43 protein-coding genes and 2 pseudogenes (2 of these 45 running past the window's edge) are annotated in these 57,671 nt (G+C 72.1%); 26 read left to right on the forward strand and 19 right to left on the reverse strand.

Features of this window, described 5'->3' with window-relative positions:
* From ABZ714_RS02635 to ABZ714_RS02700, 14 genes are all read left to right on the forward strand, one after another.
* On the forward strand, nucleotides 1-866 hold the final stretch of the coding sequence (locus tag ABZ714_RS02635; protein ID WP_358823296.1) for an alginate lyase family protein. The gene continues 1,162 nt to the left of window position 1, outside the view; 866 of the gene's 2,028 nt are visible here — the last part of the coding sequence; the start codon falls outside the window, past its left edge; the stop codon is at nucleotides 864-866.
* A gap of 126 nt (nucleotides 867-992) precedes the next feature.
* Nucleotides 993-2,516, forward strand: a complete 1,524-nt coding sequence (locus ABZ714_RS02640; RefSeq protein ID WP_358823297.1) for a right-handed parallel beta-helix repeat-containing protein — start codon at nucleotides 993-995, stop codon at nucleotides 2,514-2,516.
* Nucleotides 2,509-3,873: an O-antigen ligase domain-containing protein gene (locus tag ABZ714_RS02645; RefSeq protein WP_358823298.1), complete on the forward strand. Its 1,365-nt coding sequence runs from the start codon at nucleotides 2,509-2,511 to the stop codon at nucleotides 3,871-3,873. Before ABZ714_RS02640 ends, ABZ714_RS02645 begins: the two co-directional genes overlap by 8 nt.
* Nucleotides 3,874-3,875: 2 nt before the next feature.
* Nucleotides 3,876-5,150 carry a glycosyltransferase gene (locus ABZ714_RS02650; RefSeq protein ID WP_358823299.1) on the forward strand — a complete coding sequence of 425 codons (1,275 nt, stop codon included), beginning with the start codon at nucleotides 3,876-3,878 and terminating at the stop codon, nucleotides 5,148-5,150.
* The gene (locus tag ABZ714_RS02655; RefSeq protein ID WP_358823300.1) at nucleotides 5,147-6,382 is read left to right on the forward strand and encodes a class I SAM-dependent methyltransferase; all 1,236 of its coding nucleotides are present in this window, start codon (nucleotides 5,147-5,149) and stop codon (nucleotides 6,380-6,382) included. The genes ABZ714_RS02650 and ABZ714_RS02655 overlap by 4 nt, the downstream gene beginning before the upstream one ends.
* Complete coding sequence (locus ABZ714_RS02660; RefSeq protein WP_358823301.1) at nucleotides 6,379-7,191, forward strand: glucose-1-phosphate cytidylyltransferase; 813 nt, start codon at nucleotides 6,379-6,381, stop codon at nucleotides 7,189-7,191. The genes ABZ714_RS02655 and ABZ714_RS02660 overlap by 4 nt, the downstream gene beginning before the upstream one ends.
* A complete protein-coding gene (locus ABZ714_RS02665) occupies nucleotides 7,188-7,853 on the forward strand; it encodes a PIG-L family deacetylase (protein WP_358823302.1) in 666 nt (221 codons plus the stop codon). Before ABZ714_RS02660 ends, ABZ714_RS02665 begins: the two co-directional genes overlap by 4 nt.
* On the forward strand, nucleotides 7,838-8,863 hold the full coding sequence (locus ABZ714_RS02670; RefSeq protein WP_358823303.1) for an SDR family oxidoreductase: 1,026 nt from the start codon (nucleotides 7,838-7,840) through the stop codon (nucleotides 8,861-8,863). Before ABZ714_RS02665 ends, ABZ714_RS02670 begins: the two co-directional genes overlap by 16 nt.
* Nucleotides 8,851-10,134 carry a DUF4910 domain-containing protein gene (locus ABZ714_RS02675; RefSeq protein ID WP_358823304.1) on the forward strand — a complete coding sequence of 428 codons (1,284 nt, stop codon included), beginning with the start codon at nucleotides 8,851-8,853 and terminating at the stop codon, nucleotides 10,132-10,134. The genes ABZ714_RS02670 and ABZ714_RS02675 overlap by 13 nt, the downstream gene beginning before the upstream one ends.
* The gene (locus tag ABZ714_RS02680; protein ID WP_358823305.1) at nucleotides 10,131-11,435 is read left to right on the forward strand and encodes a hypothetical protein; all 1,305 of its coding nucleotides are present in this window, start codon (nucleotides 10,131-10,133) and stop codon (nucleotides 11,433-11,435) included. Before ABZ714_RS02675 ends, ABZ714_RS02680 begins: the two co-directional genes overlap by 4 nt.
* Nucleotides 11,432-12,379, forward strand: coding sequence for a glycosyltransferase family 2 protein (locus ABZ714_RS02685; RefSeq protein ID WP_358823306.1), 948 nt, complete (start codon nucleotides 11,432-11,434; stop codon nucleotides 12,377-12,379). The genes ABZ714_RS02680 and ABZ714_RS02685 overlap by 4 nt, the downstream gene beginning before the upstream one ends.
* A complete protein-coding gene (locus ABZ714_RS02690) occupies nucleotides 12,376-13,644 on the forward strand; it encodes a polysaccharide pyruvyl transferase family protein (protein ID WP_358823307.1) in 1,269 nt (422 codons plus the stop codon). The genes ABZ714_RS02685 and ABZ714_RS02690 overlap by 4 nt, the downstream gene beginning before the upstream one ends.
* Nucleotides 13,641-14,204, forward strand: coding sequence for a dTDP-4-dehydrorhamnose 3,5-epimerase (rfbC, locus tag ABZ714_RS02695; protein ID WP_358823308.1), 564 nt, complete (start codon nucleotides 13,641-13,643; stop codon nucleotides 14,202-14,204). Before ABZ714_RS02690 ends, rfbC begins: the two co-directional genes overlap by 4 nt.
* Nucleotides 14,201-15,535 carry a glutamate-1-semialdehyde 2,1-aminomutase gene (locus ABZ714_RS02700; protein ID WP_358823309.1) on the forward strand — a complete coding sequence of 445 codons (1,335 nt, stop codon included), beginning with the start codon at nucleotides 14,201-14,203 and terminating at the stop codon, nucleotides 15,533-15,535. The genes rfbC and ABZ714_RS02700 overlap by 4 nt, the downstream gene beginning before the upstream one ends.
* A 40-nt stretch (nucleotides 15,536-15,575) precedes the next feature.
* Here ABZ714_RS02700 and ABZ714_RS02705 read toward each other — a convergent pair whose 3' ends face one another.
* Complete coding sequence (locus ABZ714_RS02705; RefSeq protein ID WP_358823310.1) at nucleotides 15,576-16,325, reverse strand: phosphatase PAP2 family protein; 750 nt, start codon at nucleotides 16,323-16,325, stop codon at nucleotides 15,576-15,578.
* Between the two features lie 301 nt (nucleotides 16,326-16,626).
* Between ABZ714_RS02705 and ABZ714_RS02710 the strand changes: the two genes are divergently transcribed.
* Nucleotides 16,627-17,397, forward strand: coding sequence for a methyltransferase domain-containing protein (locus ABZ714_RS02710; RefSeq protein WP_358823311.1), 771 nt, complete (start codon nucleotides 16,627-16,629; stop codon nucleotides 17,395-17,397).
* A 43-nt stretch (nucleotides 17,398-17,440) separates the two neighbouring features.
* Here the strand turns inward: ABZ714_RS02710 and gdhA are convergent, their stop codons facing one another.
* The 4 genes and pseudogenes from gdhA to ABZ714_RS02730 all read right to left on the reverse strand — a co-directional run.
* Nucleotides 17,441-18,799 carry an NADP-specific glutamate dehydrogenase gene (gene gdhA, locus ABZ714_RS02715; protein ID WP_358823312.1) on the reverse strand — a complete coding sequence of 453 codons (1,359 nt, stop codon included), beginning with the start codon at nucleotides 18,797-18,799 and terminating at the stop codon, nucleotides 17,441-17,443.
* 218 nt (nucleotides 18,800-19,017) lie between these two features.
* Nucleotides 19,018-20,664 carry a DEAD/DEAH box helicase gene (locus ABZ714_RS02720; RefSeq protein WP_358823313.1) on the reverse strand — a complete coding sequence of 549 codons (1,647 nt, stop codon included), beginning with the start codon at nucleotides 20,662-20,664 and terminating at the stop codon, nucleotides 19,018-19,020.
* An 89-nt stretch (nucleotides 20,665-20,753) separates the two neighbouring features.
* Complete coding sequence (locus ABZ714_RS02725) at nucleotides 20,754-20,957, reverse strand: cold-shock protein (protein WP_007502648.1); 204 nt, start codon at nucleotides 20,955-20,957, stop codon at nucleotides 20,754-20,756.
* A gap of 527 nt (nucleotides 20,958-21,484) precedes the next feature.
* Nucleotides 21,485-22,198: pseudogene (locus ABZ714_RS02730) on the reverse strand (TetR/AcrR family transcriptional regulator C-terminal domain-containing protein); the annotation flags it as partial.
* Between the two features lie 177 nt (nucleotides 22,199-22,375).
* Between ABZ714_RS02730 and ABZ714_RS02735 the strand changes: the two are divergent.
* Nucleotides 22,376-23,977, forward strand: coding sequence for a CocE/NonD family hydrolase (locus tag ABZ714_RS02735; protein ID WP_358823441.1), 1,602 nt, complete (start codon nucleotides 22,376-22,378; stop codon nucleotides 23,975-23,977).
* Nucleotides 23,978-24,067: 90 nt separating this feature from the next.
* Nucleotides 24,068-25,066, forward strand: coding sequence for an NADPH:quinone reductase (locus ABZ714_RS02740; RefSeq protein WP_358823314.1), 999 nt, complete (start codon nucleotides 24,068-24,070; stop codon nucleotides 25,064-25,066).
* A 65-nt stretch (nucleotides 25,067-25,131) separates the two neighbouring features.
* Here ABZ714_RS02740 and ABZ714_RS02745 read toward each other — a convergent pair whose 3' ends face one another.
* Nucleotides 25,132-25,722, reverse strand: coding sequence for a TetR/AcrR family transcriptional regulator (locus ABZ714_RS02745; protein ID WP_358823315.1), 591 nt, complete (start codon nucleotides 25,720-25,722; stop codon nucleotides 25,132-25,134).
* A gap of 62 nt (nucleotides 25,723-25,784) precedes the next feature.
* Here ABZ714_RS02745 and ABZ714_RS02750 point away from each other — a divergent pair, with 62 nt between their 5' ends.
* A complete protein-coding gene (locus ABZ714_RS02750) occupies nucleotides 25,785-26,639 on the forward strand; it encodes an alpha/beta hydrolase (RefSeq protein WP_358823316.1) in 855 nt (284 codons plus the stop codon).
* A gap of 49 nt (nucleotides 26,640-26,688) precedes the next feature.
* On the opposite strand, the gene ABZ714_RS02755 is transcribed toward ABZ714_RS02750, so the two are convergent.
* Both ABZ714_RS02755 and ABZ714_RS02760 read right to left on the reverse strand, forming a co-directional pair.
* A complete protein-coding gene (locus ABZ714_RS02755) occupies nucleotides 26,689-27,276 on the reverse strand; it encodes a dihydrofolate reductase family protein (protein WP_358823317.1) in 588 nt (195 codons plus the stop codon).
* Nucleotides 27,277-27,440: 164 nt separating this feature from the next.
* Nucleotides 27,441-28,268: a class I SAM-dependent methyltransferase gene (locus ABZ714_RS02760; protein WP_358823318.1), complete on the reverse strand. Its 828-nt coding sequence runs from the start codon at nucleotides 28,266-28,268 to the stop codon at nucleotides 27,441-27,443.
* Between the two features lie 62 nt (nucleotides 28,269-28,330).
* On the opposite strand from ABZ714_RS02760, the gene ABZ714_RS02765 reads away from it, so the two are divergent.
* Complete coding sequence (locus ABZ714_RS02765; protein WP_358823319.1) at nucleotides 28,331-28,942, forward strand: TetR/AcrR family transcriptional regulator; 612 nt, start codon at nucleotides 28,331-28,333, stop codon at nucleotides 28,940-28,942.
* Between the two features lie 69 nt (nucleotides 28,943-29,011).
* Here ABZ714_RS02765 and ABZ714_RS02770 read toward each other — a convergent pair whose 3' ends face one another.
* Nucleotides 29,012-29,629, reverse strand: coding sequence for a sigma-70 family RNA polymerase sigma factor (locus ABZ714_RS02770; RefSeq protein WP_358823320.1), 618 nt, complete (start codon nucleotides 29,627-29,629; stop codon nucleotides 29,012-29,014).
* A 181-nt stretch (nucleotides 29,630-29,810) separates the two neighbouring features.
* Here ABZ714_RS02770 and ABZ714_RS02775 point away from each other — a divergent pair, with 181 nt between their 5' ends.
* The 4 genes from ABZ714_RS02775 (at nucleotide 29,811) to ABZ714_RS02790 (ending at nucleotide 34,757) form a co-directional block, all read left to right on the forward strand.
* Nucleotides 29,811-30,851, forward strand: a complete 1,041-nt coding sequence (locus ABZ714_RS02775; RefSeq protein WP_358823321.1) for a MerR family transcriptional regulator — start codon at nucleotides 29,811-29,813, stop codon at nucleotides 30,849-30,851.
* Nucleotides 30,852-31,267: 416 nt separating this feature from the next.
* Nucleotides 31,268-32,464, forward strand: coding sequence for a lycopene cyclase family protein (locus ABZ714_RS02780; RefSeq protein WP_358823322.1), 1,197 nt, complete (start codon nucleotides 31,268-31,270; stop codon nucleotides 32,462-32,464).
* Nucleotides 32,461-33,201 carry a methyltransferase domain-containing protein gene (locus tag ABZ714_RS02785; protein ID WP_358823323.1) on the forward strand — a complete coding sequence of 247 codons (741 nt, stop codon included), beginning with the start codon at nucleotides 32,461-32,463 and terminating at the stop codon, nucleotides 33,199-33,201. Before ABZ714_RS02780 ends, ABZ714_RS02785 begins: the two co-directional genes overlap by 4 nt.
* The gene (locus tag ABZ714_RS02790; RefSeq protein ID WP_358823324.1) at nucleotides 33,198-34,757 is read left to right on the forward strand and encodes an NAD(P)/FAD-dependent oxidoreductase; all 1,560 of its coding nucleotides are present in this window, start codon (nucleotides 33,198-33,200) and stop codon (nucleotides 34,755-34,757) included. Before ABZ714_RS02785 ends, ABZ714_RS02790 begins: the two co-directional genes overlap by 4 nt.
* A 258-nt stretch (nucleotides 34,758-35,015) precedes the next feature.
* Here the strand turns inward: ABZ714_RS02790 and ABZ714_RS02795 are convergent, their stop codons facing one another.
* From ABZ714_RS02795 to ABZ714_RS02820, 6 genes are all read right to left on the reverse strand, one after another.
* Nucleotides 35,016-36,053 (reverse strand): DUF5914 domain-containing protein, encoded by a 1,038-nt coding sequence (locus ABZ714_RS02795; RefSeq protein WP_358823325.1) that lies wholly within the window; start codon nucleotides 36,051-36,053, stop codon nucleotides 35,016-35,018.
* On the reverse strand, nucleotides 36,050-37,099 hold the full coding sequence (locus tag ABZ714_RS02800; protein WP_358823326.1) for a phytoene/squalene synthase family protein: 1,050 nt from the start codon (nucleotides 37,097-37,099) through the stop codon (nucleotides 36,050-36,052). The genes ABZ714_RS02795 and ABZ714_RS02800 overlap by 4 nt, the downstream gene beginning before the upstream one ends.
* A complete protein-coding gene (locus tag ABZ714_RS02805) occupies nucleotides 37,086-38,681 on the reverse strand; it encodes a phytoene desaturase (RefSeq protein WP_358823327.1) in 1,596 nt (531 codons plus the stop codon). Before ABZ714_RS02805 ends, ABZ714_RS02800 begins: the two co-directional genes overlap by 14 nt.
* Nucleotides 38,678-39,829, reverse strand: a complete 1,152-nt coding sequence (locus ABZ714_RS02810) for a polyprenyl synthetase family protein (RefSeq protein WP_358823442.1) — start codon at nucleotides 39,827-39,829, stop codon at nucleotides 38,678-38,680. The genes ABZ714_RS02805 and ABZ714_RS02810 overlap by 4 nt, the downstream gene beginning before the upstream one ends.
* 200 nt (nucleotides 39,830-40,029) lie before the next feature.
* Nucleotides 40,030-41,352: a SpoIIE family protein phosphatase gene (locus ABZ714_RS02815; protein ID WP_358823328.1), complete on the reverse strand. Its 1,323-nt coding sequence runs from the start codon at nucleotides 41,350-41,352 to the stop codon at nucleotides 40,030-40,032.
* On the reverse strand, nucleotides 41,352-42,155 hold the full coding sequence (locus ABZ714_RS02820; RefSeq protein ID WP_358823329.1) for an alpha/beta hydrolase: 804 nt from the start codon (nucleotides 42,153-42,155) through the stop codon (nucleotides 41,352-41,354). Before ABZ714_RS02820 ends, ABZ714_RS02815 begins: the two co-directional genes overlap by 1 nt.
* Nucleotides 42,156-42,369: 214 nt before the next feature.
* Here ABZ714_RS02820 and ABZ714_RS02825 point away from each other — a divergent pair, with 214 nt between their 5' ends.
* From ABZ714_RS02825 to ABZ714_RS02835, 3 genes and pseudogenes are all read left to right on the forward strand, one after another.
* Nucleotides 42,370-43,569 (forward strand): AAA family ATPase, encoded by a 1,200-nt coding sequence (locus ABZ714_RS02825; protein WP_358823330.1) that lies wholly within the window; start codon nucleotides 42,370-42,372, stop codon nucleotides 43,567-43,569.
* An 18-nt stretch (nucleotides 43,570-43,587) separates the two neighbouring features.
* Nucleotides 43,588-45,039, forward strand: coding sequence for a VWA domain-containing protein (locus tag ABZ714_RS02830; RefSeq protein WP_358823331.1), 1,452 nt, complete (start codon nucleotides 43,588-43,590; stop codon nucleotides 45,037-45,039).
* A gap of 407 nt (nucleotides 45,040-45,446) precedes the next feature.
* Nucleotides 45,447-45,894: pseudogene (locus ABZ714_RS02835) on the forward strand (transposase); the annotation flags it as partial.
* 175 nt (nucleotides 45,895-46,069) lie between these two features.
* Here the strand turns inward: ABZ714_RS02835 and ABZ714_RS02840 are convergent.
* The 4 genes from ABZ714_RS02840 to ABZ714_RS02855 form a co-directional block, all read right to left on the reverse strand.
* Nucleotides 46,070-46,327: a hypothetical protein gene (locus ABZ714_RS02840; RefSeq protein WP_358823332.1), complete on the reverse strand. Its 258-nt coding sequence runs from the start codon at nucleotides 46,325-46,327 to the stop codon at nucleotides 46,070-46,072.
* Entirely contained in the window at nucleotides 46,324-53,184 is a 6,861-nt protein-coding gene (locus tag ABZ714_RS02845; protein ID WP_358823333.1) for an RHS repeat-associated core domain-containing protein, read from the reverse strand. Before ABZ714_RS02845 ends, ABZ714_RS02840 begins: the two co-directional genes overlap by 4 nt.
* Before the next feature lie 211 nt (nucleotides 53,185-53,395).
* Nucleotides 53,396-56,962, reverse strand: coding sequence for a LamG domain-containing protein (locus ABZ714_RS02850; protein ID WP_358823334.1), 3,567 nt, complete (start codon nucleotides 56,960-56,962; stop codon nucleotides 53,396-53,398).
* A gap of 122 nt (nucleotides 56,963-57,084) precedes the next feature.
* A protein-coding gene (locus ABZ714_RS02855; protein WP_358823335.1) for a VCBS repeat-containing protein crosses the window boundary here: on the reverse strand, nucleotides 57,085-57,671 show its 3' end. The gene runs 757 nt beyond the window's last position; only the last 587 of its 1,344 coding nucleotides appear in the window; its start codon lies beyond the right edge, outside the window — the gene reads right to left on this strand; it ends in the stop codon at nucleotides 57,085-57,087.

The following is a 57,671-nucleotide window of genomic DNA, read 5'->3' on the forward strand; positions in this document are numbered from 1 at the left end:
CGCTGATCCGGGCTCCGGCACCGGACCCGGCCGCGCGCCGCCCGGCGGCCCGGCCCGCCCACTTCGCCGACGCGGGTCTGACCGTGCTGCGCGCCCCCGGGGACGCGGGGGAGATCTGGTGCCGCTGCGACGGCGGCCCGCACGGCTTCCTCTCCATCGCCGCGCACGCCCACGCGGACGCCCTCGCCGTGGAGGTCCGGCACGACGGGGTCGACGTCCTCGCCGACCCGGGGACGTACTGCTACCACGGGCAGCCCGAGTGGCGGCGGTACTTCCGGTCGACCATCGGCCACAACACCCTGGAGCTGGACGGCGCCGACCAGTCCGGTTCGGGCGGCCCGTTCCTGTGGCTCCGGCAGGCCCGCAGCCGGGTACTGGCCGTGGACACCCCCGACGCGGGCCCGGCCCGCTGGTACGCCGAACACGACGGCTACGGGCGCTCCGCGCACCGGCGCCGGGTGGAACTGGACGCCGCCGCCCGGGAGCTGCGGCTGGTCGACGAGGTACGGGGACCCCGCCGGGCCGCCCGGCTGGCGTTCCACCTCGGCCCGGCGATCACCGCCGAACTGGTGGGGAACCGGGCGGTGCTGACCTGGTCCCGGGACGGCGAGGACCGCTCGGCGGTACTCGAACTGCCCGGGGAGCTGAGCTGGCGGGCGCACCGGGGCGAGACCGGTCCGCCGCTGGGCTGGTACTCGGCGGGCTTCGGCCGCCGGGAGCCCGCCACGACGCTCATCGGCACCGGGCAGGCCGGAGGCACCGGACCCGCCGGGTCACCGGGGCCGCCCGGATCGTCCGAGTCGCCCGGGGAATTCGTCACCGTACTCCGCTTCCGGGACTCCCCACAGCGGGGCGCGGACGACTGACGACACCGGGGCGGGGCCCGGGGCCCGGCGGCGCCGGGACCGGGCAGCCCTGCCGCATCCGCACGAGAGGGCCGGACCGCGACGGCGGTGCCCGGCGACATCCGAAGAGACGACCAGGGAGGGCGCGTGGCGTTCAAGTGGCGGAACTGGGCGGTGCCGGTGGCGGCACCGGCCCTGCTGGCGACGGGCTGCGAGGGCCCGCAGGCCGTTCCGGCCCCGCCGACCGTCGCGCCGACGACCTCTGTGTCCCGCCCCCTGGCCAGGGTCTGCGACCGGCCCGCCGCCGGTCCCGTCCGGGCCCCGGCGGGCGCGGTCACGGTCGACCCCGGAGTGATCGGGGATCTGGCCGCGAAGACCCGGAGCAACCCCCCGGACACCACGTTCTGGCTGCGCCCCGGCGAGCACCGGCTCCGGCCCTACCGCTATGCCCAGGTCGTCCCCAAACGGGGCAACCGCTATCTGGGGGCGCCGGGCGCCGTCCTCGACGGCGCCCGGACCAACCAGTACGCGTTCGGCGGGACCGCCCCCGACGTCACCATCCGCCAGCTGACCGTGCAGGGCTTCGTCGCCCCGCACAACGAGGGCGTGGTCAACCACGACTCGGCCGACGGCTGGGTGATCGACCGGACGACGATCCAGTACAACTCGGGCGCCGGGCTGATGGCCGGGAACCGCCAGCGGGTCAGCGGCAGCTGTTTGCGCGGCAACGGCCAGTACGGCATGAACGCGTACAAGGCCACCGGCCGGGTCGGCGGTCTGGTGGTCGAGGGCAATGAGATCACCGGCAACAACACCGACGGCTGGGAGCGGCGGCGGCCGGGCTGCGGCTGTACCGGGGGAGTCAAGTTCTGGGCCGTCGACGGAGCCGACGTACGCGGCAACTGGGTCCACGACAACCGGGGCGCCGGGCTCTGGGCGGACACCAACAACAACGACTTCCGGATAGAGCGGAATCTGATCGAGGCCAACGACGGCGCCGCGTTGATCTACGAGACCAGCTACAACGCGGTCGTCCGGGAGAACACGATCCGCCGGAACAACCGGGTCGACGGCCGCCGCCACGCCGAACGCGGCGACAGCTTCCCCTTCGCCACCGTCTACATCTCCGAGTCCGGCGGCGAACCACGGATCCGGGCCCGTACCGACAAGATCGAGATCTATCGGAACGTCCTGGAGGACAACTGGTCCGGCATCACCCTCTGGGAGAACGCCGACCGGTTCTGCAACAGCCCCGCCAACACCTCCTCCGGGGACTGCACCCTCCTCGTCGACAAGCCCGAACGGTGCGTACGGCCGGGGATCGGCACGGCCCCGCTGCTCTCCGACTGCCGCTGGAAGACCCAGCGGGTGGAGATCCACGACAACCGTTTCGTGCTGGACAAGTCCGCCGTCGGATGCACGGTCAAATGCGACCGGATGGCGGTCCTGGCCAACTACGGCACCTTCCCGGACTGGTCGCCGTACCAGGGCGAGGGCGTCGCCCGGGCGATCACCCACGAGCAGCGCAACCGCTGGTACGGCAATGTCTATGTCGGCCACTGGCACTTCGTCGCCCACGACCCGAGCCGGGTACTCGACTTCGGGCAGTGGCAGAGCCTGCCGTACCAGCAGGACACCGGGAGCACCCTCGACCCGAGGGCCGGTGGCTGAGATGACCGCCGAGCCACGACACGACGGGCCACCGGGGACGGCGGAGATCCCCGGAACCCCCGGAACCCCCGGAAACGCCGGGACTGCCGGAACCACCGGGAACACCGCCCCCGCCGGGGCGGCGCGCCCCGCCCGGACCCCGGGGACCGTCGGGATCGTCTGGGCGCTGCTGATCCTCAACACCCTCGGCTCCGCCGGGGCGAAGACCGTCGTCCCGCTGCCCCGCTCCCTCATCCAGATGGTCACCATGGGCGCGCTGGTCGCCGCCTTCACCCTGGCGCTGGCCGTCAACCTCCGGCTGCGGATCCGCCCCAGCGCCTTCATGCTGCTGCTCACCCTGCTGCTGGTGCCGAGCGTGATCTCCAGCCTGCAACTGGAGTCGGGGCTCGGCGCCCTGTTCCGCTGCGCCCGGCTGGGTCTCTTCGTCGGCACGCTCTGGCTGCTCACCCGTTGGTGGGGCGATGGGCTGACATTCGTCCGCCACCACATCCGGATGTACTTCGCGGTCCTCGGCTCGGTGGTCGCCGGTGCGGCCGTCTCCCCGGGCGCCGCCATGCCCGAGCTGTACGGCGGGCGGCTGGTCGGCGCCCTGTGGCCGCTCACCCCGCCGCAGATCGGCCAGTACGCGGCCGTGATCACCGGGCTCACCGTACTGCTGGTCCTGGGCCGCAGGACCGACCGGCTCAGCGCCGTGGTGATCATCGTGCCGTCCCTGGTACTGCTCGCCCTGACCCACACCAGGACGGCCACGCTCGGTCTGCTGATCGGACTGACGCTGGCGATCGGCTCGCTCGTACTGACCAGCTCCGCCGCCCGCCGCTGCTTCACCTGGGCCGTGCTGTGCGCGGTGGTCGCCGCGGTCGGCTTCGCCTCCGCGCTCCGGGAGTGGTTCCTGCGCGGCCAGAGCCAGGAGAACTTCACCAGCCTGACCGGCCGGGCCAAGGTCTGGGACGCGCTGCTGTCCCAGGACCGGTCGACCCTCAAGGAGTTGTTCGGGGTGGGCCTGGGCGACAAGTCCTTCGGCGGGCTGCCGATCGACAACAGCTGGCTGGCCGTCTACCACGAACAGGGCCTGACCGGTCTCACCCTGGTCGCGGCGGCCGTCGTCGTCCTCGGCGGCGTCGCCCTGCTGCGCCCCCCGTCCCTGCCCAGGGCCTGTGCCATCTTCCTGATCGGCTACTGCGCGATCGCGTCGTACACCGAGGCGGGCCTGGGCGACGCCTCGCCCTATCTGCTCCATCTCACCGTGGCCGCCGCCCTGCTGACGGTCCCCGCCGACGCGCCCCGTCCGGCGCCCGCGCCCGCCACGCCCCGACGACAGATCCCGCGTTGGTCCCGGGACCGGAGGTATTCCTGAGCATGGACGTCCTGGTGGTGCACAACCGCTACTCCTCGGCCCAGCCGAGCGGGGAGAACAACGTCGTCGACCAAGAGGTGGCGCTGCTGCGCGCGGCCGGCCACCGGGTCGGCCTCTTCGAGCGGCGCAGCGACGACATCGCCGGCCGCTCCCTGGCGGGCAAGGTCGCGGTGCCGCTGCTGGTGCCGTGGAATCCGGCGGCCCGCCGGGAGCTGACCGCCCGGCTGCGGGCCGAACGGCCGGACGTGGTCCATGTCCACAATGTCTTTCCGCTGCTGTCGCCCGCCGTACTCGCCGCCTGTGCCGACGCCGGGGTACCCACCGTCGCCACCCTGCACAACTACACCCAGATCTGCCCGCCCGGCACGCTCCGCCGCGACGGAAAGCCGTGTACCGAGTGCGTCGGGTCGACACCGCTGCCCGCCGTCCGGCACGGCTGCTACCGGAGTTCCCGGCTGGCGACCGTACCGCTGGCGATCGGCCTCTCGGTCAACCGGCGGCGCTGGTGGACCGGGGTGGAGCGGTTCTTCTGCATCTCCGCGGCCCAGCGGGACGTCCTGGTGCGGTCCGGGATGCCCGCCGAGCGGCTGACGGTGAAACACAACTTCGTCCCCGAACCGGAGACCCGCCGCCCGGGCGCCGGTGAGCAACTGCTCTATCTCGGCCGGCTGGCCGAGACCAAGGGCGTCCGGCTGCTGATGGCCGCGTGGGACGAGATCGCCGCCGCCGGGGGGCTCGGCGTACCGCTGGTGATCGCCGGGGCGGGGCCGCTGGAGGGCGAGGTCACGGCCTGGGCGGCGGGCCGGGACGACGTCCGGTACGCCGGTCTCTACGACCCGGCGGAGTGCCGCGAGGCCATCGCGCGCTCGGTCGCCGTGGTGGCCCCCTCGACCTGGCTGGAGGCGTTCGGCCTGGTGGTCGTGGAGGCGATGGCGGCCGGGGTCCCGACCGTCGCCGCCGGTCACGGCGCCTTCGTCGAACTCGTCGAGGACGGGGTGACCGGGCTGCTGCACCGGCCCGGGGACGCCGCCTCCCTCGCGTCCTGTCTGCGCCGGATCACGGCCGGAGAGGACGTCAACCGGGCGCTCGGCGCGGCGGCCCGGCGCCGCTACGAACGGGGCTTCAGCCCGGCCGTCGGGCTGGAGCGACTGATGGACGGATACCGCGCCGCGATCGCGGCGCGGTCCGGCGGCGGGGACGGCCCGCCGCCGGAGAACGGTGGACACACTGGCCCGCGCCGGGGACACCCGCGCGGGCGGGATGGGGGCAGTAGATGACACGATGCCGGCTCTGCGGCTCGTCGGCGACCGCGAGCGTCGTCGACCTGGGCGCCACTCCGCCGTGCGAGAGCTTTCTCGCCGCGGACGAACTGGACCGCCCGGAGCATACGTACCCACTGCATCTGCGGGTCTGCACCGAGTGCTGGCTGGCGCAGATCCCGCCGCTGATCACCCCGGAGGAGACCTTCACGCAGTACGCGTACTTCTCCTCCTACTCGACCTCCTGGGTGGAGCACGCGCGGACCTTCGTCACCGGGGCCGTCGAGCGGCTGGGCCTCGGCTCCGACGCCTTCGTGGTCGAGGTGGCGAGCAATGACGGCTATCTGCTGAAGCACCTGGTGGACCGGGGGATCCGCTGCCTCGGCATCGAACCGTCGGTGAACGTCGGCGCGGCGGCCCGGGACTCCGGGGTGCCCACCCTCACGGAGTTCCTGGATCCGGCCGTCGGCGCCGCCGTCCGCGCCGAACAGGGCCCGGCCGACCTGGTCGTGGCCAACAACGTCTACGCCCACATCCCCGACGTGGTCGGCTTCACCCGGGGCCTGCGGGCCCTGGTCGCCGACGACGGCTGGGTCTCCATCGAGGTCCAGCATCTGCTGACCCTGATCGAGCTGAACCAGTACGACACCATCTACCACGAGCACTTCCAGTACTACACGGTCGCCGCCGCGGCCCGGGCGCTGGCCAGTGGCGGGCTCGCCCTGGTCGACGTCGAACTGCTGCCCACACACGGCGGCTCCGTCCGGCTCTGGGCCCGCCCCGCCGAAGCGGCCGGAGAACCGACCCGCCGGGTCGCCGAGGTACTGGACCGGGAGAAGGCCGCCGGACTCCAGGAGCTCTCCGGCTACACCGAGTTCTCCGCCCGGGTCGCCAAGGTCCGCCGGGATCTGCTGCGGTTCCTCGTCGAGGCCGCCGAGCGGGGGGAGACCGTGGTCGGCTACGGCGCCCCCGGCAAGGGCAACACCCTGCTCAACCACTGCGGTATCCGGCCCGACCTGCTGGCGTACACGGTCGACCGGAACCCCTACAAGCACGGCAGATTCACCCCCGGCACCCGGATCCCGATCCTGCCGCCCGAGCGGATCGCCGCCGACCAGCCGGACTACGTCCTCGTCCTGCCCTGGAACCTGCGGGACGAACTGGTCGAACAGCTCTCCTACGTCCACGCCTGGGGCGGCCGGCTGGTCTTCCCCATCCCGGAACTGAGCATTGTCGAGGTCAAGCCATGAAGGTCGTCCTGTTCTGCGGCGGTTACGGACTCCGGATGCGCGACGGAGCGGCCGACGACGTCCCCAAGCCGATGGCGATGGTCGGCCCCCGCCCGCTGATCTGGCATGTGATGCGCTACTACGCGCACTTCGGGCACACCGAGTTCATCCTCTGCCTCGGCCACGGCGCCCACCACATCAAGAACTACTTCCTCAGCTACGAGGAGACGGCGTCCAACGACTTCGTCCTCAGCAACGGCCGGACCGAACTCCTCTCCACCGATATCGCCTCCTGGCGGATCACCTTCGTCCAGACCGGGATCGCCTCCCCGATCGGGGAACGGCTGCGCCGGGTACGGCACCACCTGGACGGCGACGAGATGTTCCTCGCCAACTACGCCGACGTCCTCACCGACGCCCCGCTGCCGGAGATGATCGACCGGTTCGCCGGGCGCGACGCGGGCGCCTCGATGATGGTGGTACCGCCGCAGTCCTCCTTCCACTGCGTGGACCTCGGCGAGGACGGCCTGGTCGGCGGCATCACCGCGGTGAGCGAACTGCCGCTCTGGGAGAACGGCGGCTACTTCGTCCTCCGCCAGGAGATCTTCGACCACATCCCGGAGAACGGTGACCTGGTCGCCGACGGCTGCGCCGGACTCGCCAAACAGGGCCGGATGGTCGCCTACCGGCACCGGGGCTTCTGGAAGCCGACCGACACCGTGAAGGAGCGGGCCGCGCTCGACGCCGCCTACACCCGGGGCGACCGCCCGTGGACCGTCTGGGAACGGCCCGCCACGGCCGCGGCCGGCACCGGAACGAGCACCGCGTGATCCGGCTCAGGGCCGGCCGCCCGACCGCCGTCGCCGCGGTCGGCGCGCACTGCGACGACATCGCCATCGGCGCGGGCGGCACCCTCCTCACGCTCTGCCTGGCCCGGCCCGGCCTGCGGGTCGACGCGCTGGTGCTCTCCGGCGGGGGCGGCGAACGGGAGCAGGAGGAACGAGCCGCGCTCGCCGCCTTCTGCCCCGGCGCCGACCTGCGGCTGACCGTGCTCAAACTCCCCGACGGCCGGCTGCCCGCCCACTGGGAGGAGGCCAAGGACGCCGTCGAGGAGTTACGCGCCGGTGCCGAGCCCGACCTCGTCCTGGCCCCGCGCACCGAGGACGCCCACCAGGACCACCGGGGCCTCGCCCGGCTGATGACCACCGCCTTCCGCGACCATCTCGTCCTCGGCTACGAGATCGTCAAATGGGACGGCGACCTGGGCCGTCCGGCCGCGTACCAGCCGCTGACGCCCGAGATCGCGGAACGCAAGGTCCGGCTGCTGCAGGAGCACTACCCCTCACAGCGGCACCGGCCCTGGTACGACCGCGAGGCATTCCTCGGCCTCGCCAGGATCCGCGGCGTCGAATGCCACTCCCGCTACGCCGAAGCCTTCGACATCAACAAGATCACTCTCGATCTGGGGGACGACCCGTGCGCGTGCTGCTGACCGGACACCAGGGCTATCTGGGCACCGTGATGGCCCCGCTGCTCACCGCCGAAGGACATGACGTCGTCGGACTCGACGCCGGACTCTTCGCCGACTGCGTCCTGGGCCCCGCGCCCGCCGACCCGCCCGGACACCGGGTGGACCTGCGCGACATCACCGCCGGCCACCTCACCGGTATCGACGCGGTGATCCATCTGGCCGCGCTCTCCAACGACCCGCTGGGAGCCCTGGCGCCCGACCTCACCTACGACATCAACCACCACGCCTCGGTACGGCTCGCCCGGCTCGCCCGCGACGCCGGGGTCCGCCGCTTCCTGTACGCCTCGACCTGCTCCGTCTACGGCGCCGCGGGCGGCGGCGGCCTGGTCACCGAGGACGCCCCGCTGCGCCCCGTCACCCCGTACGCCGAGTCCAAGGTCCGGGTCGAGGACGATCTGCACGCCCTCGCCGACGACGACTTCACCCCGGTGTATCTCCGCAACGCCACCGCGTTCGGCTACTCGCCCCGGCTCCGGGCCGACATCGTGCTCAACAACCTGGTGGGCCACGCCCTGCTCTCCGGCGAGGTCCTGGTGCTCTCCGACGGCACGCCCTGGCGCCCGCTGGTCCACGCCGCCGATATCGCCCGCGCCTTCGCGGCGGCCCTCACCGCGCCCCGGGAGGCCGTACACGACCGGGCGTTCAACATCGGCAGCGAGACCAACAACGTCACGGTCGCCGAGATCGCCGGACAGGTCGCCGAGGCGGTCGCCGGGGCGAAGGTGGTCATCACCGGCGAGACCGGCGCCGACCCCCGCTCGTACCGGGTGGACTTCTCCCGGTTCCGGGCCGCGATACCCGGCTTCGACTGCGAATGGACCGTGAAGCGCGGCGCGCTCGAACTCGCCGACGCCTACCGGAAACACGGGCTGACCCGGGAGGGCTTCGAGCGGCGGTTCACCCGGCTGGCGGTCCTGCGCGCGGCCTCCGACGCAGGCGCCGTCGACGACACGCTCCGGTGGCGCCGGTGACCGGGCCCGGCGAGGAGATGCACGACCTGGTGCGGCGGCTCTACCCGATCTGCCGGAGCATCACCGGCGACGGGGTGCGCGCCACCCTGGACATCATCGGCGAGCACATCCCGCTCACCGTCCACGAGGTACCGACCGGGACCCGGGTCCTGGACTGGACGGTGCCGCAGGAGTGGAACATCCGGGACGCGTACATCGCCGACCCCACCGGACACCGGGTCGTCGACTTCGCCGCCTCCAGCCTGCACGTCCTCGGCTACAGCGTGCCCGTATCGGCCACCATGCCCCTCGCCGAACTGCGGGAACATCTGCACACCCTGCCGGACCGGCCCGCCTGGGTGCCGTACCGGACCAGCTACTACCGGCCGACGTGGGGGTTCTGCCTCGCCCAGAACACCCTGGACGCGCTGCCGGACGGCGACTACGAGGTACGGATCGACTCCACCCTCGCGGACGGCCATCTCAGCTACGCCGAGCACGTCGTCCCCGGCCGGGTCGCCGACGAGGTGATCGTCTCCTGCCACGTCTGCCACCCGTCGCTGGCCAACGACAACCTGGCCGGGATCGCGGTGGCGGTCCAGCTCGCCCGGGCGCTGGCCCGGGAAACCCCCTGGTACACCTACCGGTTCCTGTTCGCGCCCGGCACCATCGGCGCGATCACCTGGCTGGCCCGGAACGCGGAACGGCTCGACCGGGTCCGACACGGGCTGGTCCTGGCCTGCGCCGGGGACCGGGGCGGGCTCACCTACAAACGGAGCAGACGCGGCGACGCCGAGATCGACCGGGTGATGCGGTACGTCCTGGAGACCTCGGAGCGCCCGCACCGGATCGCCGAATTCACCCCGTACGGCTACGACGAGCGGCAGTTCTGCTCGCCCGGGTTCGACCTCGGGGTGGGCTCCCTCACCCGGACCCCGTACGCCGGCTACCCCGAGTACCACACCTCGGCCGACGACCCGGACTTCGTCTCGCCCGAGGCGATGGCGGACACCCTCGCCGTCTGCCGCGAGGCCTGCGCCGTCCTGGACGCCAACCGGCGGTACGTCAACCTCAGCCCCTACGGCGAACCCCAGCTCGGCCGCCGGGGGCTGTACGAATCCCTCGGCGGGCGCAGCGACGCCCAGCAGGCGCAGATGGCCATGCTCTGGGTGCTCAGCCTCGCCGACGGGGAGAACGGACTGCTCGACGTCGCCGAACGGTCCGGGCTGCCGTTCGACACGGTCGTGGCCGCCGCCGACGCCCTGGCCGCCGCCGGACTGATCAAGGCATGACACCGATGACCACCGGGAAGGAGCGGACGAGGGACCCGGCGGACCGGCGCTCGGCCGGCCGGGCCGTCGCCGGGCGGCTCTCCTGGGGACTCGCCGACCAGGCGGTCTGCAGTCTGACCAACTTCGCCGTGGGCATCTATGTGGCCCGCTCCGCCGGGCTGGCCGCGTTCGGCGTGTTCAGCCTGGCGTGGGTGACCTACGGAGTGGTGCTCGGGGTCTCCCGGGGCCTCGCCACCGACCCGCTGATGGTCCGCTTCAGCGGGGCCCCGGAAGCGGACTGGCGTACGGCCGCCGCCCGGTCGACCGGGACGGCGCTCGGCGTCGCGCTCACCGTCGGCACGGTCTGCGCGGCCGCCGGAATCGCCGCGGGCGGCCCGGTGGGCACCGCGTTCGCGGCCCTCGGCGCCGTCCTGCCCGGACTGCTGCTCCAGGACGCCTGGCGGTTCACCTTCTTCGCCGCCGGGACCGGCCGGAAGGCATTCGCCAACGATCTGCTGGGCGGTATCGCGCTCGTCCCCGCCATGGTGCTGGCGGCCCGGGCGGGCGGGGTGGCCGCGTTCGTCCTGGCCTGGGGCGCCGCCGCCGGGGTGGCCGCCGGATACGGCTGCCTCCAGTCCGGCATCCGGCCCCGGCTGACGGCGGTACGCGGCTGGCTCCGCGCCCACCGCGACCTCGGCTACCGCTATCTGGTCGAGAACGCCGGGGTGGCCGGGGCGGCCCAACTGCGGGCGTACGGGCTCGGCGCCGTCGTCGGCCTCGGCGCGGTGGGCGTGATCCGGGGCGCCGAACTCCTCCTCGGCCCGTTCCTCGCCGTACTGATGGGCCTCTCCCTGGTCACCGTCGCCGAGGCGGCCCGGGTGCTGCGGCAGGCCCCGCACCGGCTGGGCCGGTTCTGCCTGCTGCTCGGCGGCGGCCAGGCCGCCGGCGCCCTCCTGTGGGGCGCGGCCCTGCTGCTCGTCCCGGACCGGGCCGGTGCCTTCGTCCTCGGCGACGTCTGGCCCGGCGCCGCCGAACTGATCGTGCCCGCCGCGCTCGGCGTCGCGGGCGCCGGACTCGGCGTCGGCGCGGCGGCCGGACTGCGCGCCCTCGCCGCCGCCCGCCGCAGCCTGCGCTGCCAGCTGTTCGCCTCCGCCTGCTACGTCGGCGGCGGACTCGGCGGAGCGGCCCTGGCCGGAACGTCCGGCTCCGCCTGGGGCGTCGCCGCCGCCACCGTCACCGGCTCCGCCGTCTGGTGGCTGGAGCTGCGATCGGCCCTGCGCGAGCGCCACCGGAACACCCTTCGCGAAGTGAGGACTTCATGAGCACCCACCCCAGGCTGAGCATCGGCCTGCCCGTCTACAACGGTGAGGAGTATCTCGCCGAATCGCTGGACGCCCTGCTCGGCCAGACCTACGAGGACTTCGAACTCGTCATATCCGACAACGCGTCCACCGACCGCACCCAGGACATCTGCCGCCGGTACGCCGCCCGCGACCCCCGGATACGCTACATCCGGCTGCCCCGGAACATCGGCGCCGCCCCCAACCACAACTACGTCTTCACCGAGTGCCGCGGCGAACTCTTCAAATGGGCCTCCCACGACGACCTCTACGCCCGGGATCTGCTGCGGCGCTGCGTGGAGGCCCTGGACGACCGCCCGGAGATCATCCTCGCCCACACCGGACAGGCCGTCATCGACGGCCACGGCCGGGTGAAGGTCCCGTACGCCTACGGCCTGGCCACCCACTCGCCCGACGCCCCGGAACGCTTCCGCAGCCTCCTCTTCGAACCCGGCGGCGACGACTTCTACGGCGTGATGCGGGCCGATGTGCTGCGCCGGGTCCGCCCCCACGACAGCTACCACCACGCCGACCGCACCTTCGTCGCCGAGATCACCCTCCACGGCCCCTTCCACCAGGTGCCGGAGCTGCTGTACTTCCGCCGCGACCACCCCACCCGGGCCGAACGCGCCAACCCCGGCAAACGCGCCCGGTGCGTCAACCTCGACCCGCGCCGGGCGGGCCCGCTGCACCCGACGCCCCGGCTGCTCGCCGAATACGTCTGGGGGTTCGCCGCCGCGATCCGGCGGGCCCCGCTCGCCCCGGCCGAGCGGCGCGCCTGCTACCGCCACCTGGCCGGCTGGCTGACCAGCCGGGCCCGGCCGGGCGCGGGGGAGCGGGTCGAGGACCGCGCCCCGGTCGACCCGGACCGGCTCACCGTCTCCGTCGACGCCCTCGTCGCCGGGCGGGAAGGCAGGCGGCCATGAGCCCCGCGACCCGGCGGACCCCGGTCCGCGTCGGGGTGTTCGGACTGCTGGGCTCCGGCAACCTCGGCAACGACGGATCGCTCGAAGCCGTCCTCGGCTATCTGCGCGCCGCACATCCCGACGCGGCCGTCGACGCGCTCTGCGGCGGCCCCGAGACCGTCACCGCCCGGTACGGGATCCCCGCCACCCGGCTCCACTGGTACCGGGGCGAGTACCGCACCGCGTCCCGCCTCGGCGCCGTCGCGGGCAAGGGCCTCGGCAAAGCCGTCGACGTCCTCCGCACCGCCGCCTGGGTACGGAAGCACGATGTGGTGATCGTGCCGGGGATGGGCGTCCTGGAGGCCACCCTGCCGCTGCGCCCGTGGGGCTTCCCGTACTCCCTCTTCCTGCTCTGCGCCACCGGCCGCCTCCTCGGCACCCGGGTCGCGCTGGTCGGCGTCGGAGCCGCCCCGATCCGGAACACGCCCACCCGGGCGCTGGTGCGCTGGTCGGCCCGGCTGGCCGCGTACCGCTCCTACCGGGACACCCTCTCCCGCGACGCGATCCGGGGGATGGGCGTCGACACCGCGCGGGACGAGGTGTACCCGGACCTCGCCTTCGCCCTGCCCGTACCGGACTCCGCACCGGACCCCGGCCCGAACTCAGGCCCGGGTTCCGGCGGTCCCGGCCCCGTCTGCGTGGGCGTCATGGACTTCCACGGCGGCAACGACGACCGCGCCAGGGCCGGCGAGATCCACCGGCGCTATCTCGACGGCGTCATCCGCTTCGTCCGTACGCTGACCGCCGACGGCCGGTCCGTCCGGCTGCTCACCGGCGACGACGTCGACGCCCGGGCCGTGGCCGCGATCCTCGAAGCGGTGGACTCACCGCTGGTCACCGCCGCCGAGGCGACATCGCTGGCCGACCTGATGAAGGAGACGGCCGCCGCCGGCACCGTCGTCGCCACCCGCTACCACAATCTGGTCTGCGCCCTGAAGGCCGGAACGCCGACCCTCGCCCTCAGCTACGCGGCGAAGAGCGACGCCCTGATGAACCGGATGGGCCTCGGCGCCTACTGCCATCCGGCCCGCGCGATCGACGCCGACCGGCTGCTCGCCCAGTTCCGCGAACTGGAGGCCGAGTCGGTACGGCTCCGACGCACCCTCGCCGAGCGGAACCGGGCCGCCGCCCGCAGCCTCGCGCACCAGTTCACCGCCCTCACCGAGGCCCTGTTCCCGGCCACCGCAGGACCCACCCCCGCCCACACCCCACGGGAGACCCCATGAAGGCGATCGCGATCCCCGAGATCAGCGGCGCGTATCTCTTCGAACCGGTGCCGTACGCCGACGAACGCGGCTTCTTCTGCCGCACCTTCGACGCCGAGGTCGCCCGCGCGGCCGGAATCGACCCGGACGCCTTCGTCCAGGACAGCGTCTCCCGTTCCGTCCTGGGCGTGCTGCGCGGACTGCATCTGCGCTCCGGGAAGGGCGAGGCCAAACTGGTGCGCTGCTCCTACGGGCGGATCTTCGACGTCGTCATCGATCTGCGGCCCGCCTCGCCGACCTACCGCGCGCTGGCCACCTTCGAACTCTCCGGCGAGACCCAGAAGTCGCTGTACATCCCCGCGGGCTGCGCGCACGGCTTCCAGGCCCTGACCGGGATCGCCGACGTCTCGTACCGGATCGACCGCCCGCACGATCCCGCCGAGGACGTCACCATCGCCTACGACGACCCCGAGCTGGCCGTGCCCTGGCCGCTGCCCGCAGCCGCCGTCTCGGACCGGGACCGCAAGGCGCCGAGCCTCGCCGACGTCCTGCGGAACCCGGAGGGGCGAGGCAGCGCGTGAACACGGACACCGGCACCGACTTTCCGCTGCCCCGGTCCCGGCGGGCCAACGAACGGCTGCACGCCCTGATCCCGGGGGGCGCGCACACCTACGCCAAGGGCGACGACCAGTACCCCGAGGACCTGGCCCCGGTCATCAGCCACGGCAAGGGCGCCCATGTCTGGGACGTCGACGGCAACCGCTATGTCGAGTACGGCTCCGGCCTGCGCTCCGTCAGCCTCGGCCACGCCCATCCACGGGTGATCGAGGCCGTCCGGCGGGAACTCGACCGCGGCAGCAACTTCGTCCGGCCCTCCGTCGTGGAGATCGAGGCCGCGGAACGCTTCCTGGCCACCGTACCCACCGCCGAGATGGTGAAGTTCGCGAAGAACGGCTCCGACGCCACCACCGCCGCCGTACGCCTGGCCCGGGCCGTCACCGGACGCCCCCGGGTGGCCGTCTGCGCCGACCATCCGTTCTTCTCCACCGACGACTGGTTCATCGCCACCACCCCGATGTCCGCCGGGATCCCGGCCCCGACCACCGAACTCACCGTCTCCTTCCCCTACGGAGACCTGGCCGCCACCGAGGAACTCCTCACCCGGCACCGGGACGGGATCGCCTGTCTGATCCTCGAACCCGCCGCCCACACCGAGCCCCCGCCCGGCTACCTCGCCGGGCTGCGCGAACTGGCCGACCGCTACGGCTGCCTCCTGGTCTTCGACGAGATGATCACCGGCCTCCGCTGGTCCGAGGCGGGCGCCCAGGGGCTGTACGGCGTCGTCCCCGACCTCTCCACCTTCGGCAAGGCGCTGGGCAACGGGTTCGCCGTCGCCGCCCTGGCCGGACGGCGGGAGTTCATGGCCCGCGGCGGACTGCGGCACCCCGGCGACCGGGTCTTCCTGCTCTCCACCACCCACGGCGCGGAGACCCACTCCCTGGCCGCCGCGATCGCCGTCCTCACCACCTACACCGAGGAGGGCGTCACCGCCCGGCTGCACGCCCTCGGCGAGCGGCTGGCCGCCGGTGTGCGGGCCGCTGCCGCCGGGGCGGGCGTCGGGGACCACGTCGTGGTCCGGGGCCGGGCCAGCAACCTGGTCTTCGCCACCCTCGACCAGCACGGCCGGCCGTCGCAGGAGTACCGCACCCTGTTCCTCCGCGGGCTCCTCGAAGGCGGGGTGCTCGCCCCGTCGTTCGTGGTCAGCGCCGCGCTCGACGAGACCGATATCGAGCACACCGTCGACACCGTGGCCCGGGCCTGCGCGGTCTACCGCAAGGCGCTGGACGCCGGTGACCCCACCCCCTGGCTGGGCGGACGACCCGTGCGGCCGGTCTTCCGCCGCCGGGCGTGACGCCGGGGCCGGGCCGTCGCCACCGGGCGCCGGCCCGGTATCAGTCGCGCCGACGCCCGGGGGCGGCCGTCCGGTCGACCAGCCACGCCGTCACCGGCACCACCACCAGTGCCGTACCCCAGCCGCCGAGCACATCGGTCGGATAGTGCGCGCCCAGCGCGACCTGCGCCCAGCCCATGACCGCCCCGGCCGCCAGCGCCGAGGCCAGGACGAGCAGGGTGCCCGGCGTCCGGCGCAGCCCGAGCCGCCCGGCCACCAGCAGCGCCGCCATCACGGCGAAGGCGGTCAGAAAGGCGGTATGCCCACTGGGATAGGACAGGAAGCCGTCGTGAATCGTCCGTCCCACCAGGGGTTTCAGCACCTTGGTCACCCCTACCGTCAGTACGGCGCCGACCACCAGGAACACCGCGGCCCGGGGCCGCCGCCGGACCAGACAGCCCGCCACGGCGGCCGACAGCAGAACGGCCGCCCCCGCGGGCTCGGCCAGGAAGTCCACGGCCAGGGCCGCGTACCGCCACGGCGGTGCCACACCGTCCCGCTCCGGCCGGAACCAGCCGTCCAGCCGGCCGGGGCTGTCATGACCCGCGTACAGCGCACCCAGTACCGCGACCAGAAGGGCGGCGAGCACCGCGACCGGCAGGAGCGCCGTCCGCAGCGCCGACGGCAGTACCGCCGGTTCCGGCCGGGCGCCGGACGGCGCCTCGTCCCCGGCCGCCCCACGGCGTCCGGGATCATGAATTTCCCCGGCGGGGCGGGAACGCGACCCGTTATCCGGCCGAAAGGCGGTCATAAAACAGCGGCCCTCCTCATTCCCCGGTCTCCGCTGCCACCCTTTCCAGGCACCGGTCCCGGCAAACCGCTTCCGGGCGGTTCACCGAACGGCGGTCCGCGGATTCCTGAGCGGGGACGCCATTTCCCCGCCGCACTCGTCCGGAAATCGTTTTCCGGCGATTCCGCGACGATTCTCCGTGCGATTCCGGTACGACTCCGGTGCGACTGCGCGGTGAATTCCGATTCCCGCTGCGCGGCGGCGCCCGCGCTCCTATGCTGCTGACCGTCGGGGGTGGAATCGACCTGGGGGGTCATGGCTCATGAACGCGGTAGCCGGTGCGAAGTCCGTACTGAGGTCGGGAGTCAAGCGGATCTTGGGGCGGGCCGGATTCGACATCGTCCGCAGTACCCGGGTACAGGGCGGCGTCGACGACTTTCTGCCGTTCGAGGCGACGATGCGGGCCGCGAAGGCGGCCGGACTCTCGATCGGTGATCATATCGACGAGGTCATGAACGGCACACCCGGAGCCACTCAGTTCACCATCGACGAACTGCGCGGGCTCGGGGTCTACGCCGCCGCGCCGGAAAGCGTCCTGGAGATCGGCCCCGGCTCGGGGCGCTATCTGGAGAAGACGTTGAAGGAGTGCTCACCGGGGCGCTACGAGATCTATGAGACGGCCGCGCCCTGGGCCGGCTATCTGGTCTCCACCTTCGGGGTGGTCGCCCGGCCGACCTCGGGCTCCAGCCTCGCCCCCACCCCGGACGCCAGTGTCGACCTCGTCCAGGCCCACAAGGTCTTCAACACCGTCACCTTCCTCTGCGCCGTCCGCTACTTCTACGAGATGGCCCGGGTCACCCGGCCCGGTGGCCGGATCGTCTTCGACGTGATGACGGAGACCTGCCTGGATCCGGACACCGTCCACGCCTGGGCCACCAAGGGCGGCTCGGGCCACGACTCGTATCCGGCGGCGATGCCCCGCCGGATGTGCGTTGACCTCTTCGAGACCCTCGGCTGCACCCTGGAGGCCGGTTTCCCGGCCCCCATGGGCGTCGCCTCCACCGAGGTCCTGGTCTTCCGGAAGAACGCCTGACGGCCGGGCACCCGCCGACCGAGGGGCGAGCGGACCGCCGACGTCAGATCAGGCCCTGGGCCAGCATCGCGTCGGCGACCCGCTCGAAGCCCGCGATATTGGCGCCGGTCACATAGTCCCCGGGGGCGCCGTAGCGGGCGGCGGTCTCATGGCAGGTGGCGTGGATATCGTTCATGATCCGCGTCAGCTCGTCCTCGACCCGCCGCGCCGACCACGCGGTACGGGCATGGTTCTGCGCCATCTCCAGGGCGCTGACCGCGACCCCGCCCGCGTTGGCCGCCTTGCCCGGACCGAAGGCGACACCCGCCCGCCGGAACGACTGGACGGCCGCGGGTGTCGTCGGCATGTTCGCACCCTCGGAGACCGCCTTCACCCCGTTGCGGATCAGCGCCGCCGCGGCGTTCTCGTCCAGCTCGTTCTGGGTCGCCGACGGCAGCGCGATATCCGCGGGGACGTCCCAGACGCTCCCACCGGGGACGAACCGGGCCGAAGCCCCCCGGCGGACGGCGTAGGTGTCGACCCGGCCCCGCTCGACCTCCTTGATCTGCCGCAGCAGCTCCAGATCGACGCCCTTCTCGTCCACGACGTATCCGGAGGAGTCCGAGCAGGTCACCGGGTTGGCGCCGAGCGCCCACAGCTTCTCGATGGTGTGGATCGCGACATTGCCGGAGCCCGAGACCACCGCCGACTGCCCTTCGAGGTCCTCCCCGCGCTCCCGCAGCATCGCGGCGGCGAAGAGCACATTGCCGTACCCCGTCGCCTCCGGGCGGATCAGCGAGCCGCCCCAGCCCGCGCCCTTCCCGGTCAGCACCCCGGCCTCCCAGCGGTTGGTGATCCGCCGGTACTGGCCGAAGAGATAGCCGATCTCCCGGCCGCCGACCCCGATATCACCTGCGGGTACGTCGGTGTGCTCACCGATGTGCCGGTACAGCTCCGTCATGAAGGACTGGCAGAACCGCATGACCTCGGCGTCGCTGCGCCCGTGCGGGTCGAAGTCGCTGCCGCCCTTGCCGCCGCCGATCCCGAGCCCGGTCAGGGCGTTCTTGAAGATCTGTTCGAAGCCCAGGAACTTGACGACGCCGAGATCGACCGACGCGTGGAAGCGCAGACCGCCCTTGTACGGGCCCAGCGCGCTGTTGAACTCGACCCGGAAACCCCGGTTGACCCGGACCCGCCCGCGATCGTCCTGCCACGGCACCCGGAACACGATCTGCCGCTCCGGCTCGCAGAGCCGCTCCACCAGCCCGGAATCGGCGAACTCGGGCCGGGCCGCGAGGACCGGCGCCAGGGTCTCCAGCACCTCGTGGACCGCTTGGAGGAACTCGGGCTGGGCGGGGTTGCGCCGCTCGATCCCGGTCAGGATGTCGCCGAGCGCGGTCTGCGTATCGGTTCGGGTCGTCACGTAGTGCCTTTCTGGCGCGGCCGTCACCGGGGCATGCGCTGGTACGGCTCGCCCGGGCCCGGTCCGTCGAGGAGCGCTCGGCGCCATTGCCGTACGCGGGACGGATCAAGTGTGACGTTCATAGGACAACTTGACCAGTGCCGGAGTCCGGCCGGCCGCCGGTCCGGAAACCCGGAACGGCCCTCCGCGTCACGCGTGGAGGGCCGTTCCGGGGTCTCTCAGCCGGACCGGGGCGGCTTGCCGCCGCCGCGGGATCCCGGCTGCGGCGTGCCCGTGCCCGTGCCGGTGGCGGGACGGCGGCCGCCGCGCCGGCGCCCCGAGCCGCCCGTGCCCCGGTCGGAGGCGGCGGTGCCCGCCGGGCTCCGGCGGCCGGCCGTCCCGGTGGCGGCACCTTCCTCACGGCCCTTGCGCGCACCCGTCCGGGCGGAACCGCGGCTGCCGGACCCGGCCCCCGATCCGGACGCGGGCGCGTCGCCGCCCTCGCCCCGGCGGCGCCTTCCGGACCGCCGTCCGGGCTCCGTACCGGTCTTCCGGGCCGGACGGTCCTTCTTCGGCGTCTCGGGCCGGGGGACCTCGATGGTCACGGCCACGCCGGACGGTTCGCGGGCGCCGGTGAGGGCGGCCAGCTCGGGATCGCTCGACCGGACGCGGGACGTCCGGGGGCTGATGCCCGCGTCCGACATGAGCCGGGAGACGTCCCGCTTCTGCTCGGGCAGGACCAGCGTGACCACACTGCCGGAGCCGCCGGCCCGGGCCGTCCGGCCGCCGCGGTGCAGATAGTCCTTGTGGTCGGTCGGCGGATCGACGTTCACCACGAGGTCGAGATCGTCGACATGTATGCCCCGGGCCGCGACGTTCGTCGCCACCAAAGCGGTGACCAGGCCGTTCTTGAACTGCTCCAGGGTGCGGTTGCGCTGCGGCTGGGTCCGGCCGCCGTGCAGTGCCGCCGCGCGGACGCCCGACGCCAGGAGGCGCTTGGCGAGCCGGTCGGCCGACCTCTTGGTGTCGAGGAAGAGGATCACCCGGCCCTCGCGGGCCGCGATCCGGACCGTGACCGCCTTCTTGTCGCTCTCGTCCAGGAGGTGGAGCACATGGTGCTCCATCGTGGTCACCGCGCCCGCCGACGGGTCCACGGAGTGCACCACGGGGTCGGTGAGGAAGCGCCGCACCAGCTTGTCGATGTTGTGGTCCAGGGTGGCCGAGAAGAGCAGCCGCTGACCGTCCGGCCGTACCTGCTGGATCAGCTTGGTGATCTGCGGGAGGAACCCGAGGTCGGTCATCTGGTCGGCCTCGTCCAGCACGGTGACACGGACCTGCCCGAGGGTGCACTCGCCCCGGTCCACCAGGTCGTTGAGCCGTCCGGGGGTCGCCACCAGGACCTCGACCCCGCGCCGGAGCGCGGCGGCCTGCCGGTTGATGGAGAGCCCGCCGACCGCCGTGGTCAGCCGGATGTTCACGGCCGCCGCGTACGGGGTCAGGGCGTCCGCCACCTGCTGGGCCAGTTCCCGGGTCGGCACCAGGACCAGGGCGAGGGGCGCTCCGGACTCGGCCCGGATCCCGGCCGTCCGGGCGAGCAGCGCCAGTCCGAACGCCAGCGTCTTGCCGGAGCCGGTACGGCCCCGGCCCAGTACGTCACGGCCCGCGAGCGAGTTGGGCAGCGTGGCGGCCTGGATGGGGAACGGGGTGTGCACACCTTGCGCGGCGAGGGTTTCCAGCATCTGGGCCGGCATGTCCAGGTCGGCGAAGTCCGCGACGGGAGGAAGGGCGGGCGTCGTGCTTTCCGGCAGCCGGAACTCCTTGGGCGGCGTCGCGGCCGGCCGGGGTGACGAGCCGCGCCGCTGGGATTTCTGGGGCCTACGGGACATGCGGTTTCTCTGCCTTCCTGGAAACAGACCACACCGGGGTCCGCACCGTCACGGTGCGAACCCCGGTGTGGCCGACAAGCGTCCGGCGATCAGGCGGGGACGATGTTCTCCGCCTGCGGGCCCTTCTGGCCCTGCGTGACGTCGAAGGAGACCCGCTGGCCCTCCTGGAGCTCACGGAAGCCCTGCGTCGCGATGTTCGAGTAGTGGGCGAAGACGTCGGGGCCGCCGCCGTCCTGCTCGATGAAGCCGAAGCCCTTTTCGCTGTTGAACCACTTCACGGTTCCCTGAGCCATAATTCTCTCCTTCTGTAGGCAGAGGCCCCATCCGGAGATGCCGGAAACAAATAATGCGCCTGAGGATAAACATTCCCGTCAGGCGCACATAGGTTCATGGGTACCAAAACTGCAACACGATCATTCTAGCACAGCTGATGGGGGAGGGTTCGGGGCGCCGGGAGTCCGGTGTCCCGACTCGTTCACCCCGGCGCATTGCCGTCCCGGCCGGGCGGTGGCCAGGGGGTCCGCGCGCCCGCGCGGAATGCTTCGAGCCCCTGTTCGAAGTCGATGGCGGATCCGGCGAAAAGGGCCGTCTCGTCGGGCGCGACGTAGATCTTGCCGCCGCCGCGGACGGTGTGTACGAGGCAGACGCCCAGCTCGCCCGGGAGCGGAACGGTCTCCAGTCGGGGATCGGCGGCGATATCGGCGAAGAGGGCGCGCCCGACCTCGACGAGCCGGGCCCGGGCGGGTCCGGCGACCGGTCCGCTCCCGGCGCCCGCCGTCCGGGTGGCCGTCCGGGCGGCTGTCGGTTCGGTGGCCGTCGGTTCGGAGTCGAGGCCGTCGACGAGCCGGTTGAGGAACCGGGTGAAGGTGGCTTCGGGGGTGAGGGGGCGCCCGGGGGCCGCGAGCGCCTCGGCGAGTTCCGGGTGGTGGCCGTCGGCGGCGACGGCGGTGAGGTAGCGGGCCTCGGCCGCGATCCGGTCGGGGGAGCGTGCGGCCGTGTCCCGGGCGATCTCGTGGGCGACGTGCCCGGCCACGAACGAGGTGAGCTGGGCGAAGACCTCCAGCCTTGCCGCGCCGTCCAGTCCGGTGGGCCGCAGGGCGGCGAGCGCGCGTTCGAGGAAGGCCAGGGCGCGGGGGCCGGGGGTGCGGCGGGCGGCCAGGGCGGCGGGCAGCCAGGGGTGCCGCAGCATATGGGCGCGCTGGAGGTGGGCGATGGCCTTCAGCTCGGCCCGCCAGTCGCCGGTGGGTGTGCCCGCGGCCGGGAGTTCGCCGCTGACGTGGTCGACCATCAGCTCCAGCAGGGTCTCCTTGTCGGGGGCGTAGCTGTAGAGCGACATGGCGCCCGCGCCGACCCGGGCGGCGACCCTCCGGATGGTGACCGCTTCGAGCCCCTCCGCGTCGGCCAGGGCGACGGCCGCCGCCGTGATCGCCTCCCGGCTGTAGGCGGGTTTGCGGCCCCTGCGGGGCCGGGTGGGGCCGAGCCAGAGCTGCTCGGGGTCGGCACCCGGGGTGCCGGGCCCTTCTTCGCGGGACATGGTCCGCGCTCCCTCCCTCGATCGGGGCGGCCCTTGCGGGGCTCATCCAAGCATCCTTTATTCTCGTACGACGTACGGATATCGAGGAGGGGCACGATGACAGCACCCGCGCACGACCCTGCGGCGCGATCGGTCCGGGCGCGGCCTCCGGGCAGGCCGCCGCTGGCCGCACGGATCATGAGAGCGACCTGGCGCGGCCTGCCGGCCGGGCGGTACGACGTCGGACGGGAGCCGGGCCTGCCGGTGCCCGCCGCCGACGGCAGCCCGCTGATCACCGACCACTACTTCCCGCGCGCCGACGGCGACTTCCCCACCCTCCTGGTGCGCTCGCCCTACGGCCGGGGCCTGCCGTGGTCTCCGCAGTACGGCATCCTCTTCGCCGAACAGGGCTTCCATGTGGTGCTCCAGAGCTGCCGGGGCACCGGCGGCTCCGGCGGCGCGTTCGACCTCTGGCGCAACGAGGCGGCCGACGGCCGGGCCGCCGTCGCCTGGCTGCGCGAGCGGAGCTGGTTCGACGGACGCCTGGGAACCATCGGACCCAGCTATCTGAGCTATGCGCAGTGGGCCCTCGCCGACGACCCGCCGCCGGAGCTGAAGGCGATGGTGGTGCAGGTGGGGCTGCACGACCCGTACGCCCTCTTCTACGCGGACGGCGCGCTCCGCCTGGAACACGCCCTCGCCATCGGCGCCGGAATGACCTACCAGCACCAAGGGACCGGAGCACTCCTGAGGGCCACCCTGCGGCTGCGGCGGCGACTGCGCGCCGTCACCACCGCGCGCCCGCTGCGCGGAGCCTTCCCGTCCGCCCTCGGAGGCGAGGTGCCCTGGCTGGACGAGGTGCTGGCACACCCGGAACCCGACGACCCGTACTGGCGCGGCGCGTCCCTGGCGGCGGTGGCCGAGCGGCTGACCGTACCGACCGCCCTGATCACCGGATGGCACGACGTACTGGGCGACCAGACCGTCGAGCAGTACCGCCGACTGCGCGCCGCGGGCTGCGAGACCGCCCTGCTCGTCGGCCCCTGGACCCATACCTCCGCCCTGGGGAAGGGGTGGCCCGAGGTCTTCACCGAGAGCCTGGCCTGGCTGCGCGCGCATCTGTACGGCGATCCCTCCGGCCTCCGCCCCACCAGGGTCCGGGTCCACGTCGGCGCGGACGGCCGGCGCGACCTCGACGACTGGCCGGCGGCCCCGGCCGCCGCCGGGGAGTGGTTCCCCACCGCCGAGGGGCAGCTCACCCGGCAGGCCCCCGCCGATTCCGCGCCCCTGGCGTCGTTCCGCTACGACCCGGACGACCCCACCCCGTCCGTCGGCGGCCCGCTGCTCTCCCCGGGCGCCGGTGCCCGCGACAACGGCGCCCTGGAGCGCCGGGGCGACGTACTGACCTTCACCGGCCCCCCGCTCGCCGAGCCCCTGGACGTCCTCGGCCCGGTCTCCGCCCGGCTGAGCGTCTCCACCGACACCGGCCACGCCGATGTCTTCACCCGCCTCTGCGATGTGGATCCGCGGGGCCGTTCCATCAATATCTGCGACGGGCTGGGCCGGATCCGGGCCGCCGGCGAGGCGACCTCGCGCATCACCGTGCCGATGGGCTCCACCGCCCACCGCTTCGCCGCCGGACATCGCGTCCGCTGGCAGATCAGCGGCGGGGCCCACCCCCGGTACGCCCCCGATCCCGGCACCGGGGAACCCCGGGCGGACGCCACCGCCTTCGTACCGGTACGGATCACGCTCCACGCGGACTCGGCGCTGACGACGCCCGCCGTACGGTGCCCGTGATCCGCCCGGCGGGGGCTTCTTCGCGGGGCGGGCGCGCGTCGGCCCCCGTAGGCTCGAAAACGGCGGATGCCCCCGAGTGGGAGGTGCCGGATGCGAGCCGCCTGGTACGAGGAGCAGGGCCCGGCCGCCGAGGTGCTGAGGGTCGGGGAGCTGCCCGATCCCGTACCCGGCCCCGGTGAGGTACGCGTACGCGTCGCCGTGTCCGGGGTCAATCCGGGGGACACCAAGAAACGCCGGGGCTGGCTCGGCTCCCGGATGCCCTGTCCCGTGGTGATCCCGCACAGCGACGCGGCGGGTGTGGTGGACGCGGTGGGCGAGGGGGTGCCCGGCCGCCGGGCGGGGGAGCGGGTCTGGGTGTACGGGGCCCAGTCGTACCGCCCCTTCGGCACGGCCGCGCGCTACACCGTCGTCCCCGCCGACCAGGCGGTACCCCTGCCCGCGCCGGTCGCCGACGACCTCGGCGCCTGTCTCGGCATCCCCGGGATCACAGCCCACCGGGCCGTCTTCGCGGACGGCCCGGTCGACGGGCTGACCGTCCTGGTCCACGGCGTCCTCGGCGCGGTCGGCTCGCTGGCGGCCCAACTCGCCGCCTGGGGCGGGGCGACCGTCCTGGGCACGGTGGTGAGGACCGGGGATCTGCCGGAGACCGATCCGGCCGTGCCGCGCCGGGTCGTCGCCCTCGACGGCGAGGACCCGGCGGGGGAGCTGCGGTCGTACGCGCCCGGTGGCGCGGTGCACCGGATCGTCGAGGTGTCCCTCTCCGACAACGGGCCGCTGGACGCGGCCGTCGCGGGTGACGGCACGGTGATCGCGGCCTACGCGACCCGGGCCGACCCCACCCCGCTGCCGTTCTGGGACCTGCTCTTCAAGAACGTCACGCTCCGGCTGCTCGGCAGCGACGACTTCCCGCCGCCCGCCCGCCGCCTGGCGGCCCGCGAGCTGACGTCCGCCGCGGCGTCGGGCGCCCTCACCGTCCCCGTACGGGAGCGTTTCCCGCTCGACGCGATCGCCCGGGCCCATGACGCCGTGGACACGGGCGGCCACGGCCGGATCCTGCTCGATGTGGAGGACGGCCTGCCGGATCCCTGACCGCGACGGCCGCCGCGACGTATACCCCCGCGCCGTCCCGGCCCGGAACCGGCCACGGACCGGCGTCAGTCCGCCTTGTTCCGCGCGACGGCGGCCCGCAGCAGTTCGGCCATCGACCGGCCCGCCACCCGCAGCGGCTCCGGATCGCGGGCGGCCCGGCTGAGCATGAACGCCCCTTCCAGCATCATGATCATCGAGCGGGCGAGGGATCGCGCCTCCGCCGGGTCGTCCACCCAGCGGCCGAACCACCGGGCCGCGGATTCGGTCCACTCGTCGAAGACCTCCGCCGTCGCGGTCCGCAGCACCTCGTTGCTGCTGGCGACCTCCAGGGCCATCGTCCCGATCGGGCAGGCGTCGGCGTAGTCGGTGGAGGCGAGATCGGCTCCGGCCGCGTCGAAGGCGTGGACGAGTGATTCGGCGGGGTCCGGTACGGCGTTCAGCAGCGTCAGCACCATCCGGCCGTACGCCGGTCCGGAGGTACGGATCATGTCCTCGGCCAACTGCTGCTTGCCACCGGGGAAGAAGTGGTAGATCGAGCCGAACGGCGCCTCCGCCTCGGTCGCGACCCGCTTGAGACCCGTGGCCGCGTATCCGTGGCGGCGGAAGAGCACCGTGGCCGCGCCCCGGATCCTGGCCCGGGTATCCGGATGTTCCATTGCCTCCGCCTCCCTGTTGCCCCAAGGTTACAGTAGAACGATCTATCAAGTGAGGGTGCGATATGAGAATCGAACTGTCATCGGGGTCGATCGACTACCAGGACACCGGCGGTGAGGGGCCGGTCCTCGTCTTCGCGCACGGTCTGCCGATGAACGAGACCCAGTGGCGCAAGGTGGTCCCGCTGCTGGACGGATACCGCTGTGTGCTGCCGACCCTGCCCCTCGGCGGCCATCGCGTACCGATGAAGCCGGACGCCGATCTGTCGCAGACCGGAGTCGCCCTGCTGCTGGGCGAGTTCATCGAACGGCTCGGCCTGGAGGATGTGACACTCGTCCTCAACGACTGGGGCGGAGGCCAGTTCCTGGTGTCGGAGGGGCGGGCCGAACGGGTCGCGCGGATGGTGCTGGTGGCCTGCGAGGCGTTCGACAACTTCCCGCCGGGGCCCGCCAAGGCGATGGCCCGGGTGTGCGGGCTCCCCGGCGGCGTCCGGCTGCTGACCCGGCTGATGCGTATTCCGGCGTTCCGCCACCACCGGTCCGGCTACGGCGGAATGAGCCTGCGCGGGATCCCCGACGAGATCATGACCGACTGGTTCGCCCCCGCGACCCGGAGCCGGGCGATTCGCCGGGACTTCGCCAAGTTCGCCACCGGGGCGCCGGACCGGGCGACCCTGCTGGCCATGAGCGAGCGGCTGCCGGAGTTCGACCGTCCGGTCCTGGTCGTCTGGGCGGCCGAGGACCGGCTGATGCCCCGGGAACACGGCCCCCGGCTGGCCGGGCTGTATCCGGGGGGACGGCTGGTGGAGATCGCGGACTCGTCCACCCTCGTCCCCGAGGACCAGCCCGAACGGCTGGTCGAGGTACTGACCGGCTTCCTCGCCGAGACCGGGGCGGAACCGGTCCGGCGGGCGGGCTGAACTCCGGCCGGGCCCACGAACCCACGGGCTCCGGGCCGTGCCGCCGGGCTCAGCCGTGCCGGGTGGGGCGGTAGACCAGCTCCTGGATCCGGCCGTCGAGGGTGCGGTGGTCGATCAGTTCGAGGTCGAAGTCGGCCGCGCCCCGGAAAACCGGGGCCGTACCGCTTTGGCCGGTGAGGACGGGGAAGATCGTCACCTGGACGCGGTCGACCAGCCCGGCGGCCATCAGCGCCCGGTTCATCGCCGGACTGCCGTGCGAGCGCAGCGGCACCGGGGACTCCTCCTTGAGCCGGGCGACGACGTCGACCGCGTCGCCGTGGGCGACCCGCGCGTCGCCCGGCCAGTCGAGGGGATCCCGCAGGGTGGTCGAGACGACCGTGGCGGGCAGCCGGGTCATCCGGGTCACCCAGGGGTCGCCGACCTCTTCGACCCCGGTGGCGGGGTCGAGGAGCCGGACGAACTCCCGGTAGGTGTTGGCCCCGAAGACCATCCGCTGCTCGGCGCCGTACTGGGCGAGCCGGTGTTCGAGGAGTTCGGGGCCCTGCTTGCCCCAGTAGCCGCCCCAGTCCCCGTCGCCGCCGTAGGAGCCGAAGCCGTCGAGGCTGGAGAAGACGTCGAACGTATAGCTGGCGGGCACGGTGGCTGCCTCCTCGGTCGCGGGGTGGATCCGGTGTCGGAAGGGCAGACCGGAGAGCCCGGCGAAATTCACCGGACGACGGCGAGAGCCCGCTCACGGTCGCCGTACGGCCATCGTCCGTGACGAGACGGCCGGACGGGCGCGGAAACGGGGGCCGGTCCGGGTCAGGCGGTGGCGCCGTCGCGCGTCGAGACGACCGCCGTCGTGGTGTAACGCATGGTGAATGCGCCGCCCGCCGCGTCGATCGCGGCGCCGATCCCGGACAGCGCCGCCGCCAGGCGGGGTTCCGGCAGCCGGGTGAAGGCGCCCTGGGTGGGGAGCTGGTCCAGCCACTCGTCCCGGGTGTAGGTCCGCCGCCAGTCGTGCTGCCATCGCTCGGGTGCGGTGAGCCCGGCCGCCTGCCGGATCCCGTCGGCCGCCGTATCGCGGAGCGCCGCATAGCCGTCCGGGGCCGCAGCCGACAGCCGCGCGGCGAGCGAGCCGGGCAGTACCCGGCGGTAGACCTCGGCGAAGGCGGCCGCCAGCCCGGTCGGCGGTCGCCCCGCGTTCCAGAACAGCGCCAGTACGCCACCGGGGCGCAGGGCCCTGGCCGCCGCCGCGGCCCCGGCGGCCGGGTCGATCCAGTGCCAGCTCTGCCCGGAGACGACGGCGTCGAAGGTCCGGCCCGCCGGATCCCAGGACTCGAACGCCGCCACCTCGACGGCGAGTCCGTACGCACGGGCCCGCTCGGCCATCCGGGCGTCGATGTCGACACCCAGCACCCGGCACCCGGCCGAGGCGAACAGCCGGGCCGCGATACCGGTACCGCAGCCGACGTCCAGTACGTCCCGGCCCGGTGCGGCGGCGGCGATCCGCTCCACCAGCGCCCGGGGATAGCCGGGCCGCGCCCGGTCGTAGCGTGCCGCGTCGGAGCCGAACGACTCCGCCACCCGGCGGTGGTGATGGGACGCGGACCCGGGGGCACCGGCGCGCTCCGGCGGTAAAGTGGGCATGTGCCCACTCTGAGTGGGCACATGCCCACTCGTCAATCCGTCCGTATCGACCGATCACAGGGATGTGGGGATCCGTGGCGCCCACGGGAGTGGCCATCCGCGATGTCCGGGGCCAGCTGTTCGACGCCGCCGAGCGCGTACTGCTCAGGGCCGGGCCGAGCGCCCTCACCAGCCGGGCCGTCACCCTGGAGGCGGGCTGCGCCAAGGGCGTGCTGCACCGGCACTTCACCGACTTCGACACCTTCCTCGCCGAACTCGTACGGGACCGGATCACCCGGATCGAGGACCGCTCCGCCGTCCTTCTCCGGTCCGCCGGGACCGGCACCGTCGCCGACCGTCTCACCGGGGCGCTGCTGGACCTCTTCGACTCGGTCGCGGTGGCCCTGATCGGCTTGCTCGTCTCGCGGGACGGCCTGCGGGCCCGGCTGCGCGGGACCCGGCCCGCCGGTGTTCCCGTCCTGGCCGACGCGGTGGCCGGGATCGCGGCCTATCTGAGCGCCGAAGGCGCGCTCGGCCGGATCGCCCCGGACGCCGATGCCGACGTGCTCGCCCCCACGCTGATCGGGGCGGCGCATCTGCTCTTCGCCGACCGGCACGGTGTCCCGCCGGGCGCCGAGGACGTCCGCAGGGTCGTGACCGCGGTGATCTCCGGCGCGGAGCGTACGGCGCCGTGACCGGCGGGCGGCCGGGCCCGTCGGGTCTTCGGCCGGTCCCGGTCCGCTCCCCGGCCTCCGGAGGGACGGCTACGCGGCGCTCTCCTCGGCACGGCCGGGGGCGATGCCCTCCCGGAGCCGGAGCAGACCGCGCCGGGTGTGGCTCTTCACGGTGCCCAGGGGGAGGCCGGTGCGTTCGGCGATCTGGGTCTGGGTCAGATCCTCGTAGAACGCCAGTCGGAGCACTTCGCGCTGGCCGCGCGGCAGCCGGGAGAGCGCGTCGGCCACGACTACCCGGTCCAGGACCTCGTCCGGGGCGTCGTCACCGGTCCGCCGGGTACCGGTGTCGGGGCCGGCCGAGGTGTCGATCAGGGCGGGACGCCGGGTCCTGGCCGACAGGGCGTCGACGATCTTGCGCCGGGTGATCCCGACCAGCCAGCCGCCGAGCGGGCCCCGTTCCGAACGGTAGCCGTGCCGCCCGCGCCAGGCGCCCAGGAAGACCTGCTGGGTGACGTCCTCGGCCTCGTGGGCGTCGCCGAGCGAGCGGGTCGCCATGGCATGGACCAGGGAGCCCCAGCGCCGGTAGACGGCGGCGAAGGCGATCTCGTCGGCGGCGAGCAGACCACGGACGAGATCGTCCTCGCACCGGAACTCCCGCACGGCCGGGGCATCGGTACCGGCGTCGGAGTGTCGTGTGTCGGTGGGCATGATCTGTTCCTCCTGCCGTCCTGCCGTCCTGCCGTCCTGCGGTTTGCGCCGGGCGCGGCGGAAGGCCGCCCGTGGCCGGGGCCGTACGGCGGGTGCCGTGGTCACCGGCTGGTGCGGTGCAGTCTGTTGAGCCGGAACGACGGGCACAACACGCGTCGTTTGTGCGTCGTAATCTGAGGGCGTGGTCATGACGAAGGACAACGACGGCGACGCCGCATCCGGACCGCCCGGACCTCCGGGCCCGAGCGATACGGACGGGCGGCGGGCCGGCGGGCTGACGACCGGTGAGGTGGCGCGGCGGCTGGGCGTGGCGCCGACGACGGTCCGCTCCTGGGACCGCCGCTACGGGCTCGGCCCCGCCGCGCGCACCGGTGGCAGGCACCGCCGCTGGACCGCCGCTGATCTGGCCCGGCTGGAGCGGATGTGCGCGCTGACGGCCACCGGGCTGCCGCCCGCCGAGGCCGCCCGGCTGGCGCTGACCGGGCCCGGCCCCGTTCCCGGCCCGGTCCCCGCCTCTGTTCCTGTTCCTGTTCCGGTTCCCGCGGCGCGTGGCCGCAGCCGGGCCGGATCGGGACTGCGGCTCGGCGACGTCCGTCAGGAGTGCAAGGGGATCGCCCGTGCGGCCCTGCGCCTCGACGCCGCCGCGCTCGACGGACTGCTGACGGCAGCCGTCGAGGAACACGGCCTGATCGCCGCCTGGACGGAGGTACTCGTACCGACGCTCCGGGCGGTCGGCCGCAAATGGGAGCGCGAGGGGGAGAGATATGTGGAGGTCGAGCACTTCCTCTCCTGGCACGTCTCCGGAGCCCTGCGGCGGTACGCGCCCGCCACGGCCGCCGACCGTCCCGGCGCCACGACGGTGCTGGCCTGCGCGCCCGCCGAGCACCACACCCTGCCGCTGGAGGTGCTGGCCGCCGCGCTGGCCGAACGGGACCTTCCGGTAAGGATGTTCGGCGGCGGGCTGCCCGCCGAGTCCCTCGCGGCCGTCGTCCGGCGGACCGGTCCGGCCGTGGTCGGACTGTGGGCGCAGGCCCGGGGCACGGCCAGCCGCCCCCTGGCCCGGCATATCGCGGCGATCGAATGGGGCGTGCGCGGCGCCCGCGGAGGGCCGGCCGTCCTCACGCTCGGCCCGGGATGGACCGGTCAGACGGTGCCGGGACTGGCGTGCCCCCGGAGCCTCGCGGAGGCCGTGGCCGCCGTGGAGTCGGCCGTACGGGGCTGAGCCGGCCGCCGTCCGGGTACCCGGACGCGACGGCGCCCGGACCCACCCGCCCGGACCGGATACCCCCGGTCCGCCGGGCCTGTTCGGGTGAGACCGCATCCACCGGCGGCCCGAACACGGAAGAGATTGCGGAGACGGCACAGAAGAGGCCGCGGAAAACGCCGCGCGCGTGGCAGAGCGACGGCAGGCACGGAGGACGCGGAGATGAATCCCGACGGCGCGCGCCCGCCGCTGCCCCCGGTCACGAGTGTTTCGGGCGGCGGCCCGCGTACGGTACCGGCGCCGGGCCCGGGGGCGGCCGGTCCCGTACCGCCGCGTACCACCCCGGACGGCACCCCCGGCGCCGAACGGCGCACCCCGTGAACCGGACGGACCCGACCCGCCGAACGCACCGGACGATTCAGTCGTCCGAGGGAATGCCCGATGTGATTATCATCGGCGGCGGCGCGGCGGGACTGAGCCTCGCGCACCGGCTGGCCACCCCAGGGAACTCCGCCGCCGTCACCCTCGTGGACGCCCCCGAAGGCCCGCTCCGGCCCCCCGAACGGACCTGGTGCTACTGGGGCCACGGACCCGACGGCCTCGACGAGGCGGTCAGCGCCTCCTGGTCGCGGCTGCGGGTCCACGGCCCGGACGGCCGCGCCGTCACCGTGACGCCCGCCCCGCTGACGTACCGCATGCTCCGCTCCACCGACTTCGAACGGCTGGTCCACGCCCGGCTCGCCCGTTCCCCCGGCGTACGGATCCTGCGCGCCACCGCCGACACGGTCCACGGCACGCCCGAAGGCGCCGAGGTACGGTGCACCGCGCCCGACGGCCGGACGCTCTCCCTGCGGGCCCGCTATGTCTTCGACTCCCGCCCGGTCCCCGCCCCGCCACCGGCCAGAACCCGGCTGGTCCAGCACTTCCGCGGCTGGTTCGTCCGCACCGGAACCGACCGGTTCGACCCCGGTGTCGCCGAGCTGATGGACTTCCGGGTCCCGCAGCCCCGCCACGGACTCGCCTTCGGCTACGTCCTGCCGCTGGCGGCCGACCGGGCGCTCGTCGAGTACACCGAGTTCTCCCGGACACCGCTGACCACCGAGGCGTACGACACGGCGCTCACCCGGTACGCCCGGGACGTGCTGGCCCTCGGCGGATACACCGTGGAGGCCGCCGAACAGGGCGCCATCCCCATGACCGACGGCCGGTTCACCCGCCGGGCGGCGCCCTCCGTCTTCCGGATCGGGACCTCCGGCGGAGCCACCCGCCCGGCGACCGGGTACACCTTCGCCGCCGTACAGCGCCAGAGCCGGGCCATCGCCGCCGCCCTCCCGACCGGCCCTGCGACCGTCCCGCCCCCGCACGGACGACGGGCCCTCGCCCTGGACGCCGTACTGCTACGGGCCCTCGACACCGGCCGGATCGACGGCCCCGACTTCTTCACGGGCCTCTTCCGCCGCGTCCCGCCGGAACGGCTGCTGCGCTTCCTCGACGGCGGCACCTCCCCCTTGGAGGAGTGGTCCATCGGACTCCGCACCCCGGTCGGCGCCATGCTCCGTACCGCCGTCGAACTGCCCTTCCTGCCCCGCAGGCCGCACCAGGCCCCGCCCCCGGGAGAACACCGCCGATGACGACGACACCGCTGCGCGACCGCGACCTGGCCCGCGCCTTCGACCACGCCGCACACCGCTACGACCGCCTCACGGCCCTCAACCCCGGCTACCGCACCGACCTCCGCCGCTCCGCGCGCCGACTGCGGCTGCCCCGGGGCGGCGCCGGGCTGCGCGTCCTGGACCTCGGCTGCGGCACCGGCGCCTCCACCGAGGCCCTGCTGCGGGCCGCGCCGTACGCCCGGATCACCGCCGTCGACGCCTCGGCCGGGATGCTGCGGCGGGCCCGGGCCAAGCCCTGGCCCGCCCGGGTGGACTTCCGGCAGCTCACCGCCGAGGAGACGGCGACTCTGGGGGAGGGGCCGTACGACGCGGTCTTCGCCGCCTATCTGTTCCGCAACGTCACCGACCCCGACCGGGTCCTGGCCGCGGTCCGCGCGCTGCTCGGCCCCGGGGGACGGCTCGCCGTCCACGAGTACAGCCTCAGCGGCTCCGCCGTCCACCGCGCCCTGTGGACGGCCGTCTGCCGGGGCGTGATCATGCCGCTCGGCGCCGTCGGCGGCGACCGCGCCCTCTACCGCCATCTGTGGCGGAGCGTCCTCGACTTCGACACCGCCCCCGCCTTCGCCGCCCGGCTCGCGGACGCCGGATTCACCGCGGTCCACGCGGCCCCCGTCGCGGGCTGGCAGACCGGCATCACCCATACCTTCCTGGCCCGGAACGGTGCCGCCGCCCCTTATACGGAGGACACCCGGTGAACAACTCCCGGCGGACGGCCCGGCGGGGCCGCGACCGCAAGGCCGAGATCCTGCTGCCCCCGGCGGGCAGGCCCCGCTTCACCCCGCACGACGCGCCCCGGGTCGCCGTGGCGGGCGGCGGTATCGCCGGACTCGCCGCCGCCACCCTGCTGGCCGAACGGGGCGCCCGGGTCACCCTCTACGAACGGGAGGCGTCACTCGGCGGACGGCTCGCGGGCTGGCGGACCCGGCTCGCCGACGGATCCACGGCCACCATGAGCCGAGGCTTCCACGCCTTCTTCCGCCAGTACTACAATCTGCGCGGCCTGCTGCGGCGGACCGATCCCGGGCTCGACCGGCTGCGCGCCCTGCCCGACTATCCGCTCCGGCACAGCGGCGGACTGACCGACAGCTTCGCCCGCGTTCCGCGCACCCCGCCGTTCAGCGCCCTCGGCTTCGCCGCCCTCAGCCCGACCTTCGGCGCACGCGATCTCACCGCGATGGACGCCCGCGCCGCCCTGCCCCTGCTCGACGTCCGGGTACCCGAGGTCTACGCCCGCTTCGACGGCCTCAGCGCCACCGACTTCCTGGACCGGGTCCGCTTCCCGGCGGCCGCGCACCATCTCGCCTTCGAAGTGTTCTCCCGGAGCTTCTTCGCCGACCCCCGCGAACTCTCCGCCGCCGAACTGCTGCTGATGTTCCATATCTACTTCCTCGGCTCCGCCGAGGGCCTGCTCTTCGACGTACCGGCCGAACCCTTCCCCCAGGCGCTGTGGGACCCCCTCGGCGACTACCTCGGACGGCTCGGCGCCGACCTCCGCACCGGCACCCCCGTCCGGAGCGTCCACCCGGTCGACGGCGGGGGAGCCGAGGTACGGACCGACCGCGCGGCGGACCGGTACGACGCCGTCGTCCTCGCCCTCGACCCCGGCGCCCTGCGTACGGCGGTCGCCGCCTCACCCGGCCTCGGCACTCCCGACTGGCGCGCCGACATCGCCGCCCTGGCGACCGCCCCGCCGTTCCTCGTCTCCCGGCTCTGGCTCGACCGGCCGGTCCGCGCCGACCGCCCCGGCTTCCTCGGCACCAGCGGCTACGACGGCCTCGACAACATCAGCGTCCTCGACCGCTACGAGGGCGAGGCCGCGCGCCGGACCGCGCGCGGCGGCGGCTCCGTGGTCGAACTCCACGCCTACGCCGTCGCCCCCGGCACACCACCGGCGACCGTGCAGGACCGGCTCGTCGACGGGCTGCGCCGGATCTATCCGGAGACCCGGGCCGCCCGGATCGTGGACGCCCGGCACGAATGGCGCTCCGACTGCCCCTTCTTCCCCGTCGGCTCCCACGCCCGGCGGCCCGCCGTGACCACCCCGCATCCGCGGATCACCCTGGCCGGGGACGCGATCCGCTGCGATCTGCCCGTGGCCCTGATGGAACGCGCGGCCACCACGGGCTTCCTGGCCGCCGGGGCGCTGCTCGCGGAGTGGGGCGTACGCGGCCAGACACTGTGGACGGTGCCCCGGGCGGGCCGCTCACGGCTGCTGCGGGCGCTGGCCGGGGCCGGGGCCGGAGCGCGCTGAATCCGTAGCGAGCCGAATCCGTACGAACCCCTCGCCGGAGTCCGGGCGGGCCGGGGTCCACGAGCCGATGAGAGGGAATCGGCCGCCCCGGACGGAGACCGGGGCGGGTACCCGGCGGAGTCAGGTGGCGATTCCCCCGTACGGCCGTACGGCACCTGCCCGGAGGACTCCCGGCACCCCGGCGCGCGGGACCGCCGGGGTGAGCCGGGCCGGGCCGGGTCGGTCCGCGCGGGGCCCGTGACGACCCGCCCCCTCGGCTCACCCCGGGAAGCGGCCCGTGCTCCGGAGCTCCCAGCGCCGTTCCGCGTAGGCCAGATCGTCCCGCCAGAGCCTCGCCGAGGTCCGCCGCATCAACGGGCGCAGCACCGGCGCGGCGGCCCGCGCCAGGGCGAAACCGCGCCGGTCGGAGGCCGCGACGACCGCCTCGACCACAGCCGTCCTCGGCTGGGCCGCCGACGCGCCGGTCAGCGGCGTGGCATGGGTCTCGACCACGGACGAGGCACCCTCGCCCGAGGTGATCCGCATGACGACGGTACGCGGCCCCGGGGCGGTGAACTCCGCCCGGACCGGCACCACGAGACGGCGGCTCACCCGGAACGACACATCGACCACGAAGGCGTCGCCCCCGTCGTCCCCGCCGCCCCGGTCGGCCTCGTCGCCGCGCGGCGGCCGGGCCACCGTCAGATCCACGAACGCGTACGGATGGAACCACGCGCCGTGCCACGGATCGAGCCGGTTGGCGACCACGTCCTGCGGCTCGCACCGCCCGACACCCGTATGGACGGCGGCCACACCCAGTTCGGGCGCGGGCCGGACCGGCACCATCGGCCGCTCCGACGGCTCCTCGCCGCCGACCGCGTCCAGCCGTACCCACACCAGGACCCCGTCGTCGTGGACCGGATACGGCTCCCACCCCGCGAACGGGCCGCCGTCGAGGGCCAGTCCGTGCCAGTGGCACACCAGCGTCCCGCACACCATCCGGCTCTCCCGCAGCGGAGCCCCCAGATGCGGGCAGATCCCGGGGCCCGCGTGCGGCTCGCCGTCCGCCGACCGCCACAGCACGATCTCGACCCCGGCGACCGTCCTGCCGTACGGCCGGTCACCGGCCCGGATCTCCCGGGACGCGCCGACCACGAACCAGTTCCCGGCGGGCCGCGCCCCGGCCCGTTTCAGCGCGTCCGCGATCACCGCCGGGCGCGCCGCGCGCCAGGTCGGCTCCTGGGCCGCCCAGGCCGTCCGGCGCCACCGCCGCAGCGGCGGCGTCCAGCCGCCCGGGCCCGTCGTACGACCGCTCATGACACGGGTCCCTTCCGCAGCGGGGGTTCGACGGCGCCCGGCTCCGGATCCCGCCGTCCGGTACGGGCCCGGAAGCGGGCCGCGGCGACCCGGGCCGCCCCGGCCGCCGCCGTGGCCGCGCGCCGCCCCCGGGACACCACGGCCCGCCGGTGCAGTACCGCGTACCCCTGGTCCGCGATCGCGTCGAGGATGCCGCCGTAGAGGGTGAACGCGGCCCGGATACAGGGCCGGGTCCGGGGATCGAGCAGGGCGATACCCGGCTCCGCCGCCCGGTACACCCCGCGCGTCAGGGCCTCCGCCGCGACCAGGGCCGAACGGATCCGGGGATCGGTACGGCCGGTCCGGCGGCTCCACTCCAGCAGAGGCCGGTCCACCCCGTGCGCGGCGAGCAGATCCGCCGGAAGGTACACCCGGCCCCGGTCCAGATCCTCGCCCACGTCCCGGAGGAAGTTGGTGAGCTGGAAGGCGACCCCGAGATCGGCCGCGTACGGCTCCGCCTCCGCGCGGGCGCCGACCGTGCCGAGGACCGGCAGCATCTGAAGCCCGATCACCGCGGCCGAACCGTGCATATAGGACCGCAGATCGGCATAGGCCGGATAGTCCGTGACCCGCAGATCGCTGCGCATCGAGGCCAGGAAGTCCGCGAAGAGGGTGTGCTCGATCCCGTACCGCCCGGCGGTGTCGGCGACGGCCCGGACCACGGGATCGTGACCGTCGCCGGTCCGCAGAGCGTGGGCCAGATCGCCCTCCAGACGGCGCAGCAGCCGGTCCCGGTCCCGGGAGACCTCGCCGTCGGCTGCGGCACCGCTGGTAACACGGTCAGTGTTGGCGGTGATGTCAGTGTTGTCCGTGTTGTCTACGATGTCGTCCGCGCGGCGGGCGAAGCCGTACAGCGCGTGGACGGCGGACCGGCGCTCCACCGGAAGCAGCCGGGTCGCCAGGAAGTAGCTCCGGCCGTGCAGGGCGTTCAGCCGCCGGCACTCGGCGTAGGCGGCGCGGAGAGAGGGCTCGGTGACACCCGCGGCGTCCAGTTCACGACGGGTCATGGACGGCCTCCCCGGCCGGGGCGCCGATTTGGACGCCGGAAGACGCCGTACGCGTACGGGTACGCGGCCGGCGGCTCCCGGACGACCGGCCGGACCCACCGGTCTCGCCGGTCACCCGCGCGGCGGCCAGCCGGCCACTGATCAGCACCGTCGGCACCCCCACCCCGGGAGTGGTCCCGCACCCCGCCAGCACCACGTTCTCCAGCCCGCGCACCAGATTGCGCGGCCGGAACGGACCGGTCTGGGCGAATGTATGGGAGACCGAGAACGGGCTGCCCGCGGCGAACCCCTGGTCCGCCCAGTCCACCGGGGTCACCAGCAGCTCCCGGTCGATACCGGCGGCGAAACCGTCGAGCCCCCGGCGCTCCAGCTCGGCGACGAGCGAGTCGCGGTAACGCGGCCCCAGATCCCGCCACTCCGCGCCGGAGGGCCCGATCTCGGTATTGGGGCAGGGCGCCAGCACGTAGTGCAGATGTTTCCCCGGCGGAGCCAGCCCCGGATCGTGCGTCGTCGGCCGGGTGATCAGCAGCGACGGGTCGCTCATCAGCCGCCCCGTCCGGGTCAGCTCGTCGAAGGTGCGCTCCCACGCGGAGCCGAAGGAGAGGGTGTGATGTGCCAGGCCGGGCCACGTACGGTCCGTTCCGGCGTGCAGGACGACCGCGGACGGCGCGTGGCGCAGCCGTACGGGACGCCTGGGGGCCCGCCCCAGCAGCCCGTACGCGGTGGACAGCTCGCAGCTCAGCACCACGGCGTCACAGGCGATCCGCTCGCCCGAAGCCAGCCGGACGGCCCGGACCCGGCCGCCCGACCGCTCCAACGAGGTCACCTCGGCCGACCACCGGAACCGGGCACCCGCCGCCGAGGCGGCGTCCGCCATCCCCCGGGGCAGCGCGTGCACGCCGCCCTTCGGGAACCAGACCCCGGCCACCGTGTCCATATAGGCGATCACCGCATAGGCCGCGAGGGCCCTCGCCGGGGCGACCCCGGCGTACAGCGACTGGAAGGAGAAGACCCGGCGCAGCCGGGGATCGGAGATGAAGCGGCCGATCCGCCGGTCCAGCCGGCCGAAGCCGCCCAGCGCCGCCAGCCGGGCCAGATCCGGATGGAGCAGCCGGAGGGGCGAGTCGAAGTTCGTCGCGATGAACCGCCCCATCTGGGCCCGGTACAGCCGCTCCAGCCACCGCCGCAGGTCCCGGTATCCGGCCGCGTCGGCGGGCCCGGCGAACCGCCGGACCTCCTCCTCCATCGCCGCGCCCCCGGTATGGACGTCGAGTGCGGAGCCGTCCGCGAAGCGGGCCCGGTAGGCCGGGTGCAGCGGCGTCAGCTCGACATGCCGGTCGAGCCGGTCGCCGACTGCGGCGAACGCCTCGTCGGCCAGCTCCGGCATGGTCAGCACCGTCGGCCCGGTGTCGATCTCGTAGCCGCCGAGCCGGGCCCGGCCCGCCCGGCCACCGGGCTCCTCGTCCCGCTCGACGACCGTCACCCGGCGGCCCGCGCCCAGCAGATGCAGCGCGCAGGCCAGCCCGGACAGCCCGGCGCCCACCACGACCACATGGTCCGTGGCCCCCGCGACCGTCTTCACGCCGCCTCCCCGGCGGACCGCGCCCCGCCCCCGGCCGCCCGCTCCACCAGGGCCGCGAACTCCCGCCGCACGAGCGGATCCGCCCCGATCAGATCGAAGTGCCGCAGGGCGGCCGACGCCAGCTCGTGGATCGTCGACTCGACCACGGACCGCGCCCCGGTGCGTTCCAGCGCCGCCCTGGCGCGGCGCACCGCGCCGTCGGAAGGACCGGCCGGGGCCGGGGCGAGCGCGGCGGCGGACTCCCGGTCGCCGGACGCCCCGGCCAGCCCGGCGCCGACCGCGAGCAGACAGGTCAGCTTGCCGGTCCGGAGATCGTCGTCGGCCGGTTTGCCCGTCAGCGCCGGATCGCCGAAGGTGCCCAGCAGATCGTCGCGGAGCTGGAAGGCGAGCCCGGCGCACCGCCCGGCGGCCCGCAGCGCCGCCACGACCGGGCCGTCGGCGCCAGCCAGCGCCGCGCCCAGGGCCAGCGGCCGCTCGACCGTGTACAGGGCGCTCTTCAGGGTGGCGACGGTCAGCGCGTCGTCGAGTTCGCGCGCCCCGGTGGCCTGCGCGTGGAGGTCCCGGTACTGCCCGGCGACCATCTCCTCCCGCATCGCCCGCCATTCGACGGCCAGCCGGTGGCCGTACGGTGAACCGATGGCCGTCTCCGTCAGCAGATCGTCCGCCCAGGCCAGCGCCAGATCACCGGCGAGTACGGCGCCGAAGGCACCGAACGTCTCCGCTGAGCCCGTCATCCGCGCGGCCTCGTGGGCGCGGGCAAGACCCGTATGCACCGAGGGCGCGCCGCGCCGCAGCGGCGAGCCGTCCATCACGTCGTCGTGGATCAGGGCGCACGCCTGGACGAGTTCGATGGCCGCCCCCGTACGCAGTACCGGTGTGACGTCCCCCGAACCGCCCGCCGCCGCCCAGCCGCACCACACGAACGCCGCCCGCAGCCGCTTGCCGCCCCGCAGGACCAGATCGGCCACCCGGTCGGCGACATCACGGGCGAACACCGGGTCCGTACCGTCGGCCCGGCGCCGTCCCGCGTCGAGGAAGCGCCTCAGCTCCGCGTCGACGGCCCGGACGGCGTCCCGGGCCGTCGCCGGCCCGTCCGGCCCGCCGGGCGTCCCGGGCGGTTCGGCCGCCGTGGACCGCACTCCCAGCATGCGCACCCCTGTCTCGCTGTCGGTCACCTGTACACCTGTACTTCGGCCGGGTGCTCCGATATGGATGCGCTGATTCCTGCCCGGTGTGCGGGCGGTTCTGCGGATGGTTCCGGGGACGGTCACCCCACCGGCCCCGTGGCGCCACCGCCATGGCGGCGCGCCCTACGGGACCGGCGGGTGCCGGAAGACGCCGGGAGGGTTCAGGCCGCCGGGCCGGGTCCCCGCGCGGGGTTCCCCGGGTCCCCGTCCGGGCCGGGGTCGGCGGCCGGGACGCCGAGGGCGAGCAGCGCCGTATCGTCGTCCAGTCCGTCGCCGAGATCCTTCAGCAGCCCCGTGAGGGCGTCGACGACATCGCTCGGGGACTTACCGGCCTGTGCGGCGGCGAAGGCGAGCAGGGCGTCGTCGCCGAAGCGGTCGGCCCGGCCCTCCCCGGTCCGCGCCTCGGTCAGACCGTCGGTGTACAGCAGCAGGGTGTCCCCGGGGCCCAGGACGGTGGCCGCCGCCGCGAAGGGCGCGTCGGGCAGCACGCCGACCAGCAGCCCCCCGGGCGTGGGCAGCGGAGCGGCCGTACCGTCGGCACGCAGCACCAGGACCGGCGGATGACCGCCCGAGGCGAGCCGTACGGAGACCCGGCCGGATCCGGGGCCGGGTTCGAGGATCCCGAAGACGGCCGTGCAGTAGCGGGGATCGCCACTGTCCGCGCAGCGCTCGTGGAGCACGGTGTTCAACGTGGTCAGGGCGGCGACGGGATCCGGGTCGTGCAGGGCGGCGGCGCGCAGCGTGTAACGGGTGAGGGAGGTGAGCGCGGCGGCCGCGGGGCCCTTGCCGCAGACATCTCCGAGGAAGAAGCCGAACCGGGCGCCGTCGACCGGGAAGACGTCGTAGAAGTCGCCGCCGAGCCGGTCGGGGGACGCCGTGTGGTAGTAGTCGGCCGTCTCCATGCCCGGGACCCGCGGCAGACTGTCCGGCAGCAGCGACCTCTGGAGTACGGCGAGGGCGTCCTGCAACCGGGCCCGGTCGGCCTCGGCCCGTACCCGCGCCTCCTCCGCCGACTTCCGTCCCCGGAGCAGCTCCTCCTCGTAGGCGCGGCGGTCGCGGGCGTCGAAGAGGGTCGTACGGATCAACTGGGGCTCGCCCGAACCGCCGTACTTGATCACCGACGAGACCAGTACGGGTACGGGCTCCCCGTCGCTCCGCCTGATCTCCAGCGCGATTCCGCTGAGCTCGCCCTGCAACCGCAGCAGCGGGGCGAAGTGCGTCTCGTGGTAGAGCCTGCCGCCGATGGTCAGCAGATCGGTGAAGCGCAGCCGCCCGACGACCTCGGCGCGCTCCAGACCCAGCCACTCCAGCAACGTCCGGTTGATCTTCGCGATCGTGCCGTCCATCAGGGTGGAGAGATAGCCGCAGGGCGCCGACTCGTAGAGGTCCTCGGCGCTGTCCTCCAGCAGCGCCGCGAAAGCCGCGTCCGGGGCGCGCTCGTCCCCGGTCCCGTACGGATCGGGGTGCTGTCCGGCCGGTGGCATCAGCGCAGCCCCGCCAGGAACTCCAGCAACGCCCGGTTCGTCGCCTCCGGCGCCGACAACTGCGGGCAGTGCCCGGTGGCCTCCAGGGTCACCAGGGCCGAACCGGGAATCGACCGGTGGACGAAGGCACCGACCTCCCGGGGCGCGATCATGTCCTCGGCACACTCCAGCACCAGCGTCGGCACCCGGACACCCTTCAGATCGTCCCGGGAGTCCGACAGGAACGTGGTCCGGGCGAAGACCCGCCCGATCTCCGGATCCGTGGCGCAGAAACTGTTCCGCAGCTCCTCACCCAGCTCGGGCCGGTCCGGGTTCCCCATGATCAGCGGAGCCATCGCGGCCGACCAGCCCAGATAGTTGGCGTCCAGCGACGCCAGCAGTTCATCGATGTCCGCGGCGCCGAACCCGCCCCGGTACCCCTCGTCGTCCATATAGCGCGGCGACGGAGCGACCATCGCCAGCGCACCGATCCGCTCCGGCACCATCGCGGCGGCCAGCACCCCGGTCATGGCACTCACCGAATGCCCCACGAACACCGCGTCCCGCAGCTCCAGCGCCTCGCACACCTCCGCCACGTCCCGCGCGTATCCCTCCAGCGACGCGTACCGCTCCACCGAGAACGCCGACAGGTCGGACCGCCCGCACCCCACATAGTCGAAGAGGACGACCCGATGATCACGGGCGAGTGCGGGCACCGTCAGCCGCCACATGTTCTGATCGCAGCCGAACCCGTGGGCCAGCACCACCGTCGGCCCCTGCGGGTCGCCGGTGACGGTGACATTGTTCCTGCGACCGATATCCATACCGGCCAGTCTCTCAAGCCCGACCCCGGGGCTGCCCCGCGCCGTCCACAGGCCCTTTCCGGACAGCGCGACCCCGCCCGGTCCGGCCGTACCGGCCCGTTCCGAGAGCACCCGACGGCGGCCACCGCCGATTTCCGGCCGCCCGGCCCCCGCCCGGGCTCCGGGCGCGCCGTATCGTCGGGCCCGGCGGGGCGTCGGAGCGGAGGAGCTTGACATGGGCGCGGGGGACGCGCGGGACACTGCCGGGAGGCTGCGGGCGATCCGCGACGAGCTGTCGGACCGCTTCTACGAGCGGGCCGACGTCATCCGGACCCTGATGGTGACGATGCTCGCCGGCCGGCACTCGCTGCTGCTCGGCCCGCCCGGGACGGCCAAGTCCGAACTGGCCAGGGAGCTGACCGCCAGGATCGACGGGGCGTCCTACTGGGAGATCCTGCTGTCCAAGTTCACCGCCCCGACCAGGATGTTCGGGCCCGTCGACGTGGCCGCGCTGACCCGGGGCGAATACCGCCAGATCTACGACGGGCGCGCCACGACCGCGGATATCGCCTTCATCGACGAGATCTTCAAATGCTCCACGGCCGCCCTCAACGAGACCCTGGGCTATCTCAACGAGCGGATCTACCACCCCGAGAGCGGTGGCGAACCCGTCCACTGCCCCCTGATCGGGGCGATCACGGCGAGCAACGAACTGCCCACCGGTGAGGACACCGCCGCGATCTACGACCGGCTGCTGGTCCGGATCGAGGTCGGCTATCTCGCCGACCCCACCCACTTCGCCGCCTTGGTCCGCTCCGCCGTACGCCGCCCGGCGGCGCCGGTCAGAACCACCGTGACCCTCGCCGAACTGCGGTACGCCGTCGAGGAGTCCGTTCCGGCCGTCGACGTCCCCGACCCGATCGTGGACGCCATCTGCGCCCTGCGGGCCGCTCTGCGCCGCAGGGAACTCATCGCCTCCGACCGCCGCTGGCGACAGTCGGTGGGCCTGCTCCAGGCGTCCGCCTACCTCGACGGCCGCCCTTCGGTCACCGAGGCCGATCTGCCGGTACTCGGCCATGTCCTGTGGGACTCGCCCGCCCAGCGCCCCACCGTCGAACGCGAACTCCTCCAACTCGTCAACCCCGACGCCAAGGAAGCCCTCGACCTCGCCGACACCATCGACGAACTGGAGGCCCAGCTCGACGCGATGGCCGGACAGTCCCGCGAGGCCCTGAGCGAATGGGTCATCAAGAAGGCCCACAACAAGCTCGCCACCGCGGGCAGACGCCTGGAGGAACTGCGTACGGAGGCGGCCGGCGCGGGCCGCTCCACCACCGCCATCGACCGGGTCGCGGTCCGCCGCAGAGCCGTCCGCGCCCGGGTCCTCACCGAGGCCCTGGGCATGGACGAGAGCACGGCGCGGTCCCAGCTCTGACGGGGGAGGGCGAGCACGATGGACACCCGCCCGTACGACGCCGACGTACCCCGATGGCAGACCGGGGCGGTGGTCGCGGACCGCTTCGACCGGATGACCTGGCGCGACACCTGCGAGCAGTCGGCGGCCCTGCGCGAACTGGCCGCCGAGCTGAGTACGCGGTACGAGCACGCCGCCGACCTCCTCGCAGATGTCTTCCTGGCGGCCTACAAACACGCCCCACGGCTGCGGGGAGGCCCCGAGATGCCCGCCTCCCGGCTGGTGAACCACCAGATCGTGAGCGCGCTGATGGACTCACCGGAGTTCACCGGCATGCGCCGCGAGACGGCGGGCGACCCCTACGCGGCGGCCATGGCCGTCCTCGTCCAGGCCGCCGAACTGCGCCGGATCCTCGAAGGTTCCCACGACGCCCACGAGCGGACCCTGCGGGCCGCCGCCACGGACACGCGGACGAACACCCCCGACACCGCGCGGGCTGCCCGTGACGCGGCCCGAGCCATCGCCGAGGCCGCCCCCGGCATCCGCGCCGCCGCACGGAACGCCACCGCGAACGCCGCCCGCGCCGTCACGGCGGAGGCGACACTGATGCGCGCCTGGGGCGTCGGCCCCGGCGAACTGGAACGGATGCCCTACGACCGGCGAGCCCGCCTCGCCGAACGGCTCCGCACCGGCAGACTCGCCCGCTGGGCCGAACTGATCGGCCGCTTCCGGCAGATGGCCGACGGCGAACGCGCCCACAAGGTGGAGAACACCACCGGCGAACTGGTCGGCGTCACCCTCGGCGACGACCTCTCCCGGATCATCCCCTCCGAACTGGCCAACCTCGGCCTGCCCGAACTCCGCGCCGTCTTCGCCGCCCGCTACGCCGCCGGAGAGCTGATGCTCTACGACACCCGGGGCGAGCGCCCCACCGGCCGGGGCGCCGTGATCGCCTGTATCGACACCTCCCACTCCATGTACGTCACAGGCCCCGGCGGAGTCCCCCGGGAGGCCTGGGCCAAGGCATGCGCCCTCGCCCTGCTGGACCAGGCCCGCCACGCGAACCGCGACTTCGTCGGCATCCTCTTCGCCGCCGCCGACAAACTCCGGGTCTTCCGCTTCCCCGCCGGGAGCCCCGTCGACATCGACCAAGTGATCGACTTCGCGGAAACCTTCCTCGGCGGCGGCACCAGCTACCAGCGCCCCCTGACGGAGGCACGGGACATCCTGGCCGCCGAGTTCGACGACACGGCCCGCGCCCGGGGCGACATCGTCATACTCACCGACGACGAGTGCGAGGTCACCGAGGAGTGGACCAGCGACTGGTACGAGTCCAGACACCGGCTGGGCTTCCGCGTCTTCGGCCTGGCCGTGGACGCCCCGCGCGCCGCCCGGACCGACTCCGTCCTGGAGGCCCTCTGTGACAACCTCCGCTCGATCGAGGACCTGACGGACGTCCGCACGGCCGCCGACCTCTTCCGGCTGATCTGACCCCTCGGCCTGCGGATTCGGCTGACTCCAGACGTCCTTACGTCCTTCCGGTCAGGAGTATCCGCGGGAGGATTGCAGCCAGACCGCCTTTCGTGGTCAGCTGCCCGACGAAGACTATCGACCTGATTTGGCTTTTTCGTTGACTGTCCACTTGTCCGCAGGCCCCACGGAGAGTCAATTACCTGGAGTAGTTGCTTCGTGGGGCCACCAGTAATGGCAAAACTTCTCCATGTATCTGTGTCACCTGCCCCCCGCACCGATGCCTGGCGTCATGACCCCTGCGCCTGCTAGCCATGTTGACTGTCCTCGGAGTAGGGGGGGGCGAACTCTTCATAAATAGTGAACTCCTTAGCCGGACCCGCCTTGCTGATCGTTTCAGAATGGGTTGAGCTGCGGTTTTTGCGCTTATCGATCTTGATCGGCAGCGTGTCCGGGTGCGTGCTGATCTTGTTCCTGACGACCTGTGGGAGCGAGTGGCCCCGCTGCTGCCACCTGCTCCCGAACGGTGCCGCCGGTATCCCGGGCGGCTTCGCGTGCCGGACCGGGCGCGGCTATCGCCGGTATCTTGTACGTCCTGCGGACCGGCGTCGTCTGGCGCGACGTTCCGGCTGAGACCGTGGGCTGCTCCGGAGTCACAGCCTGGCGCAGCTGCGGGACTGGACCGAGACCAGCGTTTGGCCGCGCTGCTGCCGCCCCTGCTGGCCGAACTGCGCCGCGCGAACTCGCCTGGTACTGGACGACTGCGCCGTGGACGACTCCCACGTCCGTGCTCTCAAGGGGGGATCATGTCGGCCCCTCGTCCGTCGACCGCGCCGCCCCGCCTTCAAGCACCACCTGATTGTCGACCGGCACGGCACTTTCTAACAACAGCAGCCCGCTGCTCTTTGGGCACTGTTCGACGAAATCAATTGCGGAAGCCCCGCCAGGGTGCCTGGCGGGGCTTCGAACTGCTGCCCACTAAATAGCGGAGAGGTCGAACGATGTCGGCAGGCTTGTGCCTCGATTTTTGATCAAGCTTCGATTGGCGAGGCTACTCATAGGTGAAGGCTGCCGAAAAGATCATGGCGATCATTTCCCAGCTAGGATCTCCCGGAACTTCTTCGCCACGGTTCAAGAAGAACCCTTTCATCGAGCGAACCCAATAACCCGCAGCTCGCGTGTAGGCCGCTGATGATTCATTTTCGTTAGGAAAAGAGCCCGCATCGACTCTCTCGGCCAACTCGAGCAAAAATCTCGACAGGTCCTCGCGTGATTGAACGGATGATGTATCTGGATCGAGGTTACTCACGGAGACCATACCTCTCCTGTTTCGCGGACAACGATAGAATCGCCATTGGTCACCGTGGTGAACTTCCAGGACTCGGAAGCGGCTTCCTTCGGTGAAGCCATTCTGAACGGGACTGGCATTCTGGCCTTCTGGAATGCCGCCAAGCGACGGTTATCAAGAGTGAAGAGATTGCCATCTCTGACTACTAGGCGTATCGGTGGAATGTTCCCAGGCTTGATCCATCCAGACCTCAATCCGGAAGCTACGTGATCGACGGTCATACCTGTACTGAATGTTCTGCTGATCTCATCCTGCGAGAATTTTACCAGGCTTGGAACAATTGTTCCGCAATTGTCGTTGTGAACGAGGAGTGATACGGCTCCCGCTAGGGCATAGTATGCGTGGATGCCGTCGATCGTCAGGTCGAATGTCTGCTGCCGCTTTTCGAAGGAAAGGGCCGCTGCCAGCTGGGCACGCTCTCCCTGTGCAGTGTGCAGCGCAGTGCCGGGCTTTAGTTGGCTGGCCTCAACCCATTTCTGCTGTTCAGGAACCCAGAAGGGGTGGTTGACCGTGGAGATCAGAGTCTGCTTGCCCCTGGAGGTGTCGAGCCGCAGGGTGACGAAGTCCTTGTCGTCCTTCGTGGTGATGGTGCGGACGACCTCGCGGGCGACGTTCTTTCCGGTCTTGGGGTCGGTTGTGAGGATCTTGTCGCCGAGTCGGATGTCTTTGATTTTCTTCCGACTGCCGTCGGCCATGAGAATCAAAGTGTCCGGAAGGAAGCTGTGCTTCTGCGTCAGGCAGTTGCCAAGAGTCCGACGTTCCTCGTCGAGCTCCTTCTTTGCTTTCTTGGCTCTCTTGTCGGCATTTCTGACGTCATTGATGTTGTTCTTGAGGTCAGGAAGGAGTTTCAGAACCTTCGCGACCCGTTTTCCCTTGACTAGGAACTTGACGCCCGTTCCGACGAAGAGGGTGGCGATCTCGCCAGCCGCCTTGAGGCAGATGCCCACCCCTGGATTGGCTAGGCAGTCTTTAACTGCTTCGACCCCGGCGATTTCGGCGATCTGATCGGACATCTTGTCGATTGTCTTTTGGATCGACTTTTTCGCTTGGACCTGGTCGTTCTTTGCGCGCCAGTTGTTCAGTTCCGCTTCGCTCTCGGGCGGGGCGCTTTTCTTGTTGTTGTTCTTCCTGTAGGTCGTCTTCCCGCCGTAGTGGGAGCAGTGCGCGATGCCCTCCCGGCACACATCGGTCAGCAGGCCCGTGGGGTCGGAGTGGGTGACCGGGGAGTTGTTGGCGTAGGCGTAGCCGTTCATCTGCTGCGCGTTGGAGTAGTCGATGATCGGGTCGACTGAGATGAACTTGCCGAGGGCCGGATCGTATTGACGGGCCCCCAGGTTGGTGAGGCCCGTGGACTTGTCGATCGTGCCGCCGACGAAGCCCTTGGAGCCGGGCCAGGTGCCCGGGCCGGCGCCCCGGGGGTTGCCGTAAGGGTCGGAGCGGCGGTAGGTCGTCGCTCCGGTCGTCGCGTCCACGGCCAGGTCGCCGGTGCCGTGGTGGTCGGAGGCGGTGAAGGTGACCTTGCCGTCGTTGCCGCGGACGGCGACCGTCTGGCCGAGGTGTTGGTAGTAGCGGGTCGCCGTGGCGGTCGTCGTGCCGGTGGGGAGATGGAGTTCCGTGCCCGGCAGATAGACGGTGGTGCCGGTGGGGTCCTTGCGTTGGATCCGGTTGCCGCCCGCGTCGTAGAGGAAGGCGGTCTCGGACGCCTCGTTCTTGTCGGGGGTGGTGACGTCGTCGGGGCGGGAGATCTTGTCCACCTTGCCCGTGGAGCCCCAGGTGAGGGTGTCGGTGTCGCCGCCGATCGTGCGGGTCGTCATATTGCCCGCGGCGTCGTAGGTGTAGCGGGACATCGCAGGCCCGGTGGGGGTCTGCTCGGTCACCTTGGTGACGGCGTGCGGGCCTGCGCCGTTCTCGCCGTAGGTGAAGGTACGGGTGACGTCCTTCGACCGGTCACCGGTGACATCTCGGATGATGTCCTGGGTACGGTTCCCGATGGCGTCGGTCCGGTAGGACTTCCAGTACGGGGCGGGGCCGCCCAGTGCCGTTGCCCCCGGATCGGTGGCGCAGGCCGAAGGACGCGAGCCCTGGAGGGGGTTGGTGGTGCCGACCGTTCCCGATCCCTGGGCGCCGGTGGTGTCCGTCGCCGGAGTCCACGCCTCGGACAGCAGCTTGTTCTGGTCGTAGGCGAAGCACTGGACGTCCGGCGTGGCACTGCCGGACCCGGTGTCCGCCATGGACAGAACGTTGCCGACCTGGTCGTAGGAGTAGGCGGTCTTCTTGGCCGCGCCGCCGGTGCTTCCGTAGACGTCCACCAGAGCACGGGTCAGACGCTGGGTGCCCGTCTCGTACTCGAAGGTGTTCCAGACCTTCTTGGTGCCGGTGCTCTGCTCGTACTGGAGTGGCTTGCTGGTGGGTGACCAGATGGTGTTGGTGGCGTAGGTCGCCGCGCCTGTGAGGCTGACCGGGCGCTGGAGCGTGTCGTAACCGTAGGCCAGGCTTTCGGCGGGCAGCGCGCCCGCGGCCGGGAGCCCCGCGGTGCTCTGTGTGCCGTCGGTGTTGTAGGTGTTGGTGAAGACGTAGACACCTGTGAGCCCGGTGCCCTGGGAAGCCGGGACGCTGTACGCGGTCTGCAGCGGCCGGTAGAAGCTGTCGGTGCTCTGAACCACGGAGCCGAAGAACTCGTTGGTACCGGGGACGTAGCTCAGCGAGGCGAATGCTCGCCCGAGCATGCCGGCGCTGTCGTATCTGGTCTCCGTGAGCTTCTTGTTCGCGGAGACGGGGCCGTCGTAGGTGAACAGGGGGCGGCCGAGTACGTCGTAGGTGGAGCTGATGGTCTTGTCGCGTTCCACGTGCCTGGTGGCGGTGACTCGGTCCGCGTCGTCGTACGTCAGTTCCGTCGTACCGGCGTCCGGGTCGACCGACCGGGTCTCGCGGCCCCGCTGGTCGTAGGTGAAGGACCAGGTGTTGTTCGCCGAATCGGTGACCGTCGCCAGGTGGCCGGCGGGTGTGTAGCTGTAGCGAGTGGAGGTGTAGGCGGTCGGACCGGCGGTGCCCGGGACGCCGCTCTGGTACTGGCGCAGTTCGGTGACGCGTCCGGCGGTGTCCGTCAACGAAGTCGTCGCCACGCCGCCCTGAGGCGGGATGACATGGCTCCGGTCGCCTTCGTGCTTGTTGGTACTGCGCCACTGCTCGACGCCGTTGGAGGCGAAGACGGTGGCCGTCGGACGCCCGGTGTCGTCGAACTCATGACGGTACATCGTGGGTATGTCGCCCAGGCTCGGTGTCACGAGGCTGCTGGTCGGTGCGCCCGTCGCCTGGTAGGTGTCGTACGAGGTCGTGACGCGGCCGTGTCCGTCGTAGAGGGTGTCGGCGACCAGACGTGTGGTGCCGGGGCCCTCGGCCTGCCGCTGCCGGGGGCGGAGGAGACTGTCGTAGAGCGTGTAGTCGTCGGCGTAGGTGCCGTCCCGTTCGAGGAGCTCCCGCTTGATGGCCACGGGCTGATCACGACGGACCTGGTAGGTGAACTTGGTGCTGGGGGTCTCGACCGACTTGCGGCGGTCCTCCAGCCAGATGTGGGAGACCCTGCCGAGGGCGTCGTGGGTGAGGTCCTGACGCTTGCCGTTGGGATCGGTATGACCACGGGTCTGACCCCAGGCGGGATCGAAGTCCGTGCTGCTGACATGGCCCTTGGCGTTGGTGACCCTGGTCTGGGTCGTGAGGCCGTTCACCATGGTGAAGACCGTGGTCGCGGCCCCGGTGGCGGGGCTGGTGGCGTACTCGGCGCGGCCGTAGGCGTCGTAACGGTTCTCGGCGGTCGTCTGATAGGTCGCCGTGGTGCCGTTGTGCGACGCCAGCCGCTCCACCTTGGTCACCAGGCCCCGGGTGGGTACGGCGCCGTGGGCCGCCTGGCCGTCGTAGAAGTTGCGGGTATCGGAGATGACCTGCTTCGAGCGGTCAACCGCGGCGTCACAGGCCACCGATACCTTTTCGACCCGCTTGACGCTGTCGAGCAGGTTCGGTTCATCCGTATTGTCGGCGTACCAGGTTCTGATGCAGGTGTCGTCCTTGGCCGCATCGGCCTTCTCCTGAGGAGTCGCGGTGGCGTGCACCACATGGCCGAGGTCCTCGGACTCGGTGATACGACCGCTGGGAACCGCGGTGTCGTAGGTGATCGTGGACTTCGTCTCGCGCCATCCGCCCGAGGCGAGGGCGGTGAATCCACGGGTGAGCCGGGGCTGGACGAGAGTGGCCCGGGTGGTGGCCCAGGGCTTGGTCTGGGTCGCGGTGTGGTGTTTCCAGGGATGCTTGACGACCTTGTTGGTGATCTTTCCGTTGTCGTAGACGGCCGATTCCAGCTCGAAGCCGATGTAGTCCTCGTCATCGGCGTGGGTCGTCCCGCCGGAGTCGACGACCTGGGCGACCCGGGTGCCTCCACCGGGCAGCTTGTCGCCGTGGAGACCCTGGAAGTAGGTGTGGTCGGTCCGGCTGCGCCTGCCGTTCTCCGGGCCGGAGGTGACGCTGACCTTGCCGTACCCCTGCCAGTCGCCCCAGGTCAGCATGTTCTCCGGGGTGATGCCGTCGGGCTTGGAGTGCCGCCACCCGGCCGGGCCTTGATAGTCGTATCGGGTGACCATCTTCTCGCCACCGCCGGTGCGGTCGGTCTGGATCACCTCACCGACGACGTACTTGTGGAACCAGTCCTTCACGGGTTCCACATGCCCCGGCCCCGCCCACATGACGGGGTAGCAGCGTTTGGTGGAGTGGCCGGGCTGGGGGAGTGTGGGAACGGTGCACTCGGCGGGCTTGTAGTTGATGTCCAGCTGACCGCCGGTCTCGTTGAGCACCGTGGCGAGACGGAAACGGCGGAAGGGCGACATGTTGTCGCCGTCGATGTCGACCCGGTTGTCGAGCTGGGTACCGAACAATTCGAGCAGGGGCATCTTCGCGACGGCGCCGACCCGGCCCTCGTGCTCGATGGACGACAGCCACAGAGCCTGGGACGCGTCACCGTTGTCGAGGAAGCTATGACGGAACTTCCAGGCGTCCACGTCCTGGTAGCCCGTGGTACCCGTGCGCATCTGAGTCACCACGGACGTGAGGAGCTTGGTCGTGAAGAACGTCACCGACCGCTGGTCGGCCGAGCACTTGACGCCGGCCTTGCACTCCCGGTCCACCGGGACATCCGGCCAGTGGGCGGCGTTGGCCTTGGTGCGATTGGACTCGGAACAGTCGAAGGGGGCGCCGGACAGACAGCGCTCGCCGACGCCGAACACGACTCTGGCGGGCGCCTGGGTCGTGTAGACCTGACCGTCGCGCTGCCCGTAGTCGATGCGCTTGAGGTAGCCCCCGCGGTGGTACGGCGTTCCGTTGACGTCCGTCTTGCCGTTGAGGGAGTAGTGATTGGTCTCCTTACCGTAGTAGTAGGAGATCACATTGCCGTGTACGTCCTTGACGTAGTCGAGGTTCCAGCGCCACACCTGCTGACAGTGCGCCTTGCTGAAGTCGGCGTTGTGGCAGGGCTCGCCGGGATCGTCGCCGAACACCGGCGCGGTCCAGGCGGAATGTGTCTCCTCCTTGCCCGCGGTGAAGCCCGGCAGTTGGCTGCGGCCGAAGAAGTGCTGCTTGCCGTCGGGCGTCGTGATCTTCCAGTGCCCTCCGGAGATGCCACCGACCTTCTCGACGGTCGACCCGTCGGGGTCGGCGAGCCGCCACTTCCCCGTGGTGTCGTCCAGGATGATCCGGGTCGAGCTCCCGTTGAGCATCATCGTGGCGTTGTCGAAGGCGAAGCACTGTTCGGCCGAGGTGTTGTGGCCGTCCTCCGCGCAGGGCTTGTAGCTGCGCTCGACATAGCCGGGTTCGTAGCTGAAGCCCTCACCGATCCAGGAGCCCTGGTTGTTGGTGTTCGAGGTGCGTCCGTCGGTGGACTGCGAGGAGTACGACAGGCCGACCGTCGGGTCGAGCCCGCCCGGGACCGGGACCGTACGCATCGGATAGGACCAGGTGAATCCGCCGGTCGACGGGGCGACGCTCCAGCTCGCGGAGGGCGACAGGCCGGTCGCGCCGTAGTTGCCCTGGGACGAGGAGGCGCCGGGGGTGAGTGCGAACAGCGGTGCTGTTCGGTTCGTGGCCGCGGAAGCACCGCCCAGTGTCGCGGGGGTGGCCGCGACCTCCGCGCTGACGGTCCGGGCCTCGGCGTCGTTGACCGTGGCCAGTGCCTTGGGCGGTGCGGGGCAGGCCCGGCTCCCCGGCTCTGCGACGGCGGCGCACGCGGGCAGCTGCACCAGACGCAGCCGTGCTCCGTAGGAGCCGCCGAACCCTTCGGCGAAGGCCGAGTAGTCGACCGTGAGCCGGACCTTGGCCGGGCTCCGTGAACCGTCCGCACGCTGTACGCGTAATACGGCACCCGCTCCGAGGTCGGCGGCGCGTGCCGTGGGCAGCACTTCTACGCGGACCCTCGCCGGGCCGGTCTCCCCGGGCGCGGATCGCGCGGAGGGCGTCCCGGGGTTCCGGGACTTGGGGGCGCCGACCAGTACGGGCAGCCCGCCGACGGTCACCGGTGCCGGTTTCGTACTGTCGGCCGAGACCTGGACCTCTCGGGTGCCGCCCTTGGGCCAGACAGCCGGGTCGAGGCGGTCGACGGCTGCCTTGGCGGCCGGGTTCACGGGACGGGGCAGGCTCTTGGCTGCTCCGACCCGTACCGGATCCGGCACGTCCTGTACCCCGGGCCGGGCTGTTCTTCCGGTTTCTCCGGCCGCGAAGGCCACGCCTTGGACCGTGGTGCCCGCCAGGACCATGCACAGGCCCGTGACGACCACGGTCATCACTCGTCCGGGTATACGCCGACTGAGCAGTCGGCCTTGTCGCGGTCTCATGAAACTCCGTCAAGGAAGTGAAAACGAGAATGGGTTGCCGCGGATCTGCGGTGATGGAGTGCCCGGCGGTTCCGGATGCGGACCCGCCGGTCGGATGTGGTCCGTCCGGGGTGTGCCCGGGTCGCCAGGACCCGGGCACACCCCGGACGGGGACGTGGGGCTACATATGAGGCAGCGCTGTCAGGGAGGACATCTGACGGATCGCGACGGGGTCGACCGCGCCGTTGTAGGCACGGATCTCGTCCAGGGCGCCGGCGAAGTACTCGCCGCCGCCTCCCAGGGCCGAACGGCCGATCTGGAGGCCGCCCTTGGCGAGCCACAGCGTGTTGTCGACCCCATGGGCGCTACTGGTGAGCTGACCGTCCACATAGAGCCGGACCTCGTTGGCGACGGCGTCGTAGACCGCCGCCAGATGCTGGCCCGAGCCACCGCTGTCGGGGAGCACCATGTCGTCGGCGAAGGACTTGACCTGAGCCGTGGCCGTATCGGAGTCGGCGACCGCGAGCTCCCACTTGGAAGGCTGGTCACCACTGGGCGGCCGGTAACGCACGACCAGTCGGTTCGCCGCGGTGCCGGGCAGCGACAGCACCGTCTGCGCCTTGGGCGAGTCGATCGCGGTGATACGTGCCCTGGCCGTGAGGGTGAAACTCGCCCCACCGGTGACCGGGGCCGTAGCCGTCGCGGCATGGTCGTCGAGGCCGTCGAGGACGAGATGCCCGTCGCCCACCAGCGCGCGGGGGTCCCAGAGGGGATCGGCCGGACGGTAGATCTGCGCACCTCCGGCGAGGTTCAACGGCTGCCCGCCACCGGTTTCGGGGGAGGTCGCCCCCGGGGCGTCGAGCTGCCAGTACCCCTTGCGCTCGGGTTTGAGAGTCATCAGCTCCGCTACCTCGCCCGCCGGAAGAATCCGGTCGAAGACCCTGACCTCGGCGAGGTCACCGGTGAAGTGGTCCTCGTATCCGCTTTTCGCCGTGGCCCGGCCGATCTGGAGCGGGCCGTAGGACCGCCAGACCGAGTCGCGCTTGGCGCTGCCCTTGAGGTCCTTGTTGACATAGAGCCGGATGTCGGATGTCTGGGCGTCGTAGACGCCGGTGAGCAGGACCCACTGGTTCCTGACCGGTGTGACACCGCCGGCTACGGCCTGCCAGGAGCCGAGCGCGTCCACGTCGGCGACCGGGAGGGAGAATGCCCAGGTTCCGGCGACGGCGTCGTAGCCGAGGGTGAATCCGGGCTCTCCGGTGCCGTCCTGGCTCACGGCAACCGCGTCACGGGTCAGATCGGTGGGGCGGACCCAGGCACTGACGGTGAAGCTCTGGTCGCTGCTGAGGACCGTGTCACCGGAGTCGAGATATCCACCGGCACCGCCGTCGAGGCGGGCAGCAGAGTCGGCTCGTCCCCCGGGGCCCTCGACGCCGAAGGTCACTCCGGGACCTGCGTCCGCGGAGTATTTTTCCGTCTCGTCGTGAGCCGTCGGGCTCCCCGGGTCGTCGGCCAGATTCCACTGACCGACAACCGGTCTGCCCTCACTGACCAGGAAGGAATGCCGTGCCCGGGTACCCGAGTTCCCGGCCCGGTCGACGGCGAGCACCTCCACCCAATGACGTCCCGACCTGGTGGGTGTCCAGGAGGCCGTGACGGAACCACCCGCACTGGCCGGTGTGAGCGCGGGAGAGGCCGTGGTGACCACATTGCCGAAGGCGTAGTGGTACTTCACCACGTCGTTGTCCGGCTTGCTGTCGTTGGGGTTGGGCGCGAAGGTGAAGGTGCCGGTGGTGCCCACGCCGTCGTGGTACACGGTGTCCGACGGATACTGCTTGGACAGCACGTTCGGTGCGCCCGGCAGCGTAGCGTCGTAGATGAACTCGCACCGCTGAGCGCTGCCTTCGTAACTCCAGGGCCCCCAGCCGTCCCCGTCGAACGCCCGGGCGCTCCAATAGACCACGGTGTTCTGCGGAATGCTTTTCCGGACGGTGTGGGTGAACTTGGTACCGGAGACAGGAGCCAGATACCCGGTGTCGTACAAGTAGGAGTGTGCTTGACCCCCTTGGGTCCAGTCGACCTTGAACTGCACCTTGACCTTGTCGGTCTGTGCCTTCCCGTGGTCGGGATCCACGGCCTGGACTTGGAGCACCGGGAGCTTCTCGGTGTAGAGGCGGTTGGTCGCGCCCCAGACGCATTCCCCTCGGTCGGTGTCCATGTCGGCGGTCTTGATCTGCCGGGGCAGTGTGTTGTACCGCACCGAGAGGTAGGCGTTCCCGCAGATCCGCTTCCACTCGGCGAAACGGGTTTCGTCGGCGGCCCGCAGCCCGAGGGTCATGGACGACCATCCCTCGTCGGCTGCTGTGCGGATCTGGCCGGTGAGGCCGCCCGACGGGCCGCTTTCGAAGTGGAGATTGGCCTGGCTGGAGCATGATGTCGGCGAGATGGGCTTGTCGACGGTCTCCACGTGGGCCAGCCAGTCGTCCTTCGTGTTCGACCAGTTGCTGGACGAGGTGATCGTGTGGTTCTTGCCGCCGATCCGGTAGAGCCGGATCGGCTCCGCCTGCGGTGTGGCGCTGTAGATATGCGTCACCCGCGCGGAGAACGTCGCCCCCAGGATCTGCTTGCCCTGGTAGAAGGAGACCGGCATGGTGAAGAGCAGTCGACGTACATCGACGCCGTTGCATGACACGGGGTTGTAGTCGGTGGGGCACTTGCCGGCGCCCGCACTGTCTCCGTACTTCCAGTCCCGTTCGGTCGGCATTCCCGACATCACACCGGTCCACGCGGTGCGGTGACTGGTCTTGGTGATGGGGTCGATGACCACCGGGAACACGGTGTTCGCCCCGTTGAGGAGGGCTTGGTCCGGTACGAGGGTCATGGTGCCGTTGCCCAGTTCCAGTCCGACCTCGGTGCTCCTGCCGCCACCGCCCGGGCCGTCCAGTGCCGGGGCGGACACCGTCCGGGCTGCCGGTCCCGTCCGCGAGGGCCGGGCGTTCAGGGCCGCGGGCGGCTGCTCCCGGACGGACGCGGAGTCCCACATGACCGGCTTGCCCGCCTCGAAGACCGTACCGCCCGCCTCCGAGTCCTCCGCCTTCAGGGCGCCTGCGGCGTTCTTGGTGAACCGCAGCCCACGGGTGTCGAGGCCGAAGCTGATCCGGGTCAGCCGGGGGTCGTTCGCGGCTTCCGGTGTCTTCACCACCAGCAGCTGGCCGAATCCGTCGGCCTCGGCCCGTACTCGGAGATCGACCCCGGGCAGGGCGTCCGGATAGGTGAGGGTGTCGCCTTGGACCAAGGGGTTCGGCAACGCGCCGTAGGGCCAGGTCAGTGACATGAAGCGGCCGGTGCGTTCCATGGAGACGAAGGGAGTGCCCGATGCGCCGGACGACAGCTCCAGGTCGACGGTCGCGGCCTTCGGACGCCAGATACCGTCGGTGCCGCGTTGGAGTGTCGGATCGACGGCCACCCAGCTACCGTCACGGACGGCGTGCACGGGTTCCGTGTACTGCCGCGAGGTGAAGGTGCCGTCGGGTTCGGCGAAGGTCTGGGTGCGCTCGCCCCGTAGCCGGAGTACTTCCACCTGCTGACCCGTACTTCGCGCGGCGGCCCGGGCCTGGTCCTCCGCCTGCGCCGTCTTCGACGTCAGAGCGGTGGCTGCCGAGACCGGTTCGGCGGGCACCCGATCCGGTTCCCCGGGCAGGACGACGAGACCGCCGGCGAGTACGGCGCCCGTGACGAGGACCGCCAAGGCGCCGCGGGACAGGATTCGCCCGAAACGCCGTTTCGTACGCTCTCTGTCCCATGTGTTCGCCACCTGATGTCTTCGGGACGGTTCGTCTGCGGTGGACCGGTGGACGTCTGCTCGCCTCATCAGCGGACCACCGCTCCCCAGGCCGTGCCGTCGGCCGGAATGCCGCCCTCACCGGGGCGGAGTGTGCGAGTCGGAGCACCGCCCGAAGGGACGTTCCAATCGAAGATGTGTACGGCTCGACCCTCGGGCGGGCCGTAGGGCATGCCGACGAGCAACCCCTCGGGGGCCGCTCCCACGCTCATCCCTGCCAGCTGACGGGGGGCGGGCTGGCCGGGGATGCCGTGGCCGGGCTCGATCCACTGGTCGGTGAGGCCGACCGGCCCGATGAGCGGGACGATCTGCACCCCGCCCTTGTCGCGGTGCTCCTCGGCGGATTCCTCGCCGGGGACCCCTACGGCCAGCCGGGTAGCGGTGGGGGTCGCCACACCGGACGCGGTGTTGACCGCGGCGAGGCGCTGACCGAAGAAGTCACCGGCGTCCGCCTCTCCTTCGACGTCGGTCACGTTCTGGTCGATCCACGCGTCCTCGGCGAAGCCGCCGCCGGAGGTGACGCGGAACGTCTGCACGGCGCCCGCGTCCACGGTGGTCGAGAGGTCTTCGCCGGGCACTCCGACGGTGATCAGCGATTGGTCGGCCGGATGCAGAA

The sequence above is a fragment of the Streptomyces sp. NPDC006798 genome, from assembly GCF_040635975.1.
Lineage (GTDB): Bacteria > Actinomycetota > Actinomycetes > Streptomycetales > Streptomycetaceae > Streptomyces.

Excerpts from the sequence above, each read along its gene's own strand:
- ABZ714_RS02650 (WP_358823299.1), top strand. The coding sequence starts at position 3,876 with ATGGACGTCCTGGTGGTGCACAACCGCTACTCCTCGGCCCAGCCGAGC.
- ABZ714_RS02655 (WP_358823300.1), top strand. The coding sequence starts at position 5,147 with ATGACACGATGCCGGCTCTGCGGCTCGTCGGCGACCGCGAGCGTCGTC.
- ABZ714_RS02660 (WP_358823301.1), top strand. The coding sequence starts at position 6,379 with ATGAAGGTCGTCCTGTTCTGCGGCGGTTACGGACTCCGGATGCGCGAC.
- ABZ714_RS02680 (WP_358823305.1), top strand. The coding sequence starts at position 10,131 with ATGACACCGATGACCACCGGGAAGGAGCGGACGAGGGACCCGGCGGAC.
- ABZ714_RS02685 (WP_358823306.1), top strand. The coding sequence starts at position 11,432 with ATGAGCACCCACCCCAGGCTGAGCATCGGCCTGCCCGTCTACAACGGT.
- ABZ714_RS02690 (WP_358823307.1), top strand. The coding sequence starts at position 12,376 with ATGAGCCCCGCGACCCGGCGGACCCCGGTCCGCGTCGGGGTGTTCGGA.
- rfbC (WP_358823308.1), top strand. The coding sequence starts at position 13,641 with ATGAAGGCGATCGCGATCCCCGAGATCAGCGGCGCGTATCTCTTCGAA.
- ABZ714_RS02705 (WP_358823310.1), bottom strand. The coding sequence starts at position 16,325 with ATGACCGCCTTTCGGCCGGATAACGGGTCGCGTTCCCGCCCCGCCGGG.
- ABZ714_RS02710 (WP_358823311.1), top strand. The coding sequence starts at position 16,627 with ATGAACGCGGTAGCCGGTGCGAAGTCCGTACTGAGGTCGGGAGTCAAG.
- ABZ714_RS02720 (WP_358823313.1), bottom strand. The coding sequence starts at position 20,664 with ATGTCCCGTAGGCCCCAGAAATCCCAGCGGCGCGGCTCGTCACCCCGG.
- ABZ714_RS02725 (WP_007502648.1), bottom strand. The coding sequence starts at position 20,957 with ATGGCTCAGGGAACCGTGAAGTGGTTCAACAGCGAAAAGGGCTTCGGC.
- ABZ714_RS02735 (WP_358823441.1), top strand. The coding sequence starts at position 22,376 with ATGAGAGCGACCTGGCGCGGCCTGCCGGCCGGGCGGTACGACGTCGGA.
- ABZ714_RS02740 (WP_358823314.1), top strand. The coding sequence starts at position 24,068 with ATGCGAGCCGCCTGGTACGAGGAGCAGGGCCCGGCCGCCGAGGTGCTG.
- ABZ714_RS02745 (WP_358823315.1), bottom strand. The coding sequence starts at position 25,722 with ATGGAACATCCGGATACCCGGGCCAGGATCCGGGGCGCGGCCACGGTG.
- ABZ714_RS02750 (WP_358823316.1), top strand. The coding sequence starts at position 25,785 with ATGAGAATCGAACTGTCATCGGGGTCGATCGACTACCAGGACACCGGC.
- ABZ714_RS02760 (WP_358823318.1), bottom strand. The coding sequence starts at position 28,268 with ATGCCCACTTTACCGCCGGAGCGCGCCGGTGCCCCCGGGTCCGCGTCC.
- ABZ714_RS02765 (WP_358823319.1), top strand. The coding sequence starts at position 28,331 with ATGTGGGGATCCGTGGCGCCCACGGGAGTGGCCATCCGCGATGTCCGG.
- ABZ714_RS02770 (WP_358823320.1), bottom strand. The coding sequence starts at position 29,629 with ATGCCCACCGACACACGACACTCCGACGCCGGTACCGATGCCCCGGCC.
- ABZ714_RS02780 (WP_358823322.1), top strand. The coding sequence starts at position 31,268 with ATGCCCGATGTGATTATCATCGGCGGCGGCGCGGCGGGACTGAGCCTC.
- ABZ714_RS02785 (WP_358823323.1), top strand. The coding sequence starts at position 32,461 with ATGACGACGACACCGCTGCGCGACCGCGACCTGGCCCGCGCCTTCGAC.
- ABZ714_RS02795 (WP_358823325.1), bottom strand. The coding sequence starts at position 36,053 with ATGAGCGGTCGTACGACGGGCCCGGGCGGCTGGACGCCGCCGCTGCGG.
- ABZ714_RS02800 (WP_358823326.1), bottom strand. The coding sequence starts at position 37,099 with ATGACCCGTCGTGAACTGGACGCCGCGGGTGTCACCGAGCCCTCTCTC.
- ABZ714_RS02810 (WP_358823442.1), bottom strand. The coding sequence starts at position 39,829 with ATGCTGGGAGTGCGGTCCACGGCGGCCGAACCGCCCGGGACGCCCGGC.
- ABZ714_RS02815 (WP_358823328.1), bottom strand. The coding sequence starts at position 41,352 with ATGCCACCGGCCGGACAGCACCCCGATCCGTACGGGACCGGGGACGAG.
- ABZ714_RS02820 (WP_358823329.1), bottom strand. The coding sequence starts at position 42,155 with ATGGATATCGGTCGCAGGAACAATGTCACCGTCACCGGCGACCCGCAG.
- ABZ714_RS02825 (WP_358823330.1), top strand. The coding sequence starts at position 42,370 with ATGGGCGCGGGGGACGCGCGGGACACTGCCGGGAGGCTGCGGGCGATC.
- ABZ714_RS02830 (WP_358823331.1), top strand. The coding sequence starts at position 43,588 with ATGGACACCCGCCCGTACGACGCCGACGTACCCCGATGGCAGACCGGG.
- ABZ714_RS02845 (WP_358823333.1), bottom strand. The coding sequence starts at position 53,184 with ATGACCGTGGTCGTCACGGGCCTGTGCATGGTCCTGGCGGGCACCACG.